Source organism: Streptomyces sp. CY-1 (genome assembly GCF_047218265.1).
Classification (GTDB): Bacteria; Actinomycetota; Actinomycetes; order Streptomycetales; family Streptomycetaceae; genus Streptomyces; species Streptomyces niphimycinicus.
The window spans coordinates 1,836,018-1,892,057 of sequence record NZ_CP178393.1 but is presented as its reverse complement, the minus strand read 5'-3'; the positions used below and the strand labels follow the sequence as shown (position 1 = coordinate 1,892,057).

Genomic DNA, 56,040 nt, shown 5'->3' with positions numbered 1-56,040 from the left:
GAGGCCAGGGCCCCGCCCAGCCCCAGCACCGCCGCGCGGACCCGGGGTTCGGCGGCGACGAACGGAACGCCGAGTCCGCATCCCAGCGAGACCCCCCAGTAGCCCACCGGCCCGGCGCCGACGTGCTCGAGTCGCTGAACCGCGTCCAGCACCGCCCGCCACTCCGGGACGGTCTGGCGGGCCACCAGCGCCTGGAAGCCGGCGATGAGCGGGGCCAGTTCCTCTCCGGCCGCCACCCGGGCCTGGTTCTCGGTGGCGATCCGGTCGTACTCCTCGACCACCGGACGGTCGCCGTGCCCGGGCACATCGACCGCCACCACCGCGAAACCGCACTCGGCCACATAGCGGCGCGCGCGAGTCAGGATGTCGGGGGCCTTCTTGTGCTGACCGCCACCGTGCCCCATCAGGATCAGGGGACGCGTACCGGCAGCAGCTTCCGGTGTCCACAGCACACCGGGAATCTCACCAAGGGTGAAGAGCTGTTCGCGGACACCGTCGGACGATGTCCCAGAGGTGAAGCGCATGGCGTTTCAAGCCTTTCGGGGTGCCTTCCGCGGGCACTCCCTGGACCATGCGGGGGAGGGAGGCCCGACCTGTCACAGCGTTGATCGGTCTCACCTCCTCGGTTCGCGGCAGCGCATGGCAGCACCGAAAATATCACCCACCGAGGCCACCTCGTTCCCGGCCGGGGCGCTGGTGCGGTGCGGACAGGGCCGGGAGTTCGGGGTGGTCGCGCAGCGCCGCGACGACCGCGTGCACCGCCGCGCGCTGCGTTGTGCCGCGGCGCACCGCGATGGCGATGTTGCGGTGCACCGGTGTGCTCAGCTCCCGGGTGGCGACGGCGTGGTCCGGTGTGATGGCGAGGGCGGGCAGCAGGGCGATCGACCGGCCCGACTCGACATGGTGCAGCAGCATCAGATAGTTGCTGAACCGGCAGGCCACCCGGGGTTCGAAGCCCGACTCGCGGCACAGCCGTACGGTCAGATCCGCCATGTACGACTGCGGTCGGTCACACGCCCAGGTCTCCTCCGCGCATGCCACGAGGTTCACCGTCGTACGGCCGGTGAGCGGGTGGTCAGGCGGCAGCACCAGCACGATCGGGTCGGTTCCCAGGGGAATGATCTCGATATCCGCGCCCCAGGAGAGGCCGACGTAGTCGGTGGTGGTGACGATGACGTCCGCCTCCCCCGAGCGGAGGGCCGGTCCGCTCTCATGCGGCTCCAGCTCGATCAGTTCCAGGTGCAGCCGCGGATGGGTGGTGGCCAGGCGGGTCGCCGCCGGGACCGCGAGGGTGTAGATGGCGCTCTGGAACGCCCCGAGCCGCACGGTGCCGATGGGCTCGTCGTTCAGGGCGTGCAACTCGGCCTCGGCCTCGGCCATCTGGTCCAGGATCTCCCGGCCCCGGCGGGCCAGCAGCAGACCGGCCGGGGTCAGCCGCACCTTCCGCCCGGTCCGCTCCAGCAGCCGGCAGCGGGTCTCGGTCTCGAGGACCGCCAGTTGCTGGGACACCGTCGAGGCGCTCAGATGCAGCGTCTCGGCCACCGCGCGGACGGTACCCAGGGTTTCCAGCAGGCTGAGCAGCCGCAGCCGCCCCGAGTTGAGCATGCGCCCGATTGTAGATTCGGCCGTACGATCTCGCTGTACGGTTCTGCCTGACAGAGCGGTCGGATCTGTGCGATGGACACGCGCAGCGACGCATCCCTACCGTCGTTCCCATGCCTTCCGAGACTGCCGGTGCCGCCCCGGAGCGCCACCTCATCCGCTACAGCGGCCACGCCCCGTTCAGCCCCGAGATCATCGCCCGCGCCGCGGGCACATCGGTGTTCACCGAGAGCGGTCGTGAGCTGCTCGATTTCACCTCCGGCCAGATGAGCGCGATCCTCGGCCACTCCCACCCGGCGATCGTCGCGACCGTTCGCGAGCAGGTCGCCCTCCTCGATCATCTGCACAGCGGCATGCTCAGCCGCCCGGTCGTCGACCTCACGCGCCGGCTCGCCGAGACCCTGCCGGAGCCGTTGGAGAAGGTGCTGCTCCTGACCACCGGGGCGGAGGCGAACGAGGCCGCGGTGCGGATGGCGAAGCTCGTCACCGGCCGCCATGAGATCGTCTCGTTCGCCCGCTCCTGGCACGGGATGACCCAGGCCGCCGCGAACGCCACCTACAGCGCCGGGCGCAAGGGCTACGGACCCGCCGCACCCGGCAACTTCGCGCTGCCGGTCCCGGACCGCTTCCACCCCGACTTCGTGGACGCCGAGGGCGAGCTCGACTGGCGCCGCCAGCTCGACCTGGGCTTCGACCTGATCGACGCCCAGTCGGTCGGCAGCCTCGCCGCCTGCCTGGTCGAACCGATCCTCAGCTCCGGCGGTGTCATCGAACTCCCGCCGGGCTATCTCGCCGCGCTGGCGCACAAGTGCCGGGAGCGGGACATGCTGTTGATCCTCGACGAGGCGCAGACCGGGCTCTGCCGCACCGGCGACTGGTACGCCTTCGAGCACGAGGGTGTCGTCCCGGACATCCTCACGCTGTCCAAGACGCTCGGCGCGGGGCTGCCGCTGGCCGCCGTGGTGACCGGCCCGGAGATCGAGCAGCGGGCGCATGAGCGGGGGTTCTTGTTCTTCACCACCCATGCCAGCGACCCGCTGCCGGCCGCCGTCGGCAACACCGTCCTCGAGGTGCTGGTCCGCGACCGCCTCGATGAGCGTGCGCGCGCGCTCGGCACCACACTGCGCGGTCATCTCGACGAACTCGCCACCCGCCACGACGCCGTCGGCGATGTCCGCGGCCGTGGGCTGCTGCTGGGCATGGAACTGGCCGGCGACCAGATCCTGGGCGCCGGTGGCGCCGACCGGCTCGGCGCGGCCGTCACCCGGCGCTGCTTCGAACTCGGGCTGCACATGAACATCGTCCAGTTGCCCGGCATGGGCGGCACCTTCCGGATCGCGCCCCCGCTGACCGCGAGCGACAACGAGATCGCCCACGGTGCCGCCATCCTCGACCAGGCGCTCACCGACGCCGTCAAAGACCTCTGACGGTGTCTCCCGTGACGTGTCTCCGGTGACGTATCTCCAGGGTTCGTATGACAGATGTCAGATGGACGCATGACAGACCGCACTGCCATCGGGCCCGCCGCGCCGGGAGTCTGGAATGCATGGACACTGTGATCGAAACCGCCGACCTACGGCGGCACTATCGGGGCTTCGAGGCCGTGCGTGGCATCGACCTCACGGTCGCCCGCGGTGAGCTCTTCGCGCTGCTGGGGACCAACGGGGCCGGTAAGACCTCCACCCTCGAGGTCTTGGAGGGGCAGGCCACCCCCACCGCCGGAACCGTCCGGGTGCTCGGCCGCGACCCGTACCGCGAACGCGCCGCCGTCCGCCCCCGTATCGGGGTGATGCTCCAGGAGGGCGGTTTCCCGACCGAGCTGACGGTCACGGAGACCGCGCGCATGTGGGCGGGCTGCACCAGCGGCGCCCGCCCCGTGGCCGAGGCCCTGGAGCTGACCAGGCTCTCCAAGCGGGGGGCGGTGCGGGTCAAGCAGCTCTCCGGTGGCGAGCGCCGGCGCCTCGATCTCGCGCTGGCCCTGCTGGGACGGCCCGAGGTGCTGTTCCTGGACGAGCCGACGACCGGCCTGGACGCGCAGTCCCGCCGCGAGACCTGGGAGCTGATCCGGGAGCTGAAGCAGCAGGGCACGACGGTGCTGCTCACCACCCACTATCTGGACGAGGCCGAGCAGCTCGCCGACCGGCTGGCCATCATGCACGCGGGGCGGATCGCCACCTCGGGGCGGGTCGCCGACGTGGTCGCCGAGCGGCCCTCGCGGATGAGCTTCGAGCTGCCCCGGGACCACTTCCTGGGCGATGTGCCGCCGCTCGCACCGCTGGGGGTGACCAGCTACGAGGAGACCGGGGGAACGGTCCGGCTGGAGACCGCCGACCTCCAGCGCACGGCCACGGCGCTGCTGTTGTGGGCCCGGGACAGGGACGTGGAGTTGCGTGGTCTCGACGCCCGGTCGGCCACGCTGGAGGAGGCGTTCATGGAGATCGCGAAGGGCCTGGACAGCGAGGAGGCACGATGACGACGTCAGCAGCCCGTACGGCACCCGCGCACGTGGCCACGGCCACCCGGCGCACCGCCGCCGACCGCATGACCGCGCTCGGCCGCGCCGAGCTGACGCTGCTGCTGCGCAGCAAGGCGTCCCTGGTCACCGCGGTGATCCTGCCCAGCACGATGGCCTTCGCGATGCGCGGTACGGTCGAGGAGCTGAACCTGGGCGGCACCGGCCTGTCGGTGGCCACCGTGATGCTGCCCGCCGCGCTGGCCACTGCACTGCTCTTCTCCGTCTACACCTATCTGGTCGGAGTGTATGTGGTGCGCCGCGAGGGGCTGGTGCTCAAGCGGCTGCGCAGTGGCGAGGTACGCGACTGGGAGATCCTCGTCGGCAGCGCGCTCCCGGCGTTCCTGCTGGCGGTCGTGCAATCCCTGCTGCTGGCGGTCGGGATGACCGCGTTCCTCGACGCGGACGCACCGGCCGCCGCGCATCTGGCGGTGCTCGGTCTGCTCGGCGGCGTGGCGATGCTGGTCGCCGGGGCGGCGCTGACGGCGGCGTTCACTCGGACATCGGAGAGTGCCCAGATGACGTTCCTGCCGTTCCTGCTGGTGACCATGGCCGGCTCCGGGGTCTTCGCACCGCGTGAGGTGATGCCGGACACGTTGGCCGACATCGCCGCCTGGCTGCCGTTCTCGCCGGTCATGGACCTGCTGCGGGGTGGCTGGACGGGTGACCTGGCCGCCATGGATCAGCTCCGGGCGGTGATCCTCGCGCTGGCATGGACGGGCCTGGCAGTGTTTGCTGTGCGTCGGCGGTTCCGCTGGGGACCGCGGAATTGAGAACGGCGGGAGCCTGAGGTGGCGGAGCCCGAGGTGATGGAGCCAGAAGTGGCGGAGCCGGAGGTGGCGGAGCCCGTGATGACCGGGCCCAAGGCGACAGAACCCAAGGTGACATGGCCCGAGGTGATGGGGCCGGGGAGCATGAGCGTGGCGACCTGGGTGGAGCGGCTCGGGGGCCCCGACGGCCCCGAGCGCTACCGCCGCTACACCCTCGGCACCCTCGCCGCCTTCGTCGTCGTCGAGGCCGCGCTGTGGGCGTTCTGGGTCAAGACGTCGGACGTCGGCACGCTCGGGTCGGCCCTGGTGGCGGCCGTGGGCGCGGCACACGTCGGCGTCCATCTGCCGCTCTCCCGCGCGGCCCTGCGCGGCTACCTCGGTGCCGGACCCCGCCCGGTCGGGCTGATCGTGCTGTACGTCGCCGCCACCGTGGCCATGGTCGCGCTGGGCTGCGCGCTGCTGGCCACCGGCCGCGTCGAGGGCCGGGACCTGGTGACCTATCTGATCTGGCTGATGATGTTCTACGCGGGCCCGCCGATGCTGGCACTGCCGACCCGCGCCGGAGTGGTGCTGGTCGCGGCGGTGCCGGTGGCGGCGCTCGGCGCGGCGGTGGCGAGCGGGCTGTCGGGGGAGCTGCTGGCCTTCGCGGTCGGCGGGATCCTGTTCATGGTTCCGTTCATGGCCACGGGGATGCGGGTCACCGGCTGGAGCGTGCGGCTGATCGAGGAACTCGCCAGGGCGCGGGCGACACAGGCGCGGCTGGCCGTCGCGGAGGAGCGGCTGCGCTTCGGCCGCGATCTGCACGATGTGCTCGGCCGCAACCTCGCGGTGGTGGCGCTGAAGAGCGAGCTCGCGGTGCAGTTGGCGCGGCGGGGCCGGGAAGAGGCGGTGGCGCAGATGGAGGAGGTGCAGCACATCGCGCAGGAGTCACAGCGGGAGATCCGCGCGGTGGTACGCGGCTACCGCACCGCCGACCTGCTCGCCGAGCTGGCCGGGGCCCGATCCGTACTGGAGGCGGCCGGGATCGACTGCCGGATCGAGAACGGCCCGGCGGCGCGGCTGCCCGCGGATACGCAGGCGGCGCTCGGCTGGGTGGTCCGCGAGGGCACGACGAACATGCTCCGCCATGCGCAGGGCGCTTCGCGCTGCGAGGTGACGGTGCGCGCGACGGTCTCGGGCCGGGTGGCGCTCGTGATGGAGAACGACGGGGCGGATACGTCCCCCCGGCCCGGCACCGGCAGCGGCCTGCCCGGGCTGCGCGAGCGCCTGGCCGAGGTGGACGGCACGCTGACCACCGAACGGCGCCCGGGCGGGATCTTCCGCCTGAGCGCGAGGATTCCCTGGGAGCCGGCCGAATGATCAGGGTTCTGCTCGCGGACGACGAACACCTCATCCGGGGCGCCCTCGCCTCGCTCCTCGCGCTGGAGGACGACATCACCGTGGTTGCCGAGGCCGGGACCGGCGACGAGGCGCTGGCCATGGCCCGGGCACACCGCCCCGACGTGGCCGTCCTGGATCTGCGGATGCCCGGAGGCGACGGGGTGTCGGTGGCGGCGGCGCTGCGGGAGGTGGTGCCGGAGTGCGCGACGATGATCGTCACCAGCCACGCCCGGGGCGGGGCGCTGAAACAAGCGCTGGGCGCGGGCGTGCGCGGCTTCGTGCCGAAGACGGTGTCCGCGCGGCGGCTGGCGGAGATCATCCGTACGGTGCACACGGACGGCCGCTATGTCGACCACGAGCTGGCGGCGGACGCCATCGCCGCGGGCGAGTCGCCACTCACTCCCCGCGAGGCGGAAATGCTGTCGCTGGCCGAGGACGGGGTACCGGTGGCGGAGATCGCGTCCCGCGCCGCGTTGTCCCCGGGGACGGTGCGCAACTATCTGTCGGCCGCCGCGGCCAAACTCGGCGCGGAAAACCGCCATGTGGCGGCGCGCATCGCCCGCGAGCACGGCTGGCTGTAGCGGCCCTGCCTGGCCGCCCTACCTGAGCGAAGACCGCGACCGCCGACGCCGGCGGTGGCCGAGGACCAGGGCTCCACCGCCCAGCAGAAGGGCCGCCGCGCCCCCGGTCACCCACGCGGCGGACGTATCGGCGGGCCGGGACTCCTCCCGGGCGCGGGAGTCGGAAGGCTCGGCGGCGGGCGACGGCCGGGCCGAGCCGGTGGCCGTGGCGGCCTTGATGATGAGGTCGGTGACCTCCTGGGGGTGCGCGATCATGGCCACGTGGGAGGAGTTGATCTCCACGGTGTGCGAGTGGGCGCGCTTGGCCTGGAAGCGCTCCTGCCGGGGGTTGATGGTCTTGTCCTGCTTGGCCACGAGGACCCAGGACGGGATCTGCCGCCACGCGGCCACCTTGGCCTTCTCCGAGAGCGTGGCCGTGCTGGCGGGCCGCTGGGTCGCCGCCAGCAGCCTCGCCGTACCGGCCGGGAGGTCCGCGGCGAAGACCCGGTGGAGCTTGTCCCGCTTGAGGTACAGATCCTTGCCCCGCATGCCGTCACCGGCCCGGTAGGGGACCGCCCTGAGGGCGGTGGGGAGCTCGCTGGGGAACCGGGCGGCCAGCGATTGGCCGCTCTCGCCCTTGTCGGGCATCAGGGAGGACACGTACACCAGCGACTTCACCCGGGGGTGGCCCGCCGCGGCCGAGCTGATGACCGCGCCGCCGTAGGAGTGGCCCACCAGCACGATCGGGCCCTTGACGCTGTCCAGGACGGAGGCGATGTAGGTGGAGTCGGTGTACAGACCGCGCAGCGGGTTGGCGGGGGCGATGACGGGGTAGCCGCGGCGCTCCAGGCGCTGGATGACACCGTTCCAGCTCGAGCCGTCCGCGAACGCGCCATGGATCAGCACCACCGTGGGCTTTCCGCTGGACGTGTCGTCCTGCGCGGCGTCCTGCGCGGCGGCCGGGGCCGCCACGGTCGCGCACACCGCCACGGCATACCCGGCCGCCGCGACACGTGCGCGGGCCGGTCCGCGTCCGGAGCCGAGAACCGGAGACGCCACCATGGTGTTCTCGCTTCCCTTGAGGGCTGTGCCTCCTCTACGTTCGCGGGACCCGAGGCGCCCGGCCGCGCGGCGGGGTCCGACCGGGTGAGAGGGGCTCATCCAACCGGGGTGACACCGCTCTGACAACGATGCCCACGGCCTGCGCGCGTCGTCCTTGTGCTGCCTTTGCCTCGAGTTCGCCGAGCATTGGCCTGAGCTTGTTTGCATACAGGAATGGACCACATCACCTTCTTGGTGGCGGTCGTCATCGTCACGGCCCTCGCCTTCGACTTCACCAACGGCTTCCATGACACGGCCAACGCGATGGCCACCTCCATCGCCACTGGCGCGCTCACCCCCAGAACCGCGGTTCTGGTGAGCGGGATCCTCAATGTCGTCGGCGCCTTCCTCTCCACCGAGGTCGCCAAGACCATCTCCGGTGGCATCGTCGACGACACCCTGGTCACCCCAGGCATGATCTTCGCGGGGCTGGTCGGGGCGATCCTGTGGAATCTGCTGACCTGGCTGGTCGGGCTGCCGTCGAGTTCGTCGCACGCGCTGTTCGGCGGGCTCATCGGGGCGGTGTGGGTCGGTGCGGGGATAGACGGACACGGAGTACGCACCCTGGACGGTGGTCAAGAGCAACGACAAGAAGCGGGCCCGTGTCGAGGCCATGCGCAGCGTGCTCGCCCGCTTCGACTACACCGACAAGGACGGGGAGGTCGTCGGCGTCGCCGACCCGCGCATCGTGGGCGCGGCGGCGGGCCTGCTGGAGGCGGGCGAGGACGACACCAACGACACGAACGACACCACCAGCGCCACCAGCGCCACCAGCGCCACCAGCGCCACCAGCGCCACCAGCGCCACCAACGACGCCCCCGACGACAGCGGCGACGTCGACCTGCGCTGACGCGCACAGAGCGAAACCGGGCAACCCGGCGGTCCGGCACGAGCGTGCCGGACCCCCGGGTTGTCCGGTCAAGCCACCCGTTGTCTCCCGCATCGTTCAGACAGCCGTAACCGACGGCGAGGGGTGTGCACACCTGTTCTCCGCAAGGTGGGCGCTATCGCCGGTGCCCTCACTTCCCCGAGAGGCCCGAATCGCCCCACCGCTCCGAAGGACGACCCATGCCTCGCCACCTCCGCCTTCCCCTCGCCGCCGCGCTGCTGCCCCTCGTGCTCACCGCCTGCGGCGCCAGTGCCTCGGACAACGGCTCCACGTCGGAGGGACGGGATCCCGACTCTCTGGTGGTCGCGGCCATTCCGTCCGAGAACTCCACCTCCCTCGCCCAGCAGTACGCCCCGCTCGTCAAGCTGCTGGAGGCCGAGACCGGCAAGAAGGTCCAGATGCAGAAGGCGACCAGCTACGCCGCCGTCATCGAGGCGCAGCGGGCGCACAAGGCGGATGTCGCGCTCTACGGGCCGCTCTCCTACGTCGTCGCCAAGGACAGCGGAGTGGGTGTGAAGCTGGCGGGCGCGCTGGTCACCGCGAAGGGTGCGAAGCCCGGCTACAAGTCGTACGGCATCACGCGCGGCGACTCCAAGGACATCAACAGCCTCGCCGATTTCAAGGGCCACAAGGTGTGCTTCGTGGACCCGACCTCGACGTCCGGCTATCTCTATCCGCAGGCCGGTCTGCTGAAGGCGGGCGTCAAGCCCGCCGACTACACCAAGGTCATGGCGGGCGGTCATGACGCTTCGGCGCTGTCGGTCGCCTCCGGCGACTGCGAGGCCGGGTTCGCCTTCGACACCATGGTGGACAGCGACCTGATCAAGCAGGGCAAGCTCAAGAAGGGCCAGCTCAAGACCGTCTGGAAGTCCTCCGAGATCCCCGGCTCGCCCGCCGCGGTCTCGACCGACCTCACCGCGAGCCTCCAGAAGAAGATCATCGACGCGTTTCTGACCAAGGGCAACGCCGACTACATGGAGTCCAAGGGCTACTGCTCCGGCGACGGCTGCAAGATCGACGACAACTGGGGCTTCGCCGAGGTCAAGGACTCCGACTACGACAGCGTCCGCGCGGTCTGCGACGCGACCAAGGACGCGCAGTGCGAGGACGGCTCGTGACGGCCCCGGCCCCCACCGCCATCGCGGCCACTGCCGCCACCGCCACCGCCACCGGCTCCCCGGCCACCGCCGGGGAGCCGGTGATCCGGCTGGACGGTCTGACGAAGCGGTTCGGCACCGGCGCCGACTCCCTGCTCGCCGTGGACGATGTGTCCTTCGAGGTGCGCCCCGGCGAGGTCGTGGCGCTGCTGGGGCTCTCCGGCTCCGGCAAGTCGACGTTGCTCTCGCTGCTCGACGGCCTCCAGCCGCCGACCTCCGGCGACGGCACCGTCCTCGGCACCGCGCTGGCCCGGGCCGACCGGTCCGAGCTGCGCGCGCTGCGCCGCCGTATCGGCTTTGTCTTCCAGCAGTTCCACCTGGTCGGGCGGCTCAGCGTGCTGGAGAACGTGTGCACCGGCGCCCTCGGATCGCTGCGCGGGCCCCGGCTGGGGCTGCTCAGCTACCCGCGTGCGGTGCGGGAACGCGCACTGGACGGGCTGGAGCAGGTGGGCCTTGCCGCACACGCCTTCCAGCGGGCGGACACTCTGTCCGGCGGCCAGCAGCAGCGCGTCGCCGTGGCCCGCGCCCTGATGCAGGAACCGGGTCTGCTGCTCGCCGACGAGCCGGTCGCCTCCCTCGACCCCGAGTCCTCGGCACAGGTCATGCGGCTGCTGGCGCGCGTCGCCCAGGAGCGGGAACTGACCGTGCTGTGCAGCCTGCACCAGGTCGATCTGGCCCTGTCCTGGGCGCACCGGATCATCGGCCTGCGGTCGGGCCGGGTCGTCATGGACGTGGCCACCGAGGGCATCGACCGTGCGACGGTGATGCGGCTGTACGAGGAGGTGGCCGCCGGGAGCGCCGAGGGCGTAGCCGCCGCCGTCGCCCCCGGCCCTGCCACTGTTGCTGCCCCGGTCACCGCGTCGTCGGCGTTCACGAAGGGGGACTGAGTGTCCGTAGTCGACCATCATCCCCCGGCCGCGCCACCCGCCGCCCCCGGCCCTGGCCCCGGCGCCACGCGCCCGCCACGGCGGACCCTGGCCCGCCCCACCGCGGCCGGGCTCAGCGCGGCCACGGCGCTGCTGCTGTGTGTGATCGGCGGGGTGTGGGCGTTCATCGCGCTCCGGATCAACATCGCCACGCTCACCGACAGCGCGGACAACGCGGTGGACTTCCTGTCGCGGACGTTGCCCCTGGACTTCCCGCCGGCCGGTGAACTGTTCTCGCTGATCTGGCAGACGCTGGCCATCGTGGTCTCCGCCACCGTGCTCTCGGTGGTGCTCAGTGTGCCGCTGGCCCTGCTGGCGGCCCGCAACACCACTCCGGGGACAGGCGCCCGTCTCGCCTCGCGCAGTGTGATCGTGCTCTGCCGCGCGGTTCCCGAGGTGGTCTTCGCCATCGCCGCCTTCCGTGTCTTCGGGCTGGGCGGGATGACGGGTGTGGTGGCGCTCGGCGTCCACTCCGTCGGCATGGTGGGCAAGCTGTACGCCGACGCCGTCGAGCAGACCGACGAGGGCCCGCGCACCGCACTGCGCGCGACCGGCGCCGTGCGGCTTCAGCAGATCACCGCCGCGGTGCTGCCGCAGGCGCTGCCGTCCCTGGTGGCGACCGCGCTGCACCGGCTCGACATCAACCTGCGCGCCTCGGCCGTGCTCGGCTTCGTCGGCGTCAACGGTCTGGGGTACGCGCTGTCCACGGCGATCACCACCCTCGACTACCAGCGGGCGATGGCCATCGCGCTGGTCCTGCTGCTGCTCTGCTTCGTCGCCGAGTCCATCTCCGGTGCCATCCGGCGCACACTGCTCCAGGAGGTCACCGCCGCGCGGCGGCCCCGCCGCCGGCGGCCGGAGCGCCAGGGCGCGCGCCGCGACCAGCGACCGGGCGGTACGGCTCCGGCCCGCCCGGCCTCCGGCGCCACCGCGGCCACCACCGCAGGCGCCAGGAGCATCACCACCGCAGATGCCGAGCCCAGCACCGGCACCGACGCTGCCGACAGCACCACCGCCGCCATGGGCACGCAGGCGCCGACGGCCCGCGGCGGCACGGCCGTACGCCGCGGTCTGCCGCGCTGGGACGCCCGGCGGATCCGCCGCACCACCTGGCTGGTGCTCACCGTCGCCCTGGTCGTGGCCTCGGCCGTGCGCTCCGGTCTGTCCTGGCACACCCTGCGGCGCGGCGCGGAGTCGTTCTTCCCGACGGTGGGCGACTTCCTGCCGCCCGGCACCGGTGGGATCGGCGACCAGCTCTGGGCCGATCTGTGGGTCACCCTTCAGATCGCGCTCGCGGGCACCCTCATCGGGCTGGTCCTGGCGCTGCCGGTGGGCACCCTCGCGGCGCGGAACGTGGTGGGGTCGCCCCGGGTGGCCCGGTTCTTCCGCACGGTCATCCTCCTGGTGCGGGCCATCCCGGAACTCGTCCTGGCGATCGTCTTCGTCGTCGTGACCGGCCTGGGCGCGGTCTCCGGCGCGCTCGCTCTCGGCGTCGGTTCGGTCGGCCTGCTCGGCAAGCTGGTGGCCGACTCGCTGGAGGAGACCGACCCGGGCCCGGCCCGGGCCCTGGTGGCCACCGGCGCCCGCAGGCACCAGGTGTTCTTCGGATCCGTCCTGCCCCGGGCCTGGCCGGCGGTGGTGGGACATCTGCTGTACCAGCTCGACGTCAATCTGCGCTCGGCGACGCTGCTCGGCATCGTCGGCGCCGGTGGCATCGGCTACGACCTGCTGAACGCGGCCCGGGTCCTACAGTTCCCGGTGGTCACCACCATCGTGCTGATGGTGCTGGCGCTGGTGCTGCTCATCGAGGGGCTGGCCATGTGGGTACGCAAGGTGTACGCCTGACGCCCGGCACTGGGACCGCGCACGACCGCTCACGCAAGGCCGCCGCCCCTCGGGCGGCGGCCTTCGTCATCCCCTCCCGGTGATCACCCGGCAGTCGTACATCGACGGCCTGCTCAGCGGCTGGTCCCAGGAGTGGACCCCGGTCGACATGCTGCCGGAGGTGGGCCCGGCCGTGCACGCCGTGGAGTCGCTGGGCACCATCCTGCGGCAGATGTGCGGGGTGACCCCGGTCCGCGCCTGGTGCCGGGTGAGCAGCGTGCTGCCCGACCGGCGGGTGGCGGAGGGGCTGGAGAAGGCGCACAACCGGCCGGTGTGGCTGGTGGAGAGCCTGAGCCGGGACGCGGACTCCGGGCGCGCGGTGATGTGCAGCTCCACCTGGTCCCGCCCGGACAGTGTCCGGATCATCGTCGAGCTCGACGGCCCGGTCACCCCCTGACCCGATCCCGCTTCCGGCGCTGCACGTACAGGCGGTTACCCTCCGGACCGGTCCATTCCAGCCGCACGACACCGGGGACGGCGGCATCGGCGATGCGCGACGGATGCGACCAGTAGCCGAAGTTCGGATTGCGGAAGAACGTGGCCCACAGATGGCCGCCGTGATCCATGAAGAAGTTGTTGTGTCCGGCCCCGACGCCCGCGGTCCACCGCTGGGAGTACGGCCCCTCGAAGGTGTCCGAGACGGCCACGACGGCGTCGTACTGGTACTGCGCACGGCCGGGGCCCGGTGGGTCGTAGGCGTAGCGCGTACTGCCGTCGGAATCGATCGACGTACGGTCCCACGCGGCCTGGACGAGGTAGTACTTGCCCCGGTACTTGAACACATACGCGCCCTCGAGATACGGCTCGGGGGAGTACGGCATCTGCCGGAACCTGGGGAGGCCGACCGTCGGGCTGATGTCCTCCATATCGGTCCGGAACGGCGCGTACAGGTCGTTGTGGAGCACCAGCCACGCGTCGTCGCCCTCGGTGTAGAGGCTGCCGTCGATGTGGTGGTAGGCGCCCGGCTCGATGAAGTCCGGCCCCCCGATGAACGATTCGCCGAAGGGCTTGTCGAGGTTGCCCTCGATGAGCCGGTACGGGCCCGCCACCCCGCCCTCGCTCACCAGCAGGAACGAACCCACCTTCCGGGAGTGGTCGCCCATGCACGCGACGAGGTACCAGGTGCCGTTGAAGTAGTGCAGCTCCGGGGCCCAGACCTGGCCGCGCTTGCCGAACCGGTCGTCGTACCAGTACTCCTGCCACGGAGCGACGACCGTGCGCCCGGGCCGGTTCTCGCCGACGAACTCGGGCGACCACACCTTGCCCCGCTCGGCGCCGGGCCGGATGCCGGTCGTGTCCACCAGCCGCCAGGGCCCCCGCAGCGACGGGGACACCCACACGAAGATGCCGTCGTTCCACGGGGCGGCCGCGTCGAGCCCGGGCACTCGGGTGGTGCCGGTGGCCACGTACATCGGACGGCCGTCCACGACAAAGCAGTTGACGTAGGTGTCCCGCATCCAGACCAGGCCGCGCTCCCGGTCGCGGGGCCGCCGTTCGAGCGGGAGGACGAAGGAGTTGTCCGCGCGCGGCCACAGGTCCGGCCGGGTGTCCGCGAGGCCGTAGGGGTCGAGTTGGGGCCAGTTCGACGGGTGCCGCCGCATCGGCGCGACCTCCGTGGGAGACGCCTGGGCCACGGTCGTGGGCAGCCCCGCCGCCACTCCCAGGGATCCGGCGACTCCGGTCAACAACGTCCGTCTGTCGATGTGCGGCCTGTTCTCGGAGTTGGTCGGCATGGAGCACAGCATGCGAACGCCCGCCGATTTTCGTCAAGAGCCAGGACAAAAATGCTCCGGAGGGGGCCGAAGTGTAAGAGGCGGCTGCCGACGGCGCATCCGCACCGCCCGGCCAGGACCGTGGCCCCCGGCGATGGGTGCAGTATGGGGGTAGCTGACGGGAACCCGCTGCGGGGCGCCCGGAGGGCCCGGACGCTCCGCCCGGAGAGGCGGTGGCGCTATGGATCTGCCCCGTGCTCGCGCGCACGGCACCGTGACGCAGCGACTGATCGGCGATCACCTGTTGTCCGGCCGCATGGAGCCGGGGGAGGAGATCGCGCTGCGCGTGGACCAGACGCTGACGCAGGATGCCACCGGCACGCTGGTGATGCAGGAGCTGGAGGCGCTGGCTCTGGACCGGGTCCGGACCGAGGTCAGTGTGCAGTACGTGGACCACAACATCCTCCAGGCCGACGAGCGCAACGCCGAGGACCATCTCTTTCTGCGCTCGGCCGCCCGCCGCTTCGGCCTGTGGTTCTCCAAGCCGGGCAACGGCGTCTCACACCCCACACATATGCACCACTTCGGCGCTCCCGGCAAAACCCTCGCCGGTTCGGACTCGCATACCTGCGCCGGTGGCTCTCTGGGCATGCTGGCGATCGGCACCGGTGGTCTGGAAGTGGCGCTCGCCATGGCCGGGCGGCCCCTCCACCTCACCATGCCCAGGGTCTGGGGCATCCGGCTGACCGGGGAACTGCCTCCCTGGGTGAGCGCCAAGGACGTGATCCTGGAGCTGCTGCGCCGCCACGGGGTGCAAGGAGGCGTCCAACGGGTCCTGGAGTACCACGGACCCGGTCTGGCCTCCCTCACCGCGATGGACCGGCACGTCATCGCGAACATGGGGGCGGAACTCGGCGCCACCACCACCGTCTTCCCCTCGGACGAGGCGGTGCGCGGCTTCCTCGACGGAGTGGGGCGTGGCGATGACTTCGTCGAGATCACCGCGGAACAGGACGCGTCCTACGACCTCGACGAGGAGATCGACCTGTCGTCCTTGGAGCCCCTCATCGCCCGTCCCACGTCACCGGGAAACGTCGTGCCGGTCAGGGAGGTGGCCGGAGAGCCCATCGCCCAGGTCGTCATCGGTTCCTCCGCCAACCCCGGATTCCGCGACTTCGCCGTCCCGGCCGCCATGGTGGCCCGGCGGCAGGTCCCGGCCGGGGTGAGCTTCGACATCAACCCGACCTCCCGCGAGATCCTCCAGGACCTGACGCGCCGCGGCGCGACATTCGACCTGATCGCCGCCGGTGCCCGGATCCACCAGTCGGGCTGTCTGGGCTGCATCGGCATGGGACAGGCACCGGCCTCGGGACGCAATTCCCTGCGCACCTTCCCGCGCAACTTCCCCGGCCGCTCCGGCACCGAGGACGACGCGGTGTGGCTGTGCTCACCGGAGACCGCCACGGCCTCCGCTCTGACCGGTGTCATCACGGATCCGCGCGACTGGGCCGACCGCCTCTCGGCGGCTCCTCCCGCGCCGGAACCGCCCGACCCGCCCGCGAACAACGACGCCATGCTGGAGCCGCCGTTGCCACCGGAGGAGGCCGCCCGCGTATCGCTGGAACGCGGCCCCAACATCTCCGCACTGCCGGAGCTGGATCCGCTGCCGGACAGCCTGCACGGCCCCGTCCTCCTCAAGGCCGGTGACGATGTCTCGACCGACGAGATCTCCCCGGCCGGAGCGGCCGCCCTGCCCTACCGCTCCAACATCCCCAAGCTGGCCGGATTCACCCTCACCCGGCTGGACCCCGACTACCCGCGGCGCGCCGAGGCGGTCCGGGAGGACGGCGGGCATCTCATCGTCGCCGGCGCCAACTACGGCCAGGGCTCTTCCCGCGAACACGCCGCCATCACACCGCGCTACCTCGGACTGCGAGCCGTCATCGCCAAGTCCTACGCCCGCATCCACTGGCAGAACCTCGTCAACTTCGGTGTGCTGCCACTGGAATTCGAGGATCCCGCCGACTACGACCGCATCGAGACCGACGACCGGCTGCATCTGTCCGGGCTGCGCGAGGCCCTCTCCCCGGCCGGTGCCCCGACACTTCGCGTCCGCAACGCGACCCGGGACGAGGAGTACGCCGTCCGCCACCGTCTCTCCCCCCGGCAGCGGGAGGCGGTTCTCGCGGGCGGTGTCATCCCGGCACTCGCACATGAGCAATGAGGGGTGATTACTGTGACATTGAGCGACGGAAGCCATCGCCTCGGGCCGCCGGGCGGCCGACTGCTGATCAAGACCAGCCGCACCGGGCTCGGCCGGAGGGCGGGGCACGATCTGACGATCGAGGCCACCCGGTGGTCCGGGGAGGCGACGGTGGCCGGCGGCGCCCCCGAGGAGTCGTCGGTGACCGTGACGGTCGAGACGGACTCGCTGAGCGTCCGGGAGGCGACCGGCGGGCTGAAGCCCCTCAGCGACGGCGACCGGGCCGAGATCGAGCGGACGCTGGAGGGCAAGGGGCTGCTGCACACCGCGGAGCACCCCACGATCACCTTCCGCTCCACCCACATCACCGGAACGCCCGAGTCCTTCGAGATCATGGGCGACCTCACCATCAAGGGCCGGACCCACCCGGTGACGGTGCACGGGAGCGGCGATCCCGCAGGGACGGTGCGCGGCTGGGCGTCCGTCACCCAGTCCACCTGGGGCATCAAGCCGTACAGCGCGTTCCTGGGTGCGCTGAAGCTGTCCGACGAGGTCCGCATCGAGTTCGAAGCGACCGGGCCGGAATCGGCACCCGGCCCCGGATAGCGCCCGGCCCCGGATAGCGCCCGGCCCCGGATAGCGGCCGGGGCCGGGTACCGGAGGCGCCGCTAGCTCTGCGTCCGGGACGCGGCCTGGCAGCTTTCCGCGCCCTGGCATCGCTGGAGCGCGGTGAGGGTGTGGTGCAGAGCGGCCCGCTGGGCGGCCGAGAGCGACGCCGCCCGGTTGGTCAACTGGTCGGGGTCGGAGCCCAGCGCATAGAACTCGCGCTCCCCATCGGCGTATTCGACATAGAGGGAGTCGTCGGTCCGCATCGCCGCGTAGGTCGGCGGGTCGCCGCTGTCCTTGGGCGCCGCGTCGGGATCACCCTTCTTGGACGTCGCGTGATGGTGCTCGACCAGGACGGCCTGGCGCCACTCGTCCTCCGTCCGGCCGTGCATCAGGTCGCCGAGGCTGTGCCCGTCCACGGTCGACGGCGGCTCCACGCCCGCGAGGTCCAGGAAGGTGGGGTTGATGTCGACGTTCTCCGCGAGCTGTGACACGTTCTCACCGGCCGGAACGCCGGGCCCGGTGACCATCATCGGCACCTTGACGTCGGTGTCGTAGGCGGTCTGCTTTCCCGGGCGGAGCCGGTGTTCGCCCATGTGGAAGCCGTTGTCGGAGCCGAATACGAGGTAGGTGTCGTCCGCCAGGCCCTTCTCCTCGAGTGTCTTCTCCAACTGACCGATCATGGCGTCGACCGCCTGGACGGAGCGCACCCGCTTGGCGAACTTCCGGTCGGTCTCCTCCTTCTCCTTCGCCGTCAGTGGCGACAAGGAGCGCTGCCACTTCGGCGCGTTGCGAGTGGCCTTGTCGTAGGCGTCGGTCCGGGGCGCCTTGAGCCCGGGGAACGTGTCCTTGTCGCGCGGCGCGGGTGTGGCGGGGCCGTGCGGTGCGAACGTGGCCACCTCCAGCATGAACGGCTTCTTCGCATCCGCCGAGGAGCCGATGAAGGAGGTCGCCTTCTTCGACAGCACATCCGTCAGATAGTCCTGGGGGGCCTTCCCATACGGCACGACCTCGCCGTTCTCGTTCAGGTCGTACTTGTACTCCGGGTAGCCGTCCCCGGCCACATCCCACTCGTCCCAGCCGGAGGGGACATACGGCTTGGAGGTGCCGTTCTTGTCGGCCGGCTGGTATCCGTTGAGGTACTTGCCCATGAATCCGGTGCGGTAGCCGGCGCGCTGAAGCGCGGGCCCGAAGGTCTTCTCCTCGTTGCGGTTCTTCATGAACGCGCCGTAGCCGCCGTCGTCGCCGGTGTTGGTGAAGACCCCGGTGTTGTGCGGGTACTGACCGGTGAGGAGGGAGGTACGCGACGGACAGCACAGCGAGTCCGTGGCGAAGAAGTTCGTGAAGGTCGTCCCCTCCTTCCGCATCTGCCGTACGTGCGGCATGTACTCCACGAGATTCCACGCCAGATCGTCCGTGAGGACGTACACGATGTTGGGCTTCTTGCCCGAGCCGGAGGCGTCGGCCGCGGGCGAGTCACCTTCGGTGGCCGCGCTCACCACTCTCGCGCACGAGGCCAGCAAGGCGATGGCCAGAGCCGCACACAAGGCGGCGAGGACACGTGGACGGCGACTGCCGAACATGGCGCAACCTCCTACGAGTTGGGCGTCTTCGTCGCTCGGACCGTAGGAGAGGGCTTTGTGTGATTCTTGTGAGGCATCCGCCGGGCCCGGGGTGGGCCCGGCGTGCCTGCCGTGGAGACGCGGTCAGTGCTGCGGAGTCGTGGCAGACGGCGCGGCGGCGTGTTCCTTGACGAGTTCGTACGAGCGCAGCCGGGCCGCCAGCGCGTAGACCGGCGTGGCCAGCATCAGCTCGTCCGCCCCGGTCGCGTCCGCCACTTCCGCCAGCCGCCGCACCACGGTCGCGGGCGTACCGTACGCCTGCTGGGACCGGAAGGCCGCCAGCGCCTGCCGGTCCTCCGCCGTGAACGGGTGCACGGACGCCTCTTCGGGCGAGGGGAACGGAGCCTCGCTGTGCCCCTTGAGGAGCCCGGCCTTGACCACATCCATCGGGCCGGACAGCCGCGCCGCCTCCTCCGGGGTCTCGGCGCAGATCGTTTCCACGCACACCAGCACCCGGGGGCTCGCGCACCACGGGGACGGTGCGAAGTGCGCACGGTAGTGGCCGAGCGCGGCGAGGGTGTTGTCGGGGCGGATGTGATGGGCGAAGGCCAGGGGCAGGCCGAGCCGCGCGGCGAGCGCGGCACCGGCGGTGCTGGAGGCCAGCAGCCACGGCTCCGGCAGCGGGTCGAGCGCGACCTCCTCGACCAGGAACCGCAGCGTCGCCGCCACGTCGTCCCGGTACCCGTCGTCCGTCGTCGGCCCGGCGCCGCGCCGCAGCGCCCGGGCCGTGGACTCGTCGAAGGTGCCGGGGCCCCGGCCGATGCCCAGGTCGATCCGGTCGGGGTGCAGCGCGGCGAGGGTGCCGAACTGCTCCGCCAGCATGATGGGGGCGTGGTTGGGGGCGAGAACGCCTCCGGAGCCCAGGCGGATGGCCGATGTCGACGCGGCCGCGTGGGCGGTCAGGACCACGGGTGGGAACGCGCCGATGGCGGGGGAGTGGTGGTGCTCGGCATACCAGAGTCGGTGGTAGCCGAGGGCGTCGAGACGCTGCGCGAAGGCGGTGGTGTCACGTAGCGTGTCCACGGCTCGCGTACCAGTCTGGACCATGGCGACTTCCAGCGCGGAGAGCGGCACATCGATCATGCAGCGAGCATACGGAGTGCCGGTAGCCTCAGGCAGCCGTTCGCCCAACGGCCGGTGACCGGGTCGCCCACGCGGGGCGCGGAGAGGTCACCCCGGGGCCACCGCGCCGAGCTGCCGCTCCAAGTCCTCCACCAGCGCGGGCAGTTCGTCCGTCCGCCCGGCGATGCCGAACAGGTAGAAGTCCGGGCGCACCAGCGCCGCCACCGCCCCCAGCCCGGTCAGGTAGGGCAGATACCGGCCCTCCACATCCACCACATCCCGCGGCCCCACGTCGCCCGCGGGCGTGTCCGCGGGCACGATGCGCACCACTCGGGCCCCGATGCTGTCGAGGAACTTCAGCCGCCGTGTGCCCAGCACCGGCACCGCGTCCTGACCGCAGAGCAGGGCGAAGCCCGTGCCCACCACGTCGTCGAACAGCCCGGTCCGGTCGTGGTGGCCCACCCGCCACTGCGGCGCGGCCTCACCGGCGTACGGCACCGGCCGGCCCTGCGCGTCCCGCCGCAGCACCCCGTCGGCGAGGGGCTTCACCACGGAGCGGCCCGAACCGCGCGGCCCGATGTTCCGCTTCCGCGCCGCCAGCATCGCCGCGTCCCGGTCCGCGGCCGCCTCACGGTCCGTCACACACACCACCCGGCCCAGGCCCACCGACATCTTCACCGCGTGCTGCACATGGTCACGCCGCTCGGTGGTGTACGTGTCCAGCAGCGTCGGCGCCGCCTGGCCACCCAGCACCAGGTCCAGCTTCCAGGCCAGGTTCATCGCGTCCCGGAACCCCGAACACATGCCCTGACCCGCGAACGGCGGCATCACATGCGCCGCGTCCCCGGCCAGGAACATCCGCCCCGACCGCCACCGATGCGCCCACCGGGCCTGGAAGGTGTACACCGCGTGCCGGTCCAGGACGCTGTTGCCGGGGGTCACGTCGAACAGCTTCAGCAGCTCCCAGGCGTGCTCCTCGGTGCCGAACCGGTCCGGCCCGTCCGCGGGCACCCGCATGAACTCGTACCGCCGGTGTCCCGGACCGGCCGACACCGCGGTGCGCGGGCGTGCCGGGTCGCAGATCTGGAGGTTGTTCGGCCGGAACTCGCGCTGCTCGTGCAGCCGTACGTCGCAGACCAGCCAGTCGTGCGAGAACCCCAGATCGGTCATCATGGTGCCGGTGCGCTGCCGCACCAGGCTGTTCGCCCCGTCGCAGCCGACCACCCAGCGGCCGGTGAGGGTCGTCCGCACCCCGTCCGGGCCGACCACGGCCAGGCGCACGTGGTCGCCGCCGTCGGTGAGCTCCACGGCCTCGTACCCGCGCAGGATCCGCAGGGCCGCCAGCGTCTCCCCGCGCTCGATCAGCCCGGTCTCCAGAGCGGGCTGGTAGGCCGACATGGCCTCCGGCCAGGTGCAGTGACCCTGGTCGGCCACCTCGAACTCGATCAGCGTCTCGCCCTTCGCGCTGCGCCAGGCGTAGTCCCGCGACGGCTCGCCGAACTCCCGCAACTGGTCGCCGATCCCGGCCGAGGCCAGGATGCGCGCGGCCTCGCTGTCGAAACCGACCGCACGCGGGAGGTTGAACGGCTTGGGCCAGCGCTCCACCACCGTCACCTGCCACCCGCGCTGCGCCAGCAGCACCGACAGCAACTGCCCCACCGGCCCGTACCCGACCACCAGTACATCGGCCACCGGCGCATCGCCCTGCCCGGTGTCCGCCTCGTGCGCCACCACCATGGCCGCCTCCTTCCCGCTCATGCCCCGGCCAGGATCGAATCGACCACGCTCTGGTACTCGTCCGCCTTCACCAGCACCCTGATGCGCTCCACGCCGTCCTCGACGGTCAGATAGCGCTTGCCGATGAGCACCATCTGCCCGCCGTCGGTGGCCCGGCCGCGAAATGTGGTCCCGGCGAGCACGGAGTCCGCGGCATAGTCGTCCAGCCCGTCCAGCCGCACCAGATCCCACCCGGCCGGATCCGCCCGCTCGGGCCGGAACCGGTAGACCGGCTGCCAGTGGCCGCCCTTGAGCCGCCGCTCCAGCACCCGGTGGCCGCCCCGCCGGGCCACGCGATAGGAGCAGCCGTGCTGATGCTGCTCCTCGTCCGACAGGCGCACCGGCTCCAGATACGACGGGCCGATGAAGCCGACGTCCACGAGATAGGTCTGCCCGTCGAGGACGACCAGATTGAAGGAGTGCTCGTCCTCCGGGCCGAAGCTGCCGTTCGCCAGCCGGACCGCCGCCGTGACCGTGCGCGCGTCGAAGCCGAGTTCCGTCAGCAGGGCGTGGAACAGTCGGTTGAGTTCGTAGCACACCCCGCCATTGCCCCTGGTCACCACATGGTCGAAGACCTCGTCCAGAGGGACACCCGCCAGCCGCCGCGAGGCGGGCAGCCGGTCGGCGGCCGTCGCATTGTCATAGGGGACGGCCATCAGATGCCGCTTGTGCAGGGTCCGGAGGGTGTCCAGGGTCGGCGCACTCTTCCCTTCGGCCCCGATGCGCTGGAGGTACGTCGTCGCGTCGAACATGGTCGTGTCACTTCTCCGTACGTGTGGTCGTCGGCCAGAAGAAACCCGTCGTCGTCGCCACTGATTCTTATGCGGTGAGCACCTGGGCCGCTCCCCTAACCAACCCCCTTACCTCCCCTGACCACTGCCGCCGCCCAAGGCGACGCGGGGCCGTTGGCGGCAGCACCGCCGGAGCAGGGGGGATGAGGGGGCTGGTTAGGGGACCCGCCGAATGCCACCCGGGCAAGAATCCATGCAGGCCAAGGAAGCGAGGAAGCGATGACGGGCATGGATACGCCGGACGAGCATCAGGCCGAGATCGCGGAGTTTCCGATGCGCAGGGCGGCGGGCTGCCCGTTCGATCCGCCCCCCGGCCTACGGGCCATGCAGCGGCAGGGACCACTGACGAAGGTACGGCTGTGGAACGGCAGCACACCGTGGCTGGTGACCCGGCAGGCCGATCAGCGGGCGCTGCTGCGCGACCGGAGGCTCAGCGCCGACTTCACCAAGCCCGGCTACCCGAGTCCCATCCCGATCGACAAGGACGCCACGTTCATCGCCAGCTTCCCGCTCATGGACGACCCCGAACACGCCCGGCTGCGACGGATGGTGCAGGGGCCGTTCGCCGTCAAGCGGGTGGAGGCCATGCGGCCCGCGGTGCAGCGGATCGTGGACGAGGCGATCGACACCATGCTGGCCGGTCCCAACCCGGTCGACCTGGTGACGGCGTTCGCACTGCCCGTGCCCTCCCTGGTGATCTGCGAGCTGCTCGGTGTGCCGTACGACGACCACGCCTTCTTCGAGACGAACAGCGCGGTCATGATCCGGCAGGACGTGACCCCCGAAGAACGGGCGGGGGCCAGCGAGCGGCTGCTCGAGTATCTGCGTGTGCTGCTGCGCGCGAAGACCGCCGACCCCGCGAACGACCTGCTCTCCGCGCTGGCCGCCCAGGTCGAGGCGGGCGAGCTGAGCAGCGAGGAGGCGGTCCAGATGAGCGTGCTGGTCCTCTCCGGCGGACACGAGACCACCGCGAACATGATCGCGCTCGGCACGGTCGCCCTCCTCCAACACCCCGACCAGCTCGCCCTGTTGCGCGACACCGACGATCCCAAGCTCATCGCCTCGGCGGTGGAGGAGTTGCTGCGCTACCTGAACATCTCCCACACCGGAATGCGTAGGGCGGTACTGGAGGACGTCGAGGTGGCCGGGCAGGTCATCCGCGCCGGCGAGGGCGTGATCATGGCCAACGACATCGGCAGCCGGGACCCCGACGCCTTCAGCGGCGACCCCGAGCGGCTGGACCTCCGGCGCGACGCCCGCCGCCACCTGGCCTTCAGCTTCGGGGTGCACCAGTGCCTGGGCCAAACCCTCGCGCGCATGGAGCTCCAGGTCATCTACCGCACCCTCTACCGGCGCATTCCCACACTGAAACTGGCGACCGAACTGGAGAAGATCCCGTTCAAGCACGACGGGATCGTCTACGGCGTCTATGAGCTTCCCGTGGCCTGGTGATGTCCCTCGGACATGCACGTCCGAGCCGCGGGTGGACCAGACAGAGGATCCATCGATCAGGAAGGCAGTGCCCATGCCCGAGTCCACCCTGCCCGTGCCGGTGCCGGAAGCCGTCGGCAAGCTCTACGACGAGATCCTCCAGGAAGAGCTGAGCTACGGCTTCGTCAACCGCCAGCTCCACATCGGCTTCTGGGACGACCCGGAGTCCGACACCCCGTACGAGGAAGCGGCCGTACGGTTCACCGACGTCGTCATCGAGCGCCTCAAGGTGGACGCCACCGCCCATGTCCTCGACCTCGGCTGCGGAGTGGGCGGGCCGGGCCTTCAGATCGTGGAGCGCACCGGCGCCAGGGTCACCGGCATCAGCATCAGCGAGGAGCAGATCAAGGCCGCGAACAAGAACGCCGCCGACGCGGGGTTCGCGGACCGGGCCGTCTTCCGCCACGCCAACGCGATGCAACTCCCCTTCGAGGACGAGAGCTTCGACGCGGTGATGGCGCTGGAGTCGATGGTCCATATGCCCGACCGTGACCAGGTGTTCGGCGAGATCCACCGGGTGCTGCGCCCCGGCGGCCGGCTCGTCCTCACCGAGTTCTTCGAGCGCGGCCCGCGCAAGGCCGAGCGGAACCCGGCCATCGACGGCTTCTGCAAGGTCTCCATGGTGACCCTGCCCGACGTCGACGACTATGTGCCGATGATGCACCGCAGCGGACTGCGGCTGCGAGAGCTGCTGGACATCACCGAGAACACCATGCAGCGCACCTTCCGGGAAATGTCCAACGCCCTCACCGAGATCGACCGCCCCGTCCGCTTCCAGTTGTCCGACCTGCTCGGGGTGGACGAGTTCGGCTGCCTCCTGGCCGTGGCCGGGCGTCCCTGATCAGCCTTCCGCGGCACGACTGATCCTCACCGACACGAGTGAACCTCACCGGCCGACGCCGAGGCGGACCGCCTCGGCGCCGGCCGGCGGGTGTTTGTCCGCGGTCGGGGAGGCAAGGCAGTTCGGAACCCTGGTGGCCGGGTAGCGTTGGACCGCTTGAACGATGAGTAAGGAGCGGAACCGCATGGCTGCCACCCTGGACGAGATCACACGCGCTTGGCTTCAGGAACCCAGGTTCTGGCAAGTGGCCACCCTGAACCCGGACGGGTCGCCGCAGTTGACCCCGATGTGGGCCGACCTGGAGGACGGCCTGGTGGTGATCAACACCTCGGCGGGCCGCATCAAGGAGGAGAACCTTCGGCGCGATCCCCGGGTGTCACTGTGCTGTATGGACACCGAGGATCCATATCACCGGGTGGAGATCCGGGGCCGTGCCGTCCGCTTCGTCGAGGGGGAGCCGGGCGTACACGTCATGGACCGTCTCGCACAGAAGTACCTGGGCACGGAGACATTCCCCTGGCTGGCCCCCGGCGAGGTGCGGGTCGCGGTGTACATCGAGCCGCACCATGTCCACCGCGTCGCAGGCGTCGAGAAGTTCCGGCCCGGAGTGCTGCCGGACGCCTGAGAACACCCCCTGTGCGTGGGAGGCTGGTCGTCAGCGGGTACATGTCCGGGCACCGGGGGGAGTGCGGCATGGAGGACGAGCAAGAGCGCCACGACGACGGCGAGGACGGTGCGCGGGCGCTGCTGAGAGCGTGGGCCGCCATCGCCGCCCGCCAATCGGGCGAGGTGTTGCGCGGAACGGGGGGCGACCCGGGGCGGACCGTCGCGCTGGCCCATCTGATCGAGCACATTGCCGCCATCGAGCACCTGATGCCCGAGGACGATCCGCTCCGGGATGGTTTGGTCCCCTTGCTGGGCGTGCTGATGTGCGTCCGGATCGTCAGCCGTGGCACGGGCGACCAGTCCGACGCCGCCCGGCGCGAACGGGAGTACGCGCTGCGCCATCTGCGCTGGGCCGACCGCACCGGACCGCTGAGCGATCCGCTCGCGGCGAAAGCCCGGGGAGCTCTGCTCCGGCTGCTCGTCCCCGCGCACTACGCGCGGGCCGTGCGGGCGGAGCGGCAAGACCGCCGCCAGGAGCCACGGCTTCGGGTCTCCGGCCTGCGGCCGCTGACCGCGTCCCTCCGGGACGAGCTGTCGGAGGCCAGGGGGGTCATCGAGCGCCTCGCCGGCGGCCCGGACGATCCGGAGCGGCGTCGGGTCCTCGGGTTTCTCACGTCGGAGATCGAGCTGACGCTGTCGTCCGCCTCCGGCTTCTCGGCCCTGTCCGGGGCGCGTTCCCAAGCCGCTGCCGAGCAGCCGGAGCCGACGGGCACGGCGTCTCTCGGGGACGCCGGGGAACACCCCGGTGACCCGCTGGCCGACGCCGTCCAGACCGTGCTGGGCTGGGCCTCCGACGACCTGGCGCGGTTCACGGAGCTCCTGGTGTGGCTGTACAGGACCGCGGACCGCGCCACGGCCTCCCCCGAGGAGGCCGACGGGGAAGTGGCGGCCCTCGGCCTGGACCGACCGGTCTTCGCGCCGCTGCGCGAACTGCTGACCGCGCTCAGATCGGGCGAGGGCGACCCCCGGGCGCTGGCCCAGCGGGTCCGTCACGGCGCGGACGTCGCCCGGCGGGCCCTGGGGGAGCTTCCGCAGCACACACCCGAACGGGCCCGCATCGCCAAGCTGCACGCCGTCCTGCTGGTGCACGCCAACCTCCTGGTGCCCGGCACGATGGACTTCGACGAGGTGGACGAGGCCATGTCGGAGCCGGGACCGGACCCCGACGACCGTCCCGGCGGCCCGGGATACTTCGGCCTGGAGCAGCAGATAACCGCTCTGGTCGATGGCGTACGGGTGTCCCAGACCGGCGATCTGGCACACCTGGAGACCAGCGCCGCCCGGCTTCGGCAGATGATGGCCACCTCGCCCGGGGACGGTGAGAGGGCCACGGCCGCCCGTCGTACCCTGGCCACCGGCCTGGCCGGGCTCGTCCATGAGGCGGCGACACTCGGGGGCAGCCTTCGGGCCGCCGACACCGCCCGGACCATAGGCAGGGAATTGCGCGCCGCCAGCGAGGGCGATGACTCACTGACACTGACGAACAAGCTCACCTTGGTGGTGTTCGCCGCCCAGAACGACCTGGCTCTGGCCCGCCGCAGCGGGGATCCCACCGTGCTGCCGCGCCTGGTCGAGGAGTTGACCGGCCTGCACGCCACCCTGCCGCCTGACCAGGAGAACCGCTTCACCCTCGCCGCCACCCTGGCCGAGGTGCATCAGGAACAGGCCGCCCGCAGCCAGGATCCGGAGGAATTCCGCGCCGCGGCCTGGTACCTGCGGGAGGTCGTGGGGACCGACTCCCGACGGATCGCCCCCATGCTCAGACCGTACTTCCCCGCTCTGCGCGCCTTCGCGCTGATCCGGCTGATCGTGATCGAGCCCAGCCGGGATGCCGCGGACGCGGCCATCGCGGAGGTCCACCGGATCCTCGACGGACCGCAGCCCACCCCGCACGAGGAACTCCGGCTGCGGTATCAGCTCGGCCGGGCCCTGCTGCACGCGGCCCGCCACCTCGATGACCCGGACCTGCTCGATGTGTGCATCACCGAGCTGTCCCAGGTCCGCGAGATGTTCGCCCAGGGACACGGCCTGCCGCACTCCGCCGACACCCTGACGCAGTTGTCCGAAGCCCACTGGCTGCGCCGTCAGCGTGGCGGTCCGAGCGCCGAGGAGGACCGGGAGGCCGCCCTGGCCGCCAGAAGCGAGGCGCTGGTCAGGCTGTCCGCCGACGTTCTCCTTCAACTCGGTTCCGAACACGGCCTGTCCGTGGCCCGCTTCGGGTCGGCACAGGCGCTGTGGCTCGCCTACTGGACCACCGTGTGCGGCCGCCCGGCCGATGCGGTGCACGCGCTGGAACTGGGCCGGGCCCTGGTGCTGCGGGCCGCGGCCGCGTCCCGTGGCATTCCCGAACTCCTCGAAGCCCGGGGACACCCGGACCTGGCCCGGCAGTGGCGCGCCGAACTCGCCACGGACTCGCCCCAGCCCGACGCCACGTACCCGCTCCAGCCCGACCCCGCGGACCCGCTCCAGCCCGACCTCGCGGCCGCGCCGAGCGGCGAGTCCACCGGGCCGGGGATCCCGGGCACACTGCGGCGTAGGGCAATGGAAGCGCTGGGCGCGGGCAGCGGCGCGGACGCCTGGAAACTGCTCGGCCCCCCGGACCTGCCGTCACTGACGGCCGGTCTCACCGCCGCCGGGGCCGACGCACTCGTCTACCTCGTCCCCGGGCAGCGCCCCGGCATGCCCGGCCTCGCTCTGATCCTCCGTTCCGGCACCGGCGACGCGCGGCCCACCGTCCTGAAGCTGCCGCTGCTGACCCCCGGCAGCCCGCCGCTGGAGCGCTACCTCGACGCCACCGCCCGGCGCTCCCGGGCAGCCGCCGACGCCCCGGCCGAGGCGGGCCCGCGGATGGAGCGGGACGGGCAGTGGGAGGCGGCGCTGCGCGACCTGTGCGACTGGGCCTGGCCCGCCGCGATGGGCCCCGTCCTGGCAGCCGTGGGCCCGCTCCACCAGCCGCCGCGGATCGTACTGGTGCCGTGCGGGCCACTCGGCGCGGTCGCCTGGCACGCGGCCCGCACCCCGTACGGGACCGACGGGCGCGAGCACCGGTACGCCTGCGAGGAAGCCGTGCTCAGCTACGCGCCCTCCGGCGGCGAGTTCCTGCGGGCCGCGACCCGGGACCGGCTGCCCACCACCGCCGGGCAGGTGCTGGTCGCCGACCCCGAACTCAGCCTCGTATGGGCCGAGATCGAGGCGGAGGCGCTGCGTGCCGCCTGCTACCCCGACGGCCTCCGCTACGGCGAGTTCCCCACGGCCACCGCCATCGACGCGCCGGGCACCCCCGAGGACATTCTCGCCGTCCTGCCCGGCGGCGGCTCCCCGGTCGCCGTCCTGCACATCTCCTGCCACGCCCTGGCCGGTCCGGATCCCACGCGTTCGGCACTGTGGCTGGCCGCCCCACCGGCCGGTCCCGAGGACGCCGGACGTCTGACCGTGGCCCGCATCCTGGACGGCGCCGCCACCGGGCAGCCGGACACCGCGGGCCCGTTGGTGGTGCTCAGCGCCTGCGAGACGGACCTGAGCACCCGCGACCACGACGAGGCCCTGACCCTGTCCACCGCCCTGATCGCCCGCGGCGCGGCCGATGTCATCGGCTCGCGCTGGGCCGTCCACGACGCCACGACGGCCCTGATGATGGCCGTCTTCCACGACTTCGTCAGCAGGCAGGGCCTCGCCCCGGTGGATGCCCTGCGCGCGGCCCAGCTCTGGATGCTGGACCCACGGCGCGAGCCACCGCCCACCCTCCATGGCGAGCTGTGCGACGAAGCCGTCCGCACCGACCTCGACCGCGTCCACCTCTGGGCCGCCTTCACCCACCAGGGAAACCCGGCGGCCCGGCGCGCGGGATGACACGTATGGCAGGGGGCCACGACGGAGGTCGGCGGCCTATCCGAGGAAGACCGGGAATTTCGCGGCCAGTTCGCCCAGTTCGGCCCGTTCCGCATCGGTTGCGGCTCGCCGTCCGGTGCCGACCAGCAGCGCGTCCGTGTCGGACCAGGACACGGGGAACGCCGCCCCGGCGATCCGCTCCAGCAGCTCGCGTGCCCCGGCGAGGCTCTCGGCGGGCGGTTCCGCCGCGCCCGGCAGGTGTGCGATCAGGTCGAGGTGGTGCAGGGTCCACTCCAGTACATACACGGAGAGGTAGTCGCCCACGGTGAACACCTCGTCGCGGGTGCTGACCCACAGGCCCGGGCCGGCGAGTTCGGCCGCGCGCCCGGCGGCCGAGCCGACGTCGTCGAGGTGGAACTTCAGCAGCCACGGCTCCTCGTACGCGGCGGCCAACCGGACGGTCAGCGCGTCGAGCGGGTCATCGCCGGTCGGCGGCGCTTCGGCGACCTCCCAGTAGGTCACCGCGTCGCGTGTCGGTTCCGTCTCGGCGGGCGTCACAAGGGTGATCAGGACGTCCTGGGCGTCGATGATCAGATGGCACACCAGGTCCCGTACGAGCCAGCCGGCACAGCCGGACGGCCGGGCGAAGTCCTCGTCCGGCAGCTCGGCGACCGCCGTGCGCAACGCCGTCCACGAGCGTGAGAAGAGATCCACGGCCGCAAGCTAGCAGCGCGCGGCCCCGCCCGGCGAGCGATTTCTCCCCCCCCGGCCACGAACGCTGAGTCCGGGCCCGCGAAGGGCAGAGCAGCGCGGCGGCACGGCGAGGCCGGTCGGCCCCGCGCGGTCAGGTGTCGTAGTGGCGGACGTCGTCGAGGTATTCGCGTGCCCGCTCCTTGACCAGCGGGGGCAGTTCACCGGCGGCCAGATCCGCGAAAGTGGTCTTCTCCAGTACCTGCCGCAGACTCGCCCGCACCGCGCGCCACACATCGGGGAGCACCGCCGCCGCTCCCGGGTACTCCAGACCGCTGAGGCCCACATCCCGCACGTTGGCCAGCGGGCCGTCCATGGCGCGGATCGCGTCGGCGAGGGTGATCTCCTTCGCCGGGCGCGCCAGCATATATCCCCCTTCAGGGCCCCGGACACTGCGCACCAGATGGGCCAGGCGCAGCTCCCGCAGGATGCCGAAGAGGAAACGCAGTGGAATGTCCTGCCGGGTCGCCACCTGCTCGGCGGTCAGGGGAGAGCCCTCCGCGGCCGCCAGTTCGGCCATCGCCCGGACGGCATAGTCCGACTTGGCTGTGATCCGCACCTGGGAAAGTTATCACGCACGTCCGTTTCATCGGCCGAGGCACCAAACCGCCAGCTTGGGCACCGGCCTCCGGCCAAGGACTCACCGCCGTTGTGCCATCAGTTCACCAAGTTCATTGAATTGGTGCACTTAGCTGGCTACGGTACCGGTTGCGTGAGCGGGGCACCGGTTCTGCTCGGCCGCCGGTTCCCGGGAAGCAGGAGGTATCACATGGCATCGCCAGAGCCGTGTACGACGTCAGGACCGTGTACGAGGACCGTCGCCATCGTGGGGGCGGGTGCCGCCGGTGCGCTGGTGGCGATCCAGCTCTGCGAGACCGCGGCACGCCGCCGTACCCCGTTCGAACTCCTGCTGATCGACCCGGCCCCGGAGGCCGGGCGTGGCATCGCCTATTCCACCCTTGACTCGCGCCACCGCCTCAATGTGCCCGCGGGCAGGATGAGCTGTTACCCCGACGACCCGGGACACTTCGTGCGGTGGCTGTGCCACCACGGTGAACCGGGCGTGCGCGGCGGCGACTTCGCGGAGCGCTACCGCTACGGCGCCTACCTCGCCGACACCCTCGGGCGAGCGATCATGGCGGCGCAGGGTGTCGTCACCGTCCGCCGGCTGCGTACCCGCGCCACAAGCTGCCGCTGGACCACCGTCCCCGGCGGGGACCCGACGGCCCGGCTGGAGCTGGCCGACGGACGCACCGTCGACGCGCACCGTGTGGTGCTGGCGACCGGGCCGTCCCGTGCGAACTCCGAGTGGGCGCCGGAGGCCCTGCGCGGCAACGAGCGCTTCATCGCCGACCCCTGGGCGCCGGGCGCCCTGGACGCCGCCCTGGGCCAGGGCGACAAGGAGGACGTCCTCCTCGTCGGCACCGGGCTGACCTCGGTGGACATCGCCATGACGCTCGACCGCCCCGGTCGCACGGTGCACACCGTCTCCCGTGGCGGAAGGCTGCCGCAGGCGCATGCGGTGGACCCGCTGCCCGCCGCCGCGTGTACGACACCACTGCACGGCCTGCCCCTGCCCGCGCTGCGCGCCGCGGTACGTCAGCACATCGGCCGCGTCATGCGAACGCACGGCGACTGGCGGCCCGCGGTGGACGGGCTGCGCCCGGTCACGGCCGAGATCTGGGCATCGATGTCCACCGAGGAGCGAGCCGAGTTCGTGGCCCAGTACGGCTCCCTGTGGAACACCCACCGCCACCGTATGCCCCCGGCCACCGCGGAGGCGGTGGGGCGGATGCGCCGCACCCGGCGGATGCGGACGTACCAGGGGCGGCTCGCTTCCACTTCGGCGCGGCCCGACGGCTCCCTGACGGTCTCCCTCGCCACCGGCGACGGCCCGCGAACACTGCCCGTGGGCTGGGTGGTGGACTGTACGGGGCCGGGCCTGCGGCTGTCGGACACGGCCGACCCGCTGTGGCGGAGCCTGCTCGACCAGGGCGCCGCGCTGCCCGGCCCGCTGAGCATGGGCGTGGCCACCGACGACGGACGGTTGCACGGCGCCGACGGCAGCACCACCCGCCCGCTGTGGACTCTCGGCGCTCCCCGCCGTGGCGAGTTGTGGGAGACGACCGCCATTCCGGAGATCCGCGTCCAGGCCGCCACCATCGCCGAGGCCGTCCTCGACCCGTGGACGGCCCCCGCCCTCCCCGCCGGTGGCGGCCCCGCCCGGCGCCGGACACGTCGGCCCACGGACGCCTCCGGTTTCTCCCTCAGTACGCACGCGGCCGCCGCCACCGCCTACCGCCTCGGCGTGGACCGGTTGCTGAAGGTACGGGCCGGGGCCCCGCAGGCGCTCCGCCGCTCCGTGGCGCTCGACCCCGGATTCGCCCTCGGCCATGCCGCGCTCGCGCTCATCGGCCATGAGTGCGGGGCCGACGTGGACGTCTCCCGCGCCCTGGCCGATACCCGGCGCGCGGTGCGCGAGCGGGCCGACGACTATGAGCGCTCCTTCGTGGACGTCGTCGCCCGCCGTGTCCTGCACACGCCCCCGGACGGCGACGCCGCCCTCCTGCGCCACCTGGAGGAGTACCCGGGTGATGCGCTGGCGCTCGCCGTCGCGGTGCCCACCATCGCCTTCTCCGGTCTGCGCGACCTCGACGGCCACACCGCGCTGCGGGTGGTCGAGCGGACCGCCCCGGCGCACGGGGGAAGCTGGTTCCACACGTCCCTGCTCGCCTTCATGCGCCAGGAGGAGGGGCGTTACGACGAGGCCGGAGCCCTGGCCGAGCAGGCGCTGGCCGCCGAACCCGCCTCCGGACACGCGATGCACGCCCTGGCCCATGTGCACTATGAGCGCGGCGACCACGAGGCGGGCCGTGAGCGACTCGGACGATGGCTGGCCCACCAGGGCCGGGGCGGTACCCACCGCGCCCACTTCTCCTGGCACGCCGCCCTGCACGAACTCGCCCTCGAGGACACGGCGGCGGTCCGCCGCCGCTGGGCGGAGCAACTGTCCCCCGGGAAGGTGGACGGGGTGCGCGCGCTGGTGGACTCCGGTTCGCTGCTGTGGCGGGCCCGGTTGGCGGGCGCGTGGCAGGGGCCGTTCCCGATCGGCGACGTTCTGGACATGGCTCCCGTGGACGTCCTGGAGCGTCCCGCCACCGCGTTCGTCGCCCTGCACGCCGCCATCGCCCTCACCGCCGCGGGCGACCTGCCGGGGCTGCGGCGGCTGCGGGTCCACGCCCTGCGCGCCGATGAGGTGCAGCGGAGTGTCATCGCCCCGCTGTGCACGGCGTTCGAGGACATCCTCGAGGAGCGTTGGACCGAGGCGGCACGCGGCTTGGAGCGGTTGCTGCCACGGCTCCCCGGTGTCGGTGGCAGCGCGGCGCAGCGCGAGATCGTCGAGGAGACGCTGCTGTTCGCGCTGGTGTCCGCGGGGCGTTGCGACGCGGCGCGAGGTCGTCTGGAAGAGCGGCTGGACCGCCGTTCGTCCCCGCACGACCGGCGACGGCTGACCGCCCTCTCGTCCTGAGGGCGGTGACGCCGACGGGGATGACAGTGGACCAGACCACATCTGTCCGATGTCTTGACCGTGAACAGACAGACGGTATGGTCTAGACCTAGTGCGGAGCGGTCTCGTGGCCGCCTTTGCGGTCCATGGAGCGTTCCGTCGCAGCCACCCCCCACATCCCCCCACATCCTGACCTTCGGTAAGGGCTTCCCGTCCGGCGTGGTGCCCTCGCCGCTAAGGAGTTGGCATGAACATGAAACGCAGGGTGTCCGTCTTCGTCGGCGCGGGTATAGCGCCCCTGATCGCGCTGAGCCTCCCGGCGGGCGAGGCAAGCGCGCACGGCTACATCTCGAACCCGCCGAGCCGTCAGGCACAGTGTGCCGCCGGGACCGTGGCCTGCGGTGACATCAAGTACGAGCCGCAGAGCGTCGAAGGTCCCAAGGGCCTGACGAGTTGCAGCGGTGGCAATTCGCGGTTCGCCGAACTCGACGACGACAGCAAGGGCTGGGCCGTCACGCCGGTCCCGTCCAAGGCGAGCTTCACCTGGAAACTGACCGCGCGTCACTCGACCAACACCTGGCAGTACTTCGTCGGCGGTCAGAAGATCGCGGAGGTCGACGACGGCGGGGCGCAGCCGGGCGAGACCGTCACCCACCAGGTCGACTTCGGCGGCCTGAAGGGCAAGCAGAAGGTTCTGGCGGTCTGGAACATCGCGGACACCTCCAACGCCTTCTACGCCTGCATCGATGTGAACGTCGGCGGCTGAACGTACGCCGTTGAACGCCGGGCCGGTCGTCGCCAAGGCGGCCGGCCTTCGCCGTGCGCACGGCGTATGCGCGGGGGCGAGGGCTCAGGGGCGCGGCCGACTGGTGGCGTGGGCGTCGGCGAAGTCCCATACCACCGGCAGCAGTTGCCCGGGCGTCTCGGACTGGGGCATATGGCCGGTGCCGGGCAGCAGCCGGAACTCCGCGCCCGGAACGGCCTGGGCGTACGCGCGTCCGTAGTCGGCGTCCACGACCTGATCGCTCGCACCCCATGCCACCAGAGTCGGGTGGGCGACCTTGGCCAGGCGCTCGGCCAGGGTGGGATCGGCCATGGCGTGCGGGCCCGAATACGCCTGGAGCGTGGCGCGGTTGGTGGCCATGACCGCGCGCTGCGCCTCGGAGAGCGCGCTGGGGTCGAAGCGGAACTTCGAGGGGTCGTGGAAGGAGAGACGGGACAGCTCGACCGGCGTCAGGCCGAAGGTGTCGGCGATCGGATGGCCGGGGACGTGGATCCCGACCGCGTTGACGAGGGTGACACTGCTGATCCGGTCGCTGCCCAGCGTCGCCAGTTCGGCGGCGATCCAGCCGCCGATGGAGTTGCCGACGACGGCCACGTCCCGCAGATCGAATGCGTCGAGCAGTTGCGCGTAGACCTGCGCCAGGGTGGTGACATCGGTCAGCCAGCCGGGGCGGGCGGTGCCGTCGAAACCGGGGTGGACGGGGGAGAACACCCTGGCCTGCCGCTGCTCGGCGAGGAGGCCGGCGAACGGGGCGACGGTCTGCGGACCGCCGCCTCCGTGCAGGAGCAGGAAGGGGCGCCCCTGCCGGCCGTGGAGGTCGACCGTGACATCGAGGGGGCCCTGGTCGAGTATCAGGGTGTGAGTGCTGCGGGTCATCTGGATGCTCCTCAAGTGAACTGATTTCTAGGGGAGTTGGCGGGGTCCGGCCGTCAGGCGAAGTCGGTCGCGGGGACCGTGGCGTAGTGGCTCATGGCCTCGACGGTCGCCTCCGGGGTCAGTTCCCGGCCGTCGGCGATCATGTTCCGCAGGTCGCGGAAGTACTGCACATACAGGTCGGGTGTGAAGGTGTTGAGCACCACCGCCTGGGTGTCGCCGTGGTTGGCGAAGGTGTGCGGGGCGCCGGGCGGGATCATCACGAGCGTGCCCGCCGGGGCCACATGGGTCGTCTCCCCGACGGTGAAGTGCACGGTGCCGGAGATGACGTAGAAGCCCTCGTCGTGTTCGGCGTGTCGGTGCTGGGGCGGCCCCTCGGTGTGCGGGGCGATGCTGATCTCTCCGATTCCGAGGCGGTGTCCGGTGGTGCTGCCGTCTTCGAGGATGCGCATCCGGGTGGGGCCGAGCTGGATCGCCTCGCCGTCGTCCGGGCCGACCACGGAAACCCTGTTCATCGCTGCCTCCTTCGTGAGAGCTGACTCTCATGAGAGTAGAGAGAGCGAGCCTCGTTATGCAAGTCCACTCTCACGATGAGAGCGTGTTGCTACGATGGTGGCTGGAGCGAACAGGAGGAGGGGTTCTGCGATGACTGCGCAGGCGGGCACCGGCCGCATCAACCAGAAGCAGCGCACCCGCACGGCGATCGTGGCGGCGGCCCGCGAACTCATCGGCACGGGCGCAGAGGTGACCATGCCACTGGTGGCCCGCGCGGCGCTGGTGTCGGAGGCCACCGCGTACCGGTACTTCCCCGACCTCCACTCGCTGATCAGCGAGGCGTTGTCCGGTGTCTGGCCGCCTCCCGCCGAGGCGCTCGCGCCGGTCGCGGACTCCGCCGACCCCGTCGAGCGCACCGCCTTCGCCTGCGAGTTCCTGCTCCGCGGGGTGCTCGCCCGCGAGGGGGCGGTGCGGGCGATGATCGCGGCCACCATCACCAGGCCCGCCACCGCGACCGCGCGGCCCGGAATCCGTTTCGGGCTGATCGACCATGCGCTCCGGCCGCTCGACGGCACCCTCGGGGTGACGGATCCGGAAGCGTTCGCCCAGCTCAAACGGGATCTGGCGGTGGTCGTGAGCGCCGAGGCGCTCTTCACCCTCATGGATCTGTGCGGGCTCGATCCGCAGACCGCCGTGGACAGCGCAGTGCGCACCGCGACCAGCTTGACGCAGGCCGCGGTGCGCACGATCGAGTAGCGGTTCGGGGAGCCGCCAAGCGCCGCCAAGCGCCACCAAGTGGCTACCGGGGTCCGTACGTAAGCCTCCGCAACACCTTCTCGGCGGGCCCCGGAAGCGAACGGCGCTGGAGGAGATGGGCCCCGGCCACCGTGGCGAGCCAGACCAGGACGGCGCTCAGGAATGCGGTGAGCGTCGGGCTGCCGGTGCGCTCGCCGAGCGCGAGGGCGAAGGGGGACAGCAGCAGCACCCATGCGAGCGACTGGAACAGATAGCCGCTCAACGACCGCTGGCCCAGGGCCGCGAGCGCCGCCACGGGAAGCTTCGGCCGTGCGTCGGGGCGGGCCTTCGACAGCCGCAGGGCGAGCAGCCCGAAGAGCGCCACGTAGCCGGGGCCGCCGAACTGGCCGCTCACTTCGTACAGCATCAGGAAGGCGTCCGCGGTGGCGCCGTCGACATGCACGAATCCCGCGCTGACGAGGCCGATCGGCGCCCCGCCCGCGAAGGCGATGCCGAGCGCGATCACGGCGGTGCGGATCAGCAGTCGCCGGTGCCGGGCCGGGTCCTCCAGTACGCCACGGCGCGCGGCCCACGCGCCCAGCCAGACGATCACGATGAACGGCACGACGGTCAGCGTGTGGATCGGCCACTCGCCGAGCCGGTCGGCCACGGACGCGGCGTAGTCGGGGGCCGAGAGCGAATCGACACCGTCCGTCGGCACGGCGGCGGACCCTGATGTGCTTTTCGTGGCGTGGTACGCGGCGATGGCCGCCACCACGGCGACGTAGACCACCATCCAGCCCCACAGCCACAGCACGACGCGCTGCACCCGTTCGCCGCGGCGCAGCAGCAACAGGGTGAAGAGGATGCCGACGATGCCGTAGGCCCCGAGGAAGTCACCGAAGTTGAGCAGTGCGGCGTGCACGAGGCCGAAGGCGATGAGCCACGCGTTGCGCCTCAGCAGCACCGAGCGCGCCGCGCCGGGCCCGGCGCCCTGGGCGTCCTGCCTGCGGGTGAGCTGCACCAGCCCGTAGCCGAACATCACGGCGAACATCGGATAGGCGCGAGCGTGCACGAAGACGAACATGACGAGGTTGAACCCCCGCTCCCAGCCGTGGGGGGACGCCTCGGCGCCCGGCTGGTTGCCGAAGGTGAACACCGCGGCGTTCGCGAGCGCGATGAACAACAGCATGGTGCCCCGGGCCAGGTCGGGCGCCAGGGCCCGTTCGGTCCGGCGCACCGGGCCCCGGGCGGGGCCCGGTGCATGGGACTGCGTTATGGCTGTCACCTGGAACTCTCTCCGTCCTGACATGAGGGCCCATGGGGCAACGGGACATGAGCGAGCCCTCGGCGCTCGCTTAGTATAAGGGAGATTCTATATGGGGAAAACTAAGTAGCCGTGCGCCATGATGTACCTGGTGAGCAACCGAGGTACGAGAAGGAGAAGCGCCATGTCGGCCGACCAGGAGGAGGCGCCCGCCGAGCTGGCCCGCCTGTGGAGGCTCCCGGTATCGGCCTCGGGCCTCGGCCGGCCCGCCGCGCTCGACACCGAGCGCGTGGTGCGTACGGGGGTGGAGTTGGCGGACCGCGATGGGCTGGCGGGCGCGACGCTGCCGAAGATCGCGAAGCAACTGGGCGTCTCCCCGATGTCCCTCTACCGCCACGTCGGATCCAAGGACGAGCTGCTCGTCCTCATGCGGGACCTGGCGCTCGGCGTTCCGCCCGAGGTCGAGACCGCTCCTGGCCGATGGCGTGCGGGGCTACGGCAGTGGACCGTCGCCCAGCGGCTGGTCAACCACGATCGCCCCTGGCTTCCCCGGCTCCCCATCGCGGGGCCGCCGATGGGACCTCATGAGATCGCGTGGATGGAAGCGGGCCTGAGCGCGCTGAGCGGCACGGAACTCGACTGGGCCGCGAAGGTCGGCAGTCTGACCCTGCTCAGCGGCTATGTGCGCCACGCCTCCCTGCTCGCCCAGGAACACGCGCAGGGCAGGAGCGAGACGGGCCTGAGTCAGGAGGAGGCCGAACGGGCCTACGGCAGGACCCTGGCGCGGCTCATCACCCCGGACCGCTTTCCGCAGGTGGCGCTGCTTTTCTCAGCGGGCCTGTTCGAGGCGGCGCCCGATGGCGCGTACGACGATCCGGCGACCGACCATGACTTCGTCTTCGGCCTCGAACGCGTCCTCGACGGGATCGCCGTGGCCGTCGACCGTGCGCGGACGGGGGAGGGGGAGGAGGCGACGCCGTAACGCGGGAGCTTGTGCGGCTTCCCGGCTCGGGCCCGGTGGCCCGGGCGGCGCGTCGTCAGGTGGGTGGCGTAGCAGGTCAACTCGGTGTCGGGGCAGCGGCATGCCCCCTCGCCCGCCCCCGCCGGGCGACGATCGCGTTCACGGTCTTGCCGCCCGGCTCCTCGGTGACGGCCGTGGCCGTGGCCATGTCGCAGATCATCGCCCAGCCGAATCCGCCGCCCTCGCCGCGGACATCCGGAGTCCGCCGATGGGGCGGTACGCGGCTGGCATCACCCACGGCGATGGCGATGGCATCGGGGTGCGCCGACAGGCGCAGCGAGCAGAACCGGCCGCCCGAGTGCCGTACGGCATTGGTGACAAGCTCCGAGACCACCAGCACCACCGCCTCGGCGGCACCCTGATCGGGCGCCGGACGCAGGCTTTCCAGGAAGGTGCCGGTGAGTTGCCGTGCGTGCGAGGCCGCTTCGGGACGGCACTCCAGGGTTGCCCGCAGCGCGGACGGCGGGGTAGCCGTCCGCTGGGCCGTGGCGGTGTGCATGACGCTCACCTCGTTTCATCGGGTGCGTTTCGCGCGTTTTGACGATGCAGACGCGCTTACCCGATGGAACGCTTCCGAAAAGGGCGTCCTCAGGATCCCTTTCCATAGGTGCGCGGTGCGGAGGTGGACGGCGGCAGATCGCCGTTGAAGCGGGTGTCCACGTAATCGGCGAACCGGAAGCGGCGCGGGGTGAGCTTCAGCTTCGCGAAGGTGTCCGCGATCTCCTGCTCCGAGGCGACGGCGGGCTTGTCGACCGCGACGTACACCCGGGTGCCGTTGGTCCGCTTCACGGAGTCCAGCGCCACCTGGTACGGCAGCCCGGTCTCCTTGCCCCACACCTTGGCCCACGCCTCGGGGTGCTTGTAGACCCAGTCCTGGGCCCGGCGCAGCCGCCCGAGATAGTCCTTGATGACCTTCGCCTTCTTCGCGTCGCCGAGGGACGAGGGGTTGGCGACCTGGAAGTTGAGGCCGTTGACCACGCCCTTGCCCGTGGTGAGGACCCGGCCGTCCGACTGGCGCAGCGCCTGGGAGGTGTACGGGTCCCAGACGGCCCAGGCGTCCACCTTGCCGCGGGTGAACGCGGCCAGGGCGTCGGCGGGCTGAAGGAACTTGACCTGTACGTCCTTGATCGAGAGCCCGGCCTTGGCGAGCGAGGCGACCAGTTGGTAGTGGGCCGAGCTGCCCTGCGCGACCGCCACCGACTTGCCCTTGAGGTCGGTGGTCCTCTTCAGCGGCGACCCCTTCTTGACCAGGATCGCCTCGCCGTCGGCCGTGCCGTGCTTGGCGGCCACGACCTTGATGTCCGACTTGGCGGCCGCGGCGAAGACGGGCGGGGTGTTGCCGACCCCGCCGATGTCCACGGCCTTGGCGCTCACGGCCTCCAGGATCGGCGGGCCGGAGGTGAACGTGGACCACTTGATCTTGTAGGGGAGGTTGTCGAGCTGCCCGGCGGCGCGCAGCACCGCCTCGTCGTTGCCCTTCTGGTCCCCGACGTTGAGGGTCACATCGCCCTTGCCGTCGGTGTTGCCGGAGGAACCGGAGCCGTTGTGCGGCGACGAGCTGACGCATGCGGACAGCAGCAGGGCGAGGGGGAGGGACAGGGCGGGGAGGATGCGCCGTCTCATGTCAGCGGGGTCCGTTCGGGTAGTACGTGTGAGGTTCGGGAAGATCGCGAGAGGGCGCGATCGAGGGGGAAGAACCAGGCGCCGTCAGGCGACCTTGTGGACGGCCGGCTCGGGCGCCTTCACACCCAGCCGGTCCAGAAGCTCGGTGCGCAGCTCGGCGAGGAGCGGATCGGCGATATCGCGCGGCCGGTCCCGGTCCACCCGGACCTGATGCGCGATGACGCCCCCGTCCATCACCAGGACACGGTCGGCGAGCAGCAGCGCCTCCTCCACGTCATGCGTGACCAGCAGCACCGCGCAGCCGCGCCGCTGCCACAACTCGCCGACCAGTTGCTGGGCCGTGATCCGGGTGAGCGCGTCCAGCGCGCCGAACGGCTCGTCCAGCAGCAGCAGATCGGGCTCGCGCACCAGCGCACGGGCGAGTGAGGCGCGCTGGGCCTCACCGCCGGAGAGAGTCTTGGGCCAGGCGTCGACGCGGTGACCGAGACCGACCTCCGTCAGCGCCTGCTCGGCCACGGCCCGCCCCGGGCGGCCGGGCAGCCCGAGCAGCACATTGCGCCAGACCCGCTTCCAGGGCATCAGCCGTGGCGCCTGGAAGGCGACGGCCTTGCGGCGTGGCACCAGCACCTCGCCCGCGATCTCCCGGTCGAGCCCGGCGAGCACGCGTAGCAGGGTGGACTTGCCGCAGCCGCTGCGGCCGAGCAGTGCCACGAACTCGCCCGTCTCGACGTCGAGTTGGAGGTTGTCGATGACCGCTCGGCCGTCGAACGAGCGGGTCAGCGAGCGAACCCGCACCGCCGCGTCGCCGCTCTCGCCCGGCACCTTCTCCTTCGCCAACTCCCCCTTCAGGGAGTTCACTTGCCGGTGAAGTTCGGTCGCCATTGCAGCAGCAGCCTCTCCAGAGTGCGGACGATGAAATCGGCGAGCAGGCCGAGGGCGGCGTAGACGATCAGGCAGACCACGATCACATCGGTCTGGAAGAACTCCCGCGCACGGTTGAGCAGAAAGCCGATCCCGTCATCGGCGTTGATGGTTTCGCCGAAGACCAGTGCCAGCCAGGCGGTGGCGAGCGAGTAGCGCAGCCCGGTCATCGCGCCGGGAAGCGCCCCGGGCAGCACCACATGGCGGATCAGCCCCCAGCGGCCGAGCCCCAGGGCGGTACCGGCCTCGATGAGCTGGGCGTCCACGCCCCGGATGCCCGCGTAGACGTTGAGATAGAGATGGAAGGTGACGCCCAGCGCGATGAGCGCGATCTTCGGGGCCTCGCCGATGCCCATCCAGATGATGAACAGCGGGATCATGCCGACCCAGGGGATGCTGCGCAGCATCTGCACGCTCGCGTCGACGAGGTCCTCGCCGAGCCGGGAGAGCCCGGAGATCAGCGCGAGCGCGACGCCGACCACCCCGCCGATCACCAGCCCGATCAGCACCCGTTGCACCGACACCAGCATGGCGTGCGGGAGGGTGCCATCCCCCAGCAGGTCGGAGGCGGTACCGGCGATGGTGCCGGGCGAGGCCAGGATGTCGGAGGGCAACACACCGGTGGCGCTGGACACTTGCCAGAGCACCAGCAGCAGAAGGGGTCCGGTCGTGCGGCGCAGCCAGCGCGGCACGGGGCGGCGGCGCGCGGAGAGCGGCACGACCGGTTCGAGAACCGGGGACATGGGGGCTCCACAAAAGGGGTACGCCTCAACGCCCGCACGCCACGACGGTCAGCGCGGTACGGCGGAACGAGACAGAGGCGAGCGGGCGGAGTGGGGAGGGAGAAGAAGGGTCAGCGGAGGCCGGGACACGCGGCGGACGCCACCCGCAGCAGGTCGATATGACCGCGCGTGGTGAGCAGGGCTGACGTAGACATGCCCTTGAAGCTAGCGACGGTGTCCGGAACCGGTCAACGGTGTCTTGCCCCTCGGACCTTTGTTGCGGGAGTTTTACGCGGTGGCGTACGAGGATGGCTCCATGAGCACATTCCGCACCCACACCATCAACGTCACCACCGGCTCCACCGAGACCGTCGCCGACCTCACCGCCGACTGCGAGGCGTATCTACGGGAGGTGGCGGGCGGCGGCGACGGCCTGCTCAATGTTTTCGTCCCGCATGCCACGGCCGGGATCGCGATCCTGGAGACCGGCGCCGGCAGTGACACCGATCTGCTCCTCGCACTGCGCGATCTGCTCCCCGCCGACGACCGCTGGCGCCACCGCCACGGCAGCCCCGGCCACGGCCGCGACCACGTCCTCCCCGCCCTCGTACCCCCACACGCCACCCTCCCGGTCATCGGCGGCGGGCTGGCCCTGGGCACCTGGCAGTCGGTGTGCCTGGTCGACACCAACGTCGACAACCCCGACCGCCAGGTCCGGCTGAGCTTCCTGGGCTAGGCGGCGGCTTCCTGGGCCAGGCGGCCGCGTCCGGATGCCGCCTCGGCGTGATGGCGGGGCCCGTGGATGACCGGGATAGTCTGGGCCCGTCAGCGAAGATCGCACATAGGCGGAGCACATGACAGACATCATGGAGACAGCGGCACGCACGGTGTTCGAGCGCTACGACCTCGACGGGGACGGTCTGGTCACCGCGGATGAATTCCGGCAGGTCGTGGCGGAGCTGGAGGGCCAGGAGATCAGCGCGGCGGCGGCCCAAGCGCTGATCGACTCGCTCGACACCGATGGCGATCGCCAGATGTCCTTCGAGGAGTTCTGGGCGGCCATGAACCGCTGACACCGCCGCCTCCGGCACGTATGAGCGTGCCGGAGGCAACGGGGGCCGGGAAGTGGCCCGAGCGGTACGCCCGCGTGGTCACTCCCGTAGGCCCGCCAGTTCCACCGCCCGGCGGCGCAGGGCGAACGCGGCGGGGACGACCGCCGAGATCGCGGCGAGTACGGCGCAGGCGCCGACGACCGCGCCGATGGTCGTCCAGGGGATGTCGATCGTGGCCCGTACCGACAGCAGGGCCAGCGCACTCCACATGCCCGCCAGGTTGAGCCCGGCGACCAGGAGGCCCAGGACCGCGCCGACCGTGACCACGGTCAGCGCCTCGGCCGCCACCAGCCGCAGCACCTGGAATGTGGTGGCTCCGGCCAGGCGCAGCACGGCCAGGTCGCGGATGCGGTCGGATGTCGCCATGACCATGGTGTTGGCCAGGGAGATGCCCGTGTAGAGGAGGGCGATGCCGAGGACCAGGAGCATGCCGAGCCGGGTCGTCCGGTTCGTGGTCTCGGGGTAACTCGCCTTCAGCCATTGGCCCTTGGTGAAGACGTGTCCGCCGGTGGTGTGCACCGCGGCGCGCAGCCCGGTGGCCGCGGCGTCCGCGTCCGCACCGCGGATGAGGGCGACGTCGATCCGGTCGACGGTGGCGCCCGGGGCGTTGCGCGGGGTGACGTAGACGCCGTTGTCACCGGTGCCGGTGGCCATCACCGCCGCGATCCGCAGCGACCGCTTCGTGCCGTCGCCGAGCCACACCCGCACCCGCTCGCCCACGGTGTGCCGCTGCCACTCCTCGTTGACGATGATCGAGTCGTCATCGAGATCGCTTGTCCTTCCGGAGCTGATGGGCAGCCGGGTCGTGGCGGCGAGCGGGCCGGGGTCCGCGGCCTGGGCATCGGACTCGATGAGCGACGTACCGTCCTCCAGGGCGTAGACGGCGCTCGAAGAGGTCGCGGACACCTCGACGCCGGGCACCTCGCGCAGCCTTCGCAGCGTCGCCGCATCGAAGCCCGCCCCGTCGGCGGGGGTGATGATGAACGCGGCGGCCATCCGCTGACGGGCCTCGGTGGCCTTGGCCCGGTTCAGTGTCGCGGTGGCGCCCAGAAGCGAACCGGCGAGGGCGACCGTGACCAGTACGGGTGCCGCGACGGCGGCCGTACGGCGTACCCCGGCGGCGGCGTTCTCCCGCACCAGCATGCCGTCGGCACCGGGCAGCCGGGCCGGGAGCCAGGTGATCAGCCGGGTCAGCGGCCGCACCACCACCGGCGCCAGCAGCGCGACCGAGGTGATCAGCAGCATCGGCCGGCTCACATAGGTCTTCCGACGCAGCAGCTCACCCGGGTCCGTGACCAGCGCCAGGCACAGTGTCACGGTGGCGGCCACCAACAGGGCCAGACCGGACAGCAAGCGTCCCCGGGTCATCGTCCCGTTGTCCACCGACGCCTCGCGCAGTGCCTGTGCGGGGCCGGTGCGGCCCGCTCGCAAGGACGCGGCTGCCGCGCCGGACAGCGCGATGAGCAGCCCGGTCCAGAAGGCCAGGTGGTACGGCCAGGTGTGGTCGCCGATGGTGAACCAGCTCGGCGCGAGATCACCGTCGACCACCCAGTCGGCCAGCCGCGGCGCACCGAACGCGCCGATCAGACAGCCGGTGGCCGAGGCGAGCACACCGACCACGAGGGCCTCGGCGAAGACCATCCGGCGGATCTGGCCCGGGGTCGCCCCCGCCGTGCGCAGCAGCCCGAACTCCCGACGCCGCTGGGCGACCGCGAACGCGAAGGTGGAGGCCACCACGAACACCGACACAAAGGCGCTGACCCCGCCGGCCGTGCCGAACATGGCGTTCATCGCGGTGAGGGCCTCGCGGTCGCGGTCCGGGGCGGGGTCGGCGTAGCGGCGCTCCTCCCCGGTGAGGACCCGGACACCGTCGCCGCCGCGCACGGCCCCGCGTACCGCCGCCGGATCGGCGTCCACTGCGAACTGGTCGGAGACCGGGGACAGTTGGGCCGCGCGTGCGTCGGTGTAGAAGACGGCGTTCTCGAAGTCGCGCCGCGTGACGGTTCCGACGACATGCACGGTGCCGCGATCGGTGCGCACGCGCTCGCCCGGCTTCGCCCAGTCTCCGCTGACGACGACCTCGTCGGCCGCGCGGGGCGGCCGTCCCGTATCGATCCGGTACGGGGCGCAGGCGGCAGCCGACCAGGGATGCCCCACCAGGTCCTTCGGCCCGCCCCGCGCCCGTACGGTGAAGGACCGGTCCGCGACGACGGCGCCGAGCTTCCTCAGCTTCGCGATGGTCCCGGCGGGCACGGCGCGCGGGTGTGCCAGCTTCCGGACCCGGACGCCGACCGAGGTGGGCACCCGCAGCGTGTCGGCCCCCTTGACCACGACCGGTGCGGCGGCGAAGCGCTCGGGCTGACGGTCGGGCGCGTCCAGCGACGAGGCGAGGGCCAGGCCCATCACCGCGATCAGTGCGACGCCGAGCGAGAGGGCGACGAAGCTGCCGATACAGGTGACCCAGCGAGTGCGCAGGGTGCCCAGGGCGACGCTCAGCACGGCACGGCCTCCAATGTGGCCATGCGCGCGGCGATGGTGCCGGCACCGGCCCCGGCCAACTCGCCGCTCACCCGCCCGTCGACGAGGAAGAGCACCCGGTCGGCGAAGGAGGCGGCCACCGGGTCATGCGTGACCATGACGATCGTCTGGCCCTCGCTGCCGGCCATCCCGCGCAGCAGGGTCAGCACCTCACGGCCGGTCCGCGAGTCGAGGGCGCCGGTCGGTTCGTCGCCGAAGAGCACGTCGGGCCGGGTGATCAGGGCGCGGGCCAGGGCGACGCGCTGCTGCTGGCCGCCGGACAGCTCCGTCGGCCGGTGCCGCGCCCGCTCGCCGAGCCCGACCTGCCGGAGCACCTCATGTACCCGGGCCGCCGCGGGGCGGTGGCCCGCGAGGCGCAGCGGCAGGGTCACGTTCTGCTCGGCGGTCAGCGACGGCAGCAGATTGAACGCCTGGAACACGAACCCGACGCGCCGGCGGCGCAGCAGGGTCAGCCCGGTCTCGCTCAGCGTCGTCAGCTCCGTCCCGCACAGGGTGACCGATCCCGACGTGGGGCGGTCCAGCCCCGCGGCGCACTGCATCAGGGTCGACTTGCCCGAGCCGGAGGGGCCCATGACGGCGGTGAACGTTCCCCGGGGGAACGAAAGCGAGACCTGGTCGAGCGCCGTCACCGCGCCGTCGCCGGTGCCGTAGCGCCTGCTGACGGAGCGCATCCGGATCGCCTCATGGTTCATGGCCCCTTCTCCTTCTGTTCGGTGACTCCACGAAACCGGGTGCGGGCACCACGGCGCAGTACGGCAGAAGTGAGTCCCGGGGTAGGGCCAGGCATACCCCCGATGGTCTGCCTGGCCCGATGGCGCCTGCGGAACGGGGCCTTCTACGGTGACCTCCATGCACCCGCGGAATGTGTGGCAAGCCATGTCCGGGCCGGGCTTCCTGCTGTCCACCTGGCCGTGGCGCTCCGCCGGATACCTGCTCACCGGGGCGGTGACCGGTGCCGTCACCCTCGTGACGATCGTGGCCATGGTGGCGGCCGGAGCCGTACTCGCCATCGCGCTGGTGGGGCTGCCGCTGCTCGTTCTCGCGGCCCTCTCCGGCATCCCGGTGGCCTGGGTGGAACGGCACCGGATGCGCCTGATCGACCAGGGCCCGGCCGTCGACCAGCACCGTGCGCCCACCACCCATGGCCTGTGGGCCTGGCTGACCACGCGCATGAGGGAGCAGGCGACGTGGCGGGAGCTGGGCCATGCCCTGCTGTTCGCCGTACTGCTGTGGCCGGTCGACGCGCTCGTTGTCGCGGTTGCCCTGCTCGCCCCGCTGTCCATGGTGGCGACGCCGCTGCTGATGTGCACGGTCGGTGGCGGGCGGGAGGTGAAGGTGCTCAAGCTGTGGACCGTCACCACCTGGCCGGTGGCCTTCGCCATAGCCGTGCTCGGCGTGGTGCTCATGGGGCTGTGCGGCTACGTCCTGGGAGTGGTGGCCGGTGCCCGGGCCGCACTGACCCGTGTGCTGATCGCCTCGCGCGAGGCCGACCTGGACACGCGGGTTGTCGAGCTGACCCGCTCCCGCCTCCGGCTGGTGGACGCCTTCGAGGCGGAACGGCGCCGCATCGAGCGCGATCTGCACGACGGGGCACAGCAACGGCTGGTGGTGCTGACGATGACGCTCGGCCTGGCCCGCCTGGACGTACCTCCCGGGCCGGTCGCCGATCAGCTCGCGAAGGCTCATGAGGAGGCCGACAAGGCCCTCGCGGAGCTGCGCGAACTCATCCACGGCATCCACCCCAAGGTGCTTTCGGACCACGGCCTCCCCGCGGCCGTCGCCGACGCCGCGGACCGCTCCGCGATTCCCGTGGACGTGAAGCTGGCCCTGCCCGGACGGTTGCCCCAAGCGGTCGAGGCCGCCGCGTACTTCGTGGTGTGCGAGGCCCTCACCAACATCGCCAGGCACAGCGGGGCGAGCCGTGCGGAGGTGAGCGGAGGACACCGCGACGGACGACTCCTCCTCCACATACGCGACAACGGCCGGGGTGGTGCGGACGCCGCCGCCGGAACCGGCCTGACCGGACTCGCGGACCGGGTCTCGGCGCTGAATGGCAGAATCTCCCTGTCCAGCCCGCCGGGCGGACCGACCCTGTTGCGTGTGGAGTTTCCTTGCGTACGGACCGACCCCGACCGCTCCGCGTAGTACTGGCCGAGGACAGCGTGCTGCTGCGAGAAGGGCTCATCGGCCTGCTCAGCCGCTGCGGACATGACGTCGTCGCGGCCGTCGGTGACGCTCCCGCGCTGCTCGCCGCGGTCGAGGAGCACGTTCCCGACATCGTTCTGACGGATGTGCGCATGCCCCCGGGGTTCCAGGACGAGGGACTGCACGCGGCGGTGCGGCTGCGCGAGAAGCGGCCCACGCTGCCGGTCCTGGTCCTCAGTCAGTACGTCCAGCGGACGTACGCCTCGGAACTGCTGGACTCCGGTGACGGCTCGGGCGTCGGCTACCTGCTGAAGGACCGCATCGGGCAGGTGGCGGATTTCGTGACCGCCCTGTGCGAGGTCGCGGCCGGTGGCACCGTCGTGGACCCCGAAGTGGTGCGCCAACTGCTGCGCCGAAACCGCGATCCGCTGAACCGGCTCACCGCGCGGGAGCGGGAGGTTCTGGGGCTGATCGCGGAGGGCAAGTCCAACGGCGCGATCGCCCGGGAACTGGTGGTGTCCGAGGCCGCTATTGGCAAGCACATCAGCAGCATCCTGACCAAGCTGGACCTGCCGCCGACCGACGAGACACATCGCAGGGTGCTGGCCGTGCTCGCGTACCTGCGCGCGTGACCCGGAGGGGCCCGGCGCCAAGTGGCTACGACGCCCCTTCGCGGTACGCGTGACGGCCGCCGACTCCTGGCAGTGGAATCGGCGGCCGTCCGGTGAGAGCCGTAGGGCCCGGGGCGTAGGGCTCGGGGCCTACCTACGCCCAGCAGCCGTTGACCGTGGCGGCGAGGCCGTCCAGGGCGTCCTTGGTGGCGGCCGGGTCGGCGGAGGACTGGTTCTCGATGAAGGAGAAGACCTTCCACTGGCCGTCCGCCGCCTTCGTCAGGCCGCTCAGCGCGATGGCACCGGTCAGGGTGCCGGTCTTGGCCTTGACCTGGCCGACGGCGCACTTGGAGTCCGGGGTGTCGAAGCGGCCCCACTCGGGTCCCAGGGTGCTGCCCGCCTCGCCCGCCACCGGCAGGCCCTCGTCGATGGAGCGCAGCAGGCCGCTGTAGCGCGTGTCGGTGAGCAGATCGAGGATGTCCGCGACGGTCCGGGCCGGGATGCGGTCCGCGCGGGAGAGCCCGCTGCCGTCGTAGATCTCGAAGTTCTCCATCGAGACGCCGTAGTGGCGGCTGAGGACGTCCCGCACCACGGCCGTGCCGTCCTCGAAGGTGGCGGGCTTGCCGGCGGCGATCGCGGTCATGCGCAGCATCGTTTCGGCGATGTCGTTGTCGCTCGTCTTGAGCATCTTCTTGACCGTCTCGGCCAGCGTCGGGGACAGATGCTGTCCCACCGGCACATCCGTGGCCGACGCCGTGCCGCGGGTGACCTCACCGTCGACGGTGACACCCTGGTCGGCGAGCTGCTTGGCGAAGACCTTCCCCGCGTCGATGGAGGTGTCCGCGGACAGTTTTCCGTCCACCACCAGGGAGCGCACCGGCGAGACCTGGTCGTCGTAGTACGAGTTGTTCCAGCCGTTGGCCAGGGACGGCTCGGCGAAGAGGCTGTCGTCGACACGGATCTTCACCGAGCCCAGACCCGCGCTCTTGACCCCGGCGGCGGCCGACTTGGCCAGCTCGGTGACGTCGGCGGTGGTCAACAGCCGGTCGCCGCCGCCTATGAGGGTGAGCGTGCCATCGCCGTAGACCACCTTGGTGGTGAACCGGTGCTCGGGGCCGAGCACGGTCAGCGCGGCCGTGGCGGTGGCCAGCTTGGCGTTGGACGCGGGCATCAGCGCGGTGTCGGCGTCATGCCCCCAGATCACCTTGTCGGACGCGGAGTCCAGCACGATGCCGCTGAAGGTGTCGCCGAGGTTCGGGTTCTGGGCGCGGGTGTTGAGGTTGTCCGCGATCTTCTGCTCGGCGGGGTCGAGCCCGTCATCGGCCACGGACTGGGCGGCCGTCGTGGTGGGGGTGGTCTTGGTGCTCTTGTCGGCGGCGAGCGCCGAAGGAGCGGACAGCAGCGCACCGGTGACCGGGACGGCGGCGATGATGAACGCGCGGCGGACCGCGAGGCTCATGGGCTTGGCTTTGCGATGACGCCCACTGGACGAGTTCGCGCTGGACATGTGGGGGGCTCCGCGGGCGCGTAGAAGGGGTAAGGGGTAAGGAATAACGGGGGTACAGCGAAGTAAACACTTTAACCGCAACTGATCAGTTTCATCCCGCCGGGCGGTGGACATGTGGGGAAGGTACTAGGGAGATACCCCGGTGTACCGACTCCTCCGCTTGTTTACGAGATGTTGCGACCACCGTTGAGAACGATCGCCTCGCTGTCCGTATCCATCGGCGTCGCGCTGTGCCTTCCGCCCCGGGACGGGGGTGATGGGGGCGCGGCCCGATGTGGCCGAGGGCAAGACGTCCCCGGCGTATGAGGACTGCCGATGAGGGGCGAAGGATGAGGAACAAGAAGAGACACAAGCGATCCAGGGTCATCGGGCTGACCGTGGTCGGAGTGACCGCACTGGCCGTGGGCGGCGGGGCGCTCCTGATGACCGACAACGATGCCTCCGCCGCCCGCCGAACGGCCGGGCAGCAGGCGCCGGCGCGGGCGGCGATGACCGTCAAGTGTCCTGATGCCGCGACCCGGCTGTCGAGTGTGCCGCAGCAGGCGCGGCCCACCGTGGACAAGGAACTGGCGACGATGGACAGCCAGGTGGCCGACGCCTACCAGCAACTGGCCACGCGCGGCGCGAGCGCCGACCAGGACTGGGTGCGCACCCGGGTGCTGGAGCCGCTGAGCGCCAAGCGGCGTGGCGCGCTGAACCGCATCGGGAACGAGATCGGCCGGGTGGCGAGCCGCCCGTCCGGCCTGGACACGCTGGCGTCCTGCACCGTGCAGCAGGCGGCCCCGGCCGCCGCCCCGACGGGCGCCACTTCCGCACCGGCGGGCGCCACCCCCGCCGCGGGAACGGCCGCCCCCGCCACTCCGGCCGCGGGTGGCCAGGCGCAGTCCGGCCCGGTGAAGGCGGACTTCGTGGACATCCGCAGGGTGCGGCCGAACGTCAAGAACCCCCGTACGCGGGCCAACGCCTCCCGCGGCACCTTCTCTTCGCGCTGTGGCCGCAATGAGAACAAGCACTTCAACTCGGACAACGTGATCGTCGCCCCCGGTGTGAGCAACGGCGCCCACCATATGCACGACTACGTCGGCAACCGCGACACCGACGCCTTCTCCACCAACGACGGCCTCGCCGCCGCCGGGACCACCTGCACCAACGGTGACCGCTCCACCCACTACTGGCCGGTGCTGCGGCAGCAGGACGGGACGAAGGAGGCCGACGCCGACCAGCCCGGCGGCGGCACCGAGGGCAATGTGGGGCGGATCCTGCGCCCGGAGACCGCGTCCATCAGCTTCCGTGGCAGCGCGGTCTCCAAGGTCGTCGAGATGCCCAAGTTCCTGCGCATCATCACCGGCGACGCCAAGGCGTTCACCAACGGCACGGCCAACGCCAACGCCTCCTGGAGCTGCACCGGATTCGAGAACCGGCAGCTCAAGGACAAGTACCCGCTCTGCCCGAAGGGCAGCAAGGTGGTCCGTACGTTCAAGTTCCAGAGCTGCTGGGACGGCAAGAACGCCGACAGCGCGAACCACCGCACCCATGTGGCCTTCGCGGACGCCAAGGGCGCGTGTGCCAAGGGGTTCAAGGCCATCCCGCAGCTCGTCCAGCGGATCACCTACAAGGTCGCGCCCGGCTCGCTCTTCGCGGTCGACAGCTTCCCCGAGCAGTTGCACAAGCCGGTGACCGACCACGGCGACTTCATCAACGTGATGTCCAACTCGCTGATGAAGAAGGCCGTGAAGTGCATCAACACCGGGCGTAAGTGCGGCTGACCGCCGCCCCTACGGCCCGGTGCCCCGGCCGGATGGCCATCCGGCCGGGGCACCACCCGCGTGAGCAGCGGGCCGTGGATCAGTAATGCGATGTGATCAGTCCTGCGGTGTGCCCTTGGGCAACTGACGCCAGGTCACCTTGGTGTTAGACCGGAAGGCCCAGTCGAGCATCTTCTTCGCGTCCGGGTACCGCTTGGGAGCGTTGAGGATCACGCCCACGACGGTGCGTCCGTCACGCTTCGCGGCGAAGACGAGACACCTGCCGGGCGCGGTGCCGGTGCCCGTCTTGATGCCGATCGCGCCGCTGTACGAGCCCAGCAGCCGGTTGGTGTTGTTCCAGTAGTACGACCTGGTCCTGCCGTTGGCGGCCGGGGCCTTCTGGATGGTGTCGACCGACTTGACGACCGTGCCGAGGGTGGAGTTGCCCAGGGCGTGCCTGGCCAGCTTGGCCATGTCGCGGGGCGTGGTGTAGTTCTGTCCGCCCTGCGAGATGCCGTCGAAGGTGTCGTAGTGGGATTTGGTCATCCCCAGCGCGGACGCCTTCTTGTTCATCTGCGCGATGAACGACTTGGTGCGCTTGGCGGTGGTGTCACCGGTGCCGAACGTGTCCGCGAGCGCCATGGCCGCGTCACAGCCGGACGGCAGCAGCAGGCCGTACAACAACTGCTTGACGGTGAGCTTGTCCCCCTTCTTCAGGTCCGCCTTGCTGCCGCCCACGCGGGCGGTGTAGTCGATGTACGACTGCTTGACGGTGACCTTCTTGCCGAGATCGAGCCCCCGGGTGTCGAGCACCACGACGGCCGTCATGAGCTTGGTGGTGCTCGCCATCGGCCGCTTGGTGTCGGCCGCCCTGGCCCAGAGCTGCTTGTTGGTGTTGTTGTCCAGCAGATACGCGCCCTTGGCGCTGACCCCCGACGGGCCGCTTCTGGCCTCGGTGGCCTGGGCCGCGTTCGCCGGTACGGCGACCGTCAAGGCCGCCGCCGAGGCGATGACCGCCGTCCCCCAACGGCGCATCGCCTTACCCCCACGTCTTTCCATACGCCCTCCGTCTCTCCTACGACATGCCCATGAATATCCGGGCATGCGACGCATGGTCTCATGGTCTCAACCGTGCGCCGCGACCCACTCGTAGGCCCGCTCGGCGTCGAACTCCGGCTGCCCGCCCCGGAAGAGCAGCCCGGCGGAGGCGAACGGCTCGCCGTCCGGCGACGGCCCGGCCACATACGGCACGGCGATACAGCCCATCCCGGCCCGCCGCGCCGCCTCCACCCCGGGACCGGCGTCCTCGACCACCACGCACCGCCCCGGATCGACGGACAGCAGCCGCGCGGCGGCCAGAAACACATCCGGCTCCGGCTTGCCCCGGCCGACATCCTCCGCGGACACATACACCGGCAGCAGCGCGTCCAGCCCGGTGGCCTTGAGCGCCGTCTCGATCGCCGAACGCGACGAACCGGAGGCGACGGCCAACGGATGCCCGGCGGCCGTCAGCCGCTCCACGAACGCCCGCATCGCGGGAAACGCCTCGGTTGCCGCGGCCAGCTCCAGATAGTGCCGGTTCTTGACGGCGAGCAGCTCATCCACGGGCGCCCCGATGCGATACCGGTCCCGCAGCGTCTCCAGGGTCTCCCGGGTGCCGATCCCGATGAACTGAGCGTGCTCCTCCCATGTGAAGCCGCTGACCCCGTACCGCTCAAGGGTCCGCCGCCCCGCCTCGTAGTAGAGGGGCTCGCTGTCCACGAGAGTGCCGTCCAGGTCGAAGATCACGGCGGGCATGGTGTTCATGGGGACAGCATGCCAAGAGTTCGGCCCGGTGCTCGCGGGGGAGCCTCCGGTGCCCGGCTTGGGCGGAGATGACGGCGTGTTGGTCTAGACCGCTCTGTTACCGTCGGCGCCGAGCGGGTAACGGAACCGGAGTCGGCGGAAGGGTAGTGCGGTGGGCGCGAGTGGGAGCGGGCTGCGGGCGTATATCGGGTCGTTCACTTTGGCGGGCGGGGCCGGGATCACCGTCGCGGATGTCGATGACGGGACGGGCGCGCTGCGGATCCGGAACTCCACGGATGCGGTCGTCAACCCGTCCTATCTGGTGCTCGCCCCGGGCGGGCGCGTGTTGTACGCGGTGAGCGAGACCGAGGACGGGGCGGCCGCCGCGCTGGATGTCACACAGGATCCGCCCGCGCTGCTCGGGGAGCCCGTGCCGGTGCGGGGTGCGGGGCCCACCCATCTCGCGCTCGCGGGCGGGCGGCTGCTGACGGCCAATTACGGTTCGGGCAGCGTCAGCGCGCTGGCGGTGCTGGAGGACGGCCGGCTCGGGGAGCCGGTGGCCGTGTCGCGGCACGAGGGCAGTGGACCGCATCCGGAGCGGCAGGAGGGGCCGCACGCCCATGCGGTGGCGCCCGATCCGTCGGGGGGCTGGCTGCTCGCCGTCGACCTGGGGATCGACGCGGTCCAGGTGTACGCGCTGCCCGGGCCGCGTCCGCACCACGAGGTCCGGCTGCGCCCGGGGAGCGGCCCGCGCCATCTGGCGTTCCATCCGCGTGGCGACCGCGTGTATGTCATCAACGAACTCGATCCGACGATCACGGCCTGCCGCTGGGACGCGGCGTCCGGCGTGCTCGAACCGCTGGGTGAGACCCGGCTGGTCCCCGAGGGTACGGACGTCGAGTGCTATCCCGCCGAGGCCGTGGTCTCCGGGGACGGCCGCTTCGTATGGGCCGCCACCCGCGGTCACGACAGCATCGCCACGCTCGCCCTCGACGCGCCCGGCGACCGGATGGAGTTGGTCACCACCACGTCCTGTGGTGGCCACTGGCCCCGCGATCTGACGCTCGACCCGTCGGGCCGTCGGCTCTACGTGTCCAATGAGCGCTCGGGCGATGTCACCTGGTTCGACATCGACCTCTCGACGGGGGTGCCGCGTCGTGGTGGTTCGGTCCCGGCCCCGGCGGCGTCCTGCGTGGTCTTCGGCTGACGTTCGCCGGGCGGACATCGGGCCCCTTGGATACGAGCGGGGCGGTGACCTTGACGGTCACCGCCCCCGCTTTCTCGTGCGTTGCTCCGTCGTGCGTCGTGTCAGCGCATCGCCGGCGACGCCTGCTGAAGCGTGATGCCCAGCGCCGCCGCGTACTTCGACAGCACCAGCTTGCCCACGGCCGGGTAGTCGCCCAGCGCCTCGGCCGCCGCGCAGCCCGCCTCCTCGGCGGCCGCCGAGATCAGCTCGGCGGATACCTCCGGGCCGATGAGATACGGCGCGAGGGCGAGCCGGGCGGAGCCTGCCGAGCGCAACTGCTCGGCGACGCGGAGGACGGCCCCGTCCACGTCCAGTGCGGCCGCCATCACCGGCACCGCGAGGCGCGCGGAGAGCAGCATGCCGGTGATGCCACCGGCCTGGGCCGCCTCCTCACCGCCGACCGTGGCCAGGATGATGCCGTCGGCGGCGGTCGCGACCGTGAAGAGACGGGCGCGGTCGGCGCGGGCCAGGCCCGCCTCCGACAGCCGCACGTGCAGGGCCTCGGCGAGCAGCGGATGGGGGCCGAGGACGTCGGTGAGTTCGGCCGCCGAGCCGCTGCTCATCACGGCCTGGCGTATCCGGCGCAACTGTGCGCTGTCCGGGCCCGCGAGCAGCGGGACCACGACGGCCGCCGGACCGTCCGTGGGGACGGTGGGGACGGGCGGGACCTCGTCGACGACCTCGCCCGCGGCCTCGGCCGCGGCGATCGCCTCCGCCGCCTCGTCGGCGAGGGCCTTGGCGGCCTCGGCCGCCTGCCGCAGACGCTCGGGGTTCTCCTGGGCAGCGCGGGTGAGCACGGCCTCGAGCTGCGGGTACTCCTGTCCGTCCCCGTCCAGGAAACCGATCTGAGCATCGAGCCCCGGCATCTCGGAGCGGGCGATGCTCACCAGGTCCTCGGCAAGGCGCCGGGCACCGTCGCTCGGGGCACCCGGGACGGCCAGCACCAGCGGAGGCGCGCCGAGAGGCGCGGCGGCGGCCTCCGGTCGGCGGTGCCGTCCGGGCTGGCGGGGACGCGGCATTCGTACAGGCAGGCCGGACGCGGGCCCTGTGGGGGAGCTCATGGCGCCGCATGTTAGTCGCTCGATGGGCTCGGCTGTTCGGGAGGGTGTGACTGGGGGCATCTGTCCCATTTTGTCGACTGGTGTTGTGTGGCGATGTGCGCTCAGCGGCCATACTTGCTCGAAGAATCGACCATGTGTCCGGAATTGCCGGTCATGGGATCCCATACTGGGCGCCCATGCTGAGCACCCATATGGGACACCTGCGCCGGAAG

Annotated in this window: 49 protein-coding genes and 2 pseudogenes (1 of these 51 cut by a window edge); 27 read left to right on the top strand and 24 right to left on the bottom strand. The window is 71.4% G+C overall.

All coding sequences use genetic code 11. The annotated features are described in order from the left end of the window. Together ACK1X7_RS07810 and ACK1X7_RS07805 are read right to left on the bottom strand one after the other, a co-directional pair. A protein-coding gene (locus tag ACK1X7_RS07810; protein WP_413114851.1) for a dienelactone hydrolase family protein crosses the window boundary here: on the bottom strand, window positions 1-524 show its 5' portion. 208 nt of this gene lie to the left of the window's left edge; the window shows 524 of its 732 coding nt (coding positions 1-524); it begins with the start codon at window positions 522-524; its stop codon lies off the left edge, out of view. 133 nt (window positions 525-657) lie between these two features. After that, entirely contained in the window at window positions 658-1,605 is a 948-nt protein-coding gene (locus tag ACK1X7_RS07805) for a LysR substrate-binding domain-containing protein (RefSeq protein WP_385151968.1), read from the bottom strand. 110 nt (window positions 1,606-1,715) lie between these two features. On the opposite strand from ACK1X7_RS07805, the gene ACK1X7_RS07800 reads away from it, so the two are divergent. From ACK1X7_RS07800 to ACK1X7_RS07780, 5 genes are all read left to right on the top strand, one after another. Continuing rightward, the gene (locus ACK1X7_RS07800) at window positions 1,716-3,029 is read left to right on the top strand and encodes an aspartate aminotransferase family protein (RefSeq protein WP_390792668.1); all 1,314 of its coding nucleotides are present in this window, start codon (window positions 1,716-1,718) and stop codon (window positions 3,027-3,029) included. Window positions 3,030-3,148: 119 nt separating this feature from the next. Continuing rightward, window positions 3,149-4,075 carry an ABC transporter ATP-binding protein gene (locus tag ACK1X7_RS07795; protein ID WP_385151974.1) on the top strand — a complete coding sequence of 309 codons (927 nt, stop codon included), beginning with the start codon at window positions 3,149-3,151 and terminating at the stop codon, window positions 4,073-4,075. Further along, window positions 4,072-4,887, top strand: a complete 816-nt coding sequence (locus ACK1X7_RS07790) for an ABC transporter permease (protein WP_385151976.1) — start codon at window positions 4,072-4,074, stop codon at window positions 4,885-4,887. Before ACK1X7_RS07795 ends, ACK1X7_RS07790 begins: the two co-directional genes overlap by 4 nt. Window positions 4,888-4,905: 18 nt before the next feature. Beyond that, window positions 4,906-6,243: a sensor histidine kinase gene (locus tag ACK1X7_RS07785; RefSeq protein ID WP_413114850.1), complete on the top strand. Its 1,338-nt coding sequence runs from the start codon at window positions 4,906-4,908 to the stop codon at window positions 6,241-6,243. After that, the gene (locus ACK1X7_RS07780) at window positions 6,240-6,845 is read left to right on the top strand and encodes a response regulator transcription factor (protein ID WP_385151982.1); all 606 of its coding nucleotides are present in this window, start codon (window positions 6,240-6,242) and stop codon (window positions 6,843-6,845) included. Before ACK1X7_RS07785 ends, ACK1X7_RS07780 begins: the two co-directional genes overlap by 4 nt. 18 nt (window positions 6,846-6,863) lie before the next feature. On the opposite strand, the gene ACK1X7_RS07775 is transcribed toward ACK1X7_RS07780, so the two are convergent. Then, a complete protein-coding gene (locus tag ACK1X7_RS07775) occupies window positions 6,864-7,886 on the bottom strand; it encodes an alpha/beta fold hydrolase (protein ID WP_413114849.1) in 1,023 nt (340 codons plus the stop codon). A gap of 213 nt (window positions 7,887-8,099) precedes the next feature. Between ACK1X7_RS07775 and ACK1X7_RS07770 the strand changes: the two are divergent. The 6 genes and pseudogenes from ACK1X7_RS07770 to ACK1X7_RS07745 all read left to right on the top strand — a co-directional run. Next, a pseudogene (locus tag ACK1X7_RS07770) lies at window positions 8,100-8,483 on the top strand (anion permease); the annotation flags it as partial. Then, a pseudogene (locus ACK1X7_RS07765) lies at window positions 8,470-8,775 on the top strand (polyphosphate kinase 2); the annotation flags it as partial. The pseudogenes ACK1X7_RS07770 and ACK1X7_RS07765, both read left to right, overlap by 14 nt. A 218-nt stretch (window positions 8,776-8,993) precedes the next feature. After that, window positions 8,994-9,932: a phosphate/phosphite/phosphonate ABC transporter substrate-binding protein gene (locus tag ACK1X7_RS07760; protein WP_390792674.1), complete on the top strand. Its 939-nt coding sequence runs from the start codon at window positions 8,994-8,996 to the stop codon at window positions 9,930-9,932. After that, window positions 9,929-10,858: a phosphonate ABC transporter ATP-binding protein gene (gene phnC, locus ACK1X7_RS07755; protein ID WP_413114848.1), complete on the top strand. Its 930-nt coding sequence runs from the start codon at window positions 9,929-9,931 to the stop codon at window positions 10,856-10,858. Before ACK1X7_RS07760 ends, phnC begins: the two co-directional genes overlap by 4 nt. Beyond that, a complete protein-coding gene (gene phnE / locus ACK1X7_RS07750) occupies window positions 10,859-12,742 on the top strand; it encodes a phosphonate ABC transporter, permease protein PhnE (protein WP_413114847.1) in 1,884 nt (627 codons plus the stop codon). A gap of 79 nt (window positions 12,743-12,821) precedes the next feature. Next, a complete protein-coding gene (locus tag ACK1X7_RS07745; RefSeq protein ID WP_398160449.1) occupies window positions 12,822-13,178 on the top strand; it encodes a UTRA domain-containing protein in 357 nt (118 codons plus the stop codon). On the opposite strand, the gene ACK1X7_RS07740 is transcribed toward ACK1X7_RS07745, so the two are convergent. Then, window positions 13,168-14,514, bottom strand: a complete 1,347-nt coding sequence (locus ACK1X7_RS07740) for a family 43 glycosylhydrolase (RefSeq protein WP_398160447.1) — start codon at window positions 14,512-14,514, stop codon at window positions 13,168-13,170. The genes ACK1X7_RS07745 and ACK1X7_RS07740 overlap by 11 nt on opposite strands. A gap of 220 nt (window positions 14,515-14,734) precedes the next feature. Here ACK1X7_RS07740 and ACK1X7_RS07735 point away from each other — a divergent pair, with 220 nt between their 5' ends. Beyond that, window positions 14,735-16,717, top strand: coding sequence for an aconitate hydratase (locus tag ACK1X7_RS07735; RefSeq protein ID WP_385155556.1), 1,983 nt, complete (start codon window positions 14,735-14,737; stop codon window positions 16,715-16,717). A gap of 12 nt (window positions 16,718-16,729) precedes the next feature. Next, window positions 16,730-17,302 (top strand): YceI family protein, encoded by a 573-nt coding sequence (locus ACK1X7_RS07730; RefSeq protein ID WP_413114846.1) that lies wholly within the window; start codon window positions 16,730-16,732, stop codon window positions 17,300-17,302. Window positions 17,303-17,364: 62 nt separating this feature from the next. Here ACK1X7_RS07730 and ACK1X7_RS07725 read toward each other — a convergent pair whose 3' ends face one another. The 4 genes from ACK1X7_RS07725 to ACK1X7_RS07710 all read right to left on the bottom strand — a co-directional run bounded on the left by ACK1X7_RS07725 (window position 17,365) and on the right by ACK1X7_RS07710 (window position 22,514). Continuing rightward, window positions 17,365-18,885 carry a sulfatase family protein gene (locus tag ACK1X7_RS07725; protein WP_413114845.1) on the bottom strand — a complete coding sequence of 507 codons (1,521 nt, stop codon included), beginning with the start codon at window positions 18,883-18,885 and terminating at the stop codon, window positions 17,365-17,367. Between the two features lie 123 nt (window positions 18,886-19,008). Beyond that, window positions 19,009-20,007, bottom strand: coding sequence for an MsnO8 family LLM class oxidoreductase (locus ACK1X7_RS07720; protein WP_413114844.1), 999 nt, complete (start codon window positions 20,005-20,007; stop codon window positions 19,009-19,011). Between the two features lie 87 nt (window positions 20,008-20,094). Further along, window positions 20,095-21,744 carry a bifunctional 3-(3-hydroxy-phenyl)propionate/3-hydroxycinnamic acid hydroxylase gene (locus tag ACK1X7_RS07715; RefSeq protein WP_413114843.1) on the bottom strand — a complete coding sequence of 550 codons (1,650 nt, stop codon included), beginning with the start codon at window positions 21,742-21,744 and terminating at the stop codon, window positions 20,095-20,097. Then, entirely contained in the window at window positions 21,741-22,514 is a 774-nt protein-coding gene (locus ACK1X7_RS07710; RefSeq protein WP_361510338.1) for an arylamine N-acetyltransferase family protein, read from the bottom strand. Before ACK1X7_RS07710 ends, ACK1X7_RS07715 begins: the two co-directional genes overlap by 4 nt. 258 nt (window positions 22,515-22,772) lie before the next feature. Here ACK1X7_RS07710 and ACK1X7_RS07705 point away from each other — a divergent pair, with 258 nt between their 5' ends. The 4 genes from ACK1X7_RS07705 (at window position 22,773) to ACK1X7_RS07690 (ending at window position 29,400) form a co-directional block, all read left to right on the top strand. Continuing rightward, window positions 22,773-24,005 (top strand): cytochrome P450, encoded by a 1,233-nt coding sequence (locus tag ACK1X7_RS07705; protein WP_385139685.1) that lies wholly within the window; start codon window positions 22,773-22,775, stop codon window positions 24,003-24,005. 73 nt (window positions 24,006-24,078) lie between these two features. After that, on the top strand, window positions 24,079-24,885 hold the full coding sequence (locus ACK1X7_RS07700) for a methyltransferase domain-containing protein (protein ID WP_361510344.1): 807 nt from the start codon (window positions 24,079-24,081) through the stop codon (window positions 24,883-24,885). Between the two features lie 184 nt (window positions 24,886-25,069). Further along, entirely contained in the window at window positions 25,070-25,510 is a 441-nt protein-coding gene (locus tag ACK1X7_RS07695; protein WP_385139688.1) for a PPOX class F420-dependent oxidoreductase, read from the top strand. A gap of 68 nt (window positions 25,511-25,578) precedes the next feature. Next, window positions 25,579-29,400, top strand: coding sequence for a CHAT domain-containing protein (locus ACK1X7_RS07690; protein WP_413114842.1), 3,822 nt, complete (start codon window positions 25,579-25,581; stop codon window positions 29,398-29,400). A gap of 36 nt (window positions 29,401-29,436) precedes the next feature. On the opposite strand, the gene ACK1X7_RS07685 is transcribed toward ACK1X7_RS07690, so the two are convergent. Both ACK1X7_RS07685 and ACK1X7_RS07680 read right to left on the bottom strand, forming a co-directional pair. After that, window positions 29,437-30,093, bottom strand: a complete 657-nt coding sequence (locus tag ACK1X7_RS07685) for a maleylpyruvate isomerase N-terminal domain-containing protein (RefSeq protein WP_413114841.1) — start codon at window positions 30,091-30,093, stop codon at window positions 29,437-29,439. 130 nt (window positions 30,094-30,223) lie between these two features. Continuing rightward, window positions 30,224-30,688, bottom strand: coding sequence for an RrF2 family transcriptional regulator (locus ACK1X7_RS07680; protein WP_385139697.1), 465 nt, complete (start codon window positions 30,686-30,688; stop codon window positions 30,224-30,226). A gap of 210 nt (window positions 30,689-30,898) precedes the next feature. On the opposite strand from ACK1X7_RS07680, the gene ACK1X7_RS07675 reads away from it, so the two are divergent. Continuing rightward, window positions 30,899-33,658 (top strand): FAD/NAD(P)-binding protein, encoded by a 2,760-nt coding sequence (locus ACK1X7_RS07675; protein WP_413114840.1) that lies wholly within the window; start codon window positions 30,899-30,901, stop codon window positions 33,656-33,658. A 226-nt stretch (window positions 33,659-33,884) separates the two neighbouring features. Beyond that, a complete protein-coding gene (locus tag ACK1X7_RS07670; RefSeq protein WP_385139703.1) occupies window positions 33,885-34,403 on the top strand; it encodes a lytic polysaccharide monooxygenase auxiliary activity family 9 protein in 519 nt (172 codons plus the stop codon). A gap of 84 nt (window positions 34,404-34,487) precedes the next feature. Here ACK1X7_RS07670 and ACK1X7_RS07665 read toward each other — a convergent pair whose 3' ends face one another. Together ACK1X7_RS07665 and ACK1X7_RS07660 are read right to left on the bottom strand one after the other, a co-directional pair. After that, on the bottom strand, window positions 34,488-35,297 hold the full coding sequence (locus ACK1X7_RS07665) for an alpha/beta fold hydrolase (RefSeq protein WP_413114839.1): 810 nt from the start codon (window positions 35,295-35,297) through the stop codon (window positions 34,488-34,490). A 53-nt stretch (window positions 35,298-35,350) separates the two neighbouring features. Next, entirely contained in the window at window positions 35,351-35,809 is a 459-nt protein-coding gene (locus ACK1X7_RS07660; RefSeq protein ID WP_385139709.1) for a cupin domain-containing protein, read from the bottom strand. A 130-nt stretch (window positions 35,810-35,939) separates the two neighbouring features. Between ACK1X7_RS07660 and ACK1X7_RS07655 the strand changes: the two genes are divergently transcribed. After that, window positions 35,940-36,545: a TetR/AcrR family transcriptional regulator gene (locus ACK1X7_RS07655; RefSeq protein ID WP_390792683.1), complete on the top strand. Its 606-nt coding sequence runs from the start codon at window positions 35,940-35,942 to the stop codon at window positions 36,543-36,545. Between the two features lie 43 nt (window positions 36,546-36,588). On the opposite strand, the gene ACK1X7_RS07650 is transcribed toward ACK1X7_RS07655, so the two are convergent. Next, complete coding sequence (locus ACK1X7_RS07650) at window positions 36,589-37,812, bottom strand: DUF418 domain-containing protein (protein WP_385139715.1); 1,224 nt, start codon at window positions 37,810-37,812, stop codon at window positions 36,589-36,591. A 163-nt stretch (window positions 37,813-37,975) separates the two neighbouring features. Here ACK1X7_RS07650 and ACK1X7_RS07645 point away from each other — a divergent pair, with 163 nt between their 5' ends. Then, complete coding sequence (locus ACK1X7_RS07645) at window positions 37,976-38,773, top strand: TetR/AcrR family transcriptional regulator (protein WP_398160429.1); 798 nt, start codon at window positions 37,976-37,978, stop codon at window positions 38,771-38,773. Window positions 38,774-38,849: 76 nt separating this feature from the next. Here ACK1X7_RS07645 and ACK1X7_RS07640 read toward each other — a convergent pair whose 3' ends face one another. From ACK1X7_RS07640 to ACK1X7_RS07620, 5 genes are all read right to left on the bottom strand, one after another. Beyond that, window positions 38,850-39,311: an ATP-binding protein gene (locus ACK1X7_RS07640; protein WP_385139721.1), complete on the bottom strand. Its 462-nt coding sequence runs from the start codon at window positions 39,309-39,311 to the stop codon at window positions 38,850-38,852. Between the two features lie 89 nt (window positions 39,312-39,400). Then, window positions 39,401-40,435, bottom strand: a complete 1,035-nt coding sequence (locus tag ACK1X7_RS07635) for an ABC transporter substrate-binding protein (protein WP_390792685.1) — start codon at window positions 40,433-40,435, stop codon at window positions 39,401-39,403. An 84-nt stretch (window positions 40,436-40,519) separates the two neighbouring features. Then, window positions 40,520-41,317 carry an ABC transporter ATP-binding protein gene (locus tag ACK1X7_RS07630; RefSeq protein ID WP_398160425.1) on the bottom strand — a complete coding sequence of 266 codons (798 nt, stop codon included), beginning with the start codon at window positions 41,315-41,317 and terminating at the stop codon, window positions 40,520-40,522. Further along, window positions 41,290-42,099 carry an ABC transporter permease gene (locus ACK1X7_RS07625; protein ID WP_385139730.1) on the bottom strand — a complete coding sequence of 270 codons (810 nt, stop codon included), beginning with the start codon at window positions 42,097-42,099 and terminating at the stop codon, window positions 41,290-41,292. Before ACK1X7_RS07625 ends, ACK1X7_RS07630 begins: the two co-directional genes overlap by 28 nt. Window positions 42,100-42,209: 110 nt before the next feature. Further along, entirely contained in the window at window positions 42,210-42,293 is an 84-nt protein-coding gene (locus ACK1X7_RS07620) for a putative leader peptide (RefSeq protein WP_350203233.1), read from the bottom strand. A 101-nt stretch (window positions 42,294-42,394) separates the two neighbouring features. Here ACK1X7_RS07620 and ACK1X7_RS07615 point away from each other — a divergent pair, with 101 nt between their 5' ends. Together ACK1X7_RS07615 and ACK1X7_RS07610 are read left to right on the top strand one after the other, a co-directional pair. Then, window positions 42,395-42,814: a YjbQ family protein gene (locus tag ACK1X7_RS07615; RefSeq protein WP_078645522.1), complete on the top strand. Its 420-nt coding sequence runs from the start codon at window positions 42,395-42,397 to the stop codon at window positions 42,812-42,814. 118 nt (window positions 42,815-42,932) lie between these two features. Beyond that, on the top strand, window positions 42,933-43,151 hold the full coding sequence (locus ACK1X7_RS07610; protein ID WP_216342901.1) for an EF-hand domain-containing protein: 219 nt from the start codon (window positions 42,933-42,935) through the stop codon (window positions 43,149-43,151). Between the two features lie 78 nt (window positions 43,152-43,229). Here the strand turns inward: ACK1X7_RS07610 and ACK1X7_RS07605 are convergent, their stop codons facing one another. Continuing rightward, on the bottom strand, window positions 43,230-45,689 hold the full coding sequence (locus tag ACK1X7_RS07605) for an FtsX-like permease family protein (RefSeq protein ID WP_413114838.1): 2,460 nt from the start codon (window positions 45,687-45,689) through the stop codon (window positions 43,230-43,232). Further along, entirely contained in the window at window positions 45,683-46,420 is a 738-nt protein-coding gene (locus tag ACK1X7_RS07600; RefSeq protein WP_385139736.1) for an ABC transporter ATP-binding protein, read from the bottom strand. The genes ACK1X7_RS07605 and ACK1X7_RS07600 overlap by 7 nt, the downstream gene beginning before the upstream one ends. A gap of 184 nt (window positions 46,421-46,604) precedes the next feature. Here ACK1X7_RS07600 and ACK1X7_RS07595 point away from each other — a divergent pair, with 184 nt between their 5' ends. Next, on the top strand, window positions 46,605-47,873 hold the full coding sequence (locus ACK1X7_RS07595; RefSeq protein WP_413116858.1) for a sensor histidine kinase: 1,269 nt from the start codon (window positions 46,605-46,607) through the stop codon (window positions 47,871-47,873). Continuing rightward, entirely contained in the window at window positions 47,840-48,505 is a 666-nt protein-coding gene (locus ACK1X7_RS07590) for a response regulator (RefSeq protein ID WP_385139739.1), read from the top strand. The genes ACK1X7_RS07595 and ACK1X7_RS07590 overlap by 34 nt, the downstream gene beginning before the upstream one ends. Window positions 48,506-48,638: 133 nt before the next feature. Here ACK1X7_RS07590 and dacB read toward each other — a convergent pair whose 3' ends face one another. After that, a complete protein-coding gene (gene dacB, locus ACK1X7_RS07585) occupies window positions 48,639-49,991 on the bottom strand; it encodes a D-alanyl-D-alanine carboxypeptidase/D-alanyl-D-alanine endopeptidase (protein ID WP_385139742.1) in 1,353 nt (450 codons plus the stop codon). A 329-nt stretch (window positions 49,992-50,320) separates the two neighbouring features. Between dacB and ACK1X7_RS07580 the strand changes: the two genes are divergently transcribed. Beyond that, a complete protein-coding gene (locus ACK1X7_RS07580; protein ID WP_413114837.1) occupies window positions 50,321-51,757 on the top strand; it encodes a DUF1996 domain-containing protein in 1,437 nt (478 codons plus the stop codon). 96 nt (window positions 51,758-51,853) lie between these two features. On the opposite strand, the gene ACK1X7_RS07575 is transcribed toward ACK1X7_RS07580, so the two are convergent. Together ACK1X7_RS07575 and ACK1X7_RS07570 are read right to left on the bottom strand one after the other, a co-directional pair. After that, entirely contained in the window at window positions 51,854-52,795 is a 942-nt protein-coding gene (locus tag ACK1X7_RS07575) for a D-alanyl-D-alanine carboxypeptidase family protein (RefSeq protein ID WP_385139748.1), read from the bottom strand. 66 nt (window positions 52,796-52,861) lie between these two features. Continuing rightward, window positions 52,862-53,542: an HAD family hydrolase gene (locus tag ACK1X7_RS07570; protein WP_385139751.1), complete on the bottom strand. Its 681-nt coding sequence runs from the start codon at window positions 53,540-53,542 to the stop codon at window positions 52,862-52,864. Window positions 53,543-53,693: 151 nt separating this feature from the next. On the opposite strand from ACK1X7_RS07570, the gene ACK1X7_RS07565 reads away from it, so the two are divergent. After that, window positions 53,694-54,728: a lactonase family protein gene (locus tag ACK1X7_RS07565; protein WP_385139754.1), complete on the top strand. Its 1,035-nt coding sequence runs from the start codon at window positions 53,694-53,696 to the stop codon at window positions 54,726-54,728. 101 nt (window positions 54,729-54,829) lie between these two features. Here ACK1X7_RS07565 and ACK1X7_RS07560 read toward each other — a convergent pair whose 3' ends face one another. Then, entirely contained in the window at window positions 54,830-55,828 is a 999-nt protein-coding gene (locus ACK1X7_RS07560; protein WP_385139756.1) for a hypothetical protein, read from the bottom strand. Between the last annotated feature and the right edge of the window lie 212 nt (window positions 55,829-56,040).

Excerpts from the sequence above, each read along its gene's own strand:
- ACK1X7_RS07805 (WP_385151968.1), bottom strand. The coding sequence starts at position 1,605 with ATGCTCAACTCGGGGCGGCTGCGGCTGCTCAGCCTGCTGGAAACCCTG.
- ACK1X7_RS07780 (WP_385151982.1), top strand. The coding sequence starts at position 6,240 with ATGATCAGGGTTCTGCTCGCGGACGACGAACACCTCATCCGGGGCGCC.
- ACK1X7_RS07635 (WP_390792685.1), bottom strand. The coding sequence starts at position 40,435 with ATGAGACGGCGCATCCTCCCCGCCCTGTCCCTCCCCCTCGCCCTGCTG.
- ACK1X7_RS07760 (WP_390792674.1), top strand. The coding sequence starts at position 8,994 with ATGCCTCGCCACCTCCGCCTTCCCCTCGCCGCCGCGCTGCTGCCCCTC.
- ACK1X7_RS07660 (WP_385139709.1), bottom strand. The coding sequence starts at position 35,809 with ATGAACAGGGTTTCCGTGGTCGGCCCGGACGACGGCGAGGCGATCCAG.
- ACK1X7_RS07620 (WP_350203233.1), bottom strand. The coding sequence starts at position 42,293 with ATGTCTACGTCAGCCCTGCTCACCACGCGCGGTCATATCGACCTGCTG.
- ACK1X7_RS07670 (WP_385139703.1), top strand. The coding sequence starts at position 33,885 with ATGAACATGAAACGCAGGGTGTCCGTCTTCGTCGGCGCGGGTATAGCG.
- ACK1X7_RS07615 (WP_078645522.1), top strand. The coding sequence starts at position 42,395 with ATGAGCACATTCCGCACCCACACCATCAACGTCACCACCGGCTCCACC.
- ACK1X7_RS07610 (WP_216342901.1), top strand. The coding sequence starts at position 42,933 with ATGACAGACATCATGGAGACAGCGGCACGCACGGTGTTCGAGCGCTAC.
- dacB (WP_385139742.1), bottom strand. The coding sequence starts at position 49,991 with ATGTCCAGCGCGAACTCGTCCAGTGGGCGTCATCGCAAAGCCAAGCCC.
- ACK1X7_RS07790 (WP_385151976.1), top strand. The coding sequence starts at position 4,072 with ATGACGACGTCAGCAGCCCGTACGGCACCCGCGCACGTGGCCACGGCC.
- ACK1X7_RS07645 (WP_398160429.1), top strand. The coding sequence starts at position 37,976 with ATGTCGGCCGACCAGGAGGAGGCGCCCGCCGAGCTGGCCCGCCTGTGG.
- ACK1X7_RS07715 (WP_413114843.1), bottom strand. The coding sequence starts at position 21,744 with ATGAGCGGGAAGGAGGCGGCCATGGTGGTGGCGCACGAGGCGGACACC.
- ACK1X7_RS07800 (WP_390792668.1), top strand. The coding sequence starts at position 1,716 with ATGCCTTCCGAGACTGCCGGTGCCGCCCCGGAGCGCCACCTCATCCGC.
- ACK1X7_RS07775 (WP_413114849.1), bottom strand. The coding sequence starts at position 7,886 with ATGGTGGCGTCTCCGGTTCTCGGCTCCGGACGCGGACCGGCCCGCGCA.
- ACK1X7_RS07690 (WP_413114842.1), top strand. The coding sequence starts at position 25,579 with ATGGAGGACGAGCAAGAGCGCCACGACGACGGCGAGGACGGTGCGCGG.
- ACK1X7_RS07625 (WP_385139730.1), bottom strand. The coding sequence starts at position 42,099 with ATGTCCCCGGTTCTCGAACCGGTCGTGCCGCTCTCCGCGCGCCGCCGC.
- ACK1X7_RS07640 (WP_385139721.1), bottom strand. The coding sequence starts at position 39,311 with ATGCACACCGCCACGGCCCAGCGGACGGCTACCCCGCCGTCCGCGCTG.
- ACK1X7_RS07575 (WP_385139748.1), bottom strand. The coding sequence starts at position 52,795 with ATGGAAAGACGTGGGGGTAAGGCGATGCGCCGTTGGGGGACGGCGGTC.
- ACK1X7_RS07560 (WP_385139756.1), bottom strand. The coding sequence starts at position 55,828 with ATGAGCTCCCCCACAGGGCCCGCGTCCGGCCTGCCTGTACGAATGCCG.
- ACK1X7_RS07665 (WP_413114839.1), bottom strand. The coding sequence starts at position 35,297 with ATGACCCGCAGCACTCACACCCTGATACTCGACCAGGGCCCCCTCGAT.
- ACK1X7_RS07570 (WP_385139751.1), bottom strand. The coding sequence starts at position 53,542 with ATGAACACCATGCCCGCCGTGATCTTCGACCTGGACGGCACTCTCGTG.
- ACK1X7_RS07735 (WP_385155556.1), top strand. The coding sequence starts at position 14,735 with ATGGATCTGCCCCGTGCTCGCGCGCACGGCACCGTGACGCAGCGACTG.
- ACK1X7_RS07580 (WP_413114837.1), top strand. The coding sequence starts at position 50,321 with ATGAGGAACAAGAAGAGACACAAGCGATCCAGGGTCATCGGGCTGACC.
- ACK1X7_RS07740 (WP_398160447.1), bottom strand. The coding sequence starts at position 14,514 with ATGCCGACCAACTCCGAGAACAGGCCGCACATCGACAGACGGACGTTG.
- ACK1X7_RS07630 (WP_398160425.1), bottom strand. The coding sequence starts at position 41,317 with ATGGCGACCGAACTTCACCGGCAAGTGAACTCCCTGAAGGGGGAGTTG.
- ACK1X7_RS07720 (WP_413114844.1), bottom strand. The coding sequence starts at position 20,007 with ATGATCGATGTGCCGCTCTCCGCGCTGGAAGTCGCCATGGTCCAGACT.
- ACK1X7_RS07675 (WP_413114840.1), top strand. The coding sequence starts at position 30,899 with ATGGCATCGCCAGAGCCGTGTACGACGTCAGGACCGTGTACGAGGACC.
- ACK1X7_RS07595 (WP_413116858.1), top strand. The coding sequence starts at position 46,605 with ATGTCCGGGCCGGGCTTCCTGCTGTCCACCTGGCCGTGGCGCTCCGCC.
- ACK1X7_RS07705 (WP_385139685.1), top strand. The coding sequence starts at position 22,773 with ATGACGGGCATGGATACGCCGGACGAGCATCAGGCCGAGATCGCGGAG.
- ACK1X7_RS07725 (WP_413114845.1), bottom strand. The coding sequence starts at position 18,885 with ATGTTCGGCAGTCGCCGTCCACGTGTCCTCGCCGCCTTGTGTGCGGCT.
- ACK1X7_RS07600 (WP_385139736.1), bottom strand. The coding sequence starts at position 46,420 with ATGAACCATGAGGCGATCCGGATGCGCTCCGTCAGCAGGCGCTACGGC.
- ACK1X7_RS07710 (WP_361510338.1), bottom strand. The coding sequence starts at position 22,514 with ATGTTCGACGCGACGACGTACCTCCAGCGCATCGGGGCCGAAGGGAAG.
- ACK1X7_RS07655 (WP_390792683.1), top strand. The coding sequence starts at position 35,940 with ATGACTGCGCAGGCGGGCACCGGCCGCATCAACCAGAAGCAGCGCACC.
- ACK1X7_RS07700 (WP_361510344.1), top strand. The coding sequence starts at position 24,079 with ATGCCCGAGTCCACCCTGCCCGTGCCGGTGCCGGAAGCCGTCGGCAAG.
- ACK1X7_RS07795 (WP_385151974.1), top strand. The coding sequence starts at position 3,149 with ATGGACACTGTGATCGAAACCGCCGACCTACGGCGGCACTATCGGGGC.
- ACK1X7_RS07695 (WP_385139688.1), top strand. The coding sequence starts at position 25,070 with ATGGCTGCCACCCTGGACGAGATCACACGCGCTTGGCTTCAGGAACCC.